The 46,904-nt window shown below is 65.7% G+C and carries 46 protein-coding genes; 13 read left to right on the forward strand and 33 right to left on the reverse strand.

The features are described 5' to 3' along the window. Window positions 1–172 precede the first annotated feature (172 nt). The 24 genes from nagZ to AC1D1F_RS21715 form a co-directional block, all read right to left on the reverse strand. Window positions 173–1,231: a beta-N-acetylhexosaminidase gene (gene nagZ / locus AC1D1F_RS21600; protein ID WP_477700830.1), complete on the reverse strand. Its 1,059-nt coding sequence runs from the start codon at window positions 1,229–1,231 to the stop codon at window positions 173–175. Between the two features lie 21 nt (window positions 1,232–1,252). Further along, window positions 1,253–1,648 (reverse strand): holo-ACP synthase, encoded by a 396-nt coding sequence (gene acpS / locus AC1D1F_RS21605; RefSeq protein WP_477678613.1) that lies wholly within the window; start codon window positions 1,646–1,648, stop codon window positions 1,253–1,255. Continuing rightward, on the reverse strand, window positions 1,645–2,451 hold the full coding sequence (locus tag AC1D1F_RS21610; RefSeq protein ID WP_477678612.1) for a pyridoxine 5'-phosphate synthase: 807 nt from the start codon (window positions 2,449–2,451) through the stop codon (window positions 1,645–1,647). The genes acpS and AC1D1F_RS21610 overlap by 4 nt, the downstream gene beginning before the upstream one ends. A 10-nt stretch (window positions 2,452–2,461) precedes the next feature. Continuing rightward, complete coding sequence (recO, locus tag AC1D1F_RS21615; protein ID WP_477678611.1) at window positions 2,462–3,211, reverse strand: DNA repair protein RecO; 750 nt, start codon at window positions 3,209–3,211, stop codon at window positions 2,462–2,464. A 17-nt stretch (window positions 3,212–3,228) separates the two neighbouring features. Beyond that, window positions 3,229–4,173, reverse strand: coding sequence for a GTPase Era (gene era / locus AC1D1F_RS21620; protein WP_477678615.1), 945 nt, complete (start codon window positions 4,171–4,173; stop codon window positions 3,229–3,231). Window positions 4,174–4,346: 173 nt separating this feature from the next. Continuing rightward, window positions 4,347–5,048, reverse strand: a complete 702-nt coding sequence (rnc, locus tag AC1D1F_RS21625; RefSeq protein WP_477678610.1) for a ribonuclease III — start codon at window positions 5,046–5,048, stop codon at window positions 4,347–4,349. After that, window positions 5,049–5,390: a DUF4845 domain-containing protein gene (locus tag AC1D1F_RS21630; RefSeq protein WP_477696238.1), complete on the reverse strand. Its 342-nt coding sequence runs from the start codon at window positions 5,388–5,390 to the stop codon at window positions 5,049–5,051. It lies immediately after the preceding gene. Between the two features lie 65 nt (window positions 5,391–5,455). After that, window positions 5,456–6,430 carry a signal peptidase I gene (lepB, locus tag AC1D1F_RS21635; RefSeq protein WP_477678608.1) on the reverse strand — a complete coding sequence of 325 codons (975 nt, stop codon included), beginning with the start codon at window positions 6,428–6,430 and terminating at the stop codon, window positions 5,456–5,458. 11 nt (window positions 6,431–6,441) lie between these two features. Next, window positions 6,442–8,253, reverse strand: a complete 1,812-nt coding sequence (lepA, locus tag AC1D1F_RS21640; RefSeq protein ID WP_477678607.1) for a translation elongation factor 4 — start codon at window positions 8,251–8,253, stop codon at window positions 6,442–6,444. 572 nt (window positions 8,254–8,825) lie between these two features. Then, complete coding sequence (locus AC1D1F_RS21645; RefSeq protein WP_477696239.1) at window positions 8,826–10,283, reverse strand: DegQ family serine endoprotease; 1,458 nt, start codon at window positions 10,281–10,283, stop codon at window positions 8,826–8,828. An 82-nt stretch (window positions 10,284–10,365) separates the two neighbouring features. Next, window positions 10,366–11,376, reverse strand: a complete 1,011-nt coding sequence (locus AC1D1F_RS21650) for a MucB/RseB C-terminal domain-containing protein (protein WP_477678964.1) — start codon at window positions 11,374–11,376, stop codon at window positions 10,366–10,368. Between the two features lie 36 nt (window positions 11,377–11,412). Next, a complete protein-coding gene (locus AC1D1F_RS21655) occupies window positions 11,413–11,997 on the reverse strand; it encodes a sigma-E factor negative regulatory protein (protein WP_477678965.1) in 585 nt (194 codons plus the stop codon). Window positions 11,998–12,137: 140 nt separating this feature from the next. After that, window positions 12,138–12,782, reverse strand: coding sequence for an RNA polymerase sigma factor RpoE (gene rpoE, locus AC1D1F_RS21660; RefSeq protein ID WP_477655996.1), 645 nt, complete (start codon window positions 12,780–12,782; stop codon window positions 12,138–12,140). Continuing rightward, the gene (locus AC1D1F_RS21665) at window positions 12,779–13,321 is read right to left on the reverse strand and encodes a hypothetical protein (protein WP_477678980.1); all 543 of its coding nucleotides are present in this window, start codon (window positions 13,319–13,321) and stop codon (window positions 12,779–12,781) included. Before AC1D1F_RS21665 ends, rpoE begins: the two co-directional genes overlap by 4 nt. Window positions 13,322–13,351: 30 nt before the next feature. Continuing rightward, window positions 13,352–14,596: a beta-ketoacyl-ACP synthase II gene (gene fabF, locus AC1D1F_RS21670; RefSeq protein ID WP_477678979.1), complete on the reverse strand. Its 1,245-nt coding sequence runs from the start codon at window positions 14,594–14,596 to the stop codon at window positions 13,352–13,354. A gap of 84 nt (window positions 14,597–14,680) precedes the next feature. Then, window positions 14,681–14,920: an acyl carrier protein gene (acpP, locus tag AC1D1F_RS21675; RefSeq protein WP_007873885.1), complete on the reverse strand. Its 240-nt coding sequence runs from the start codon at window positions 14,918–14,920 to the stop codon at window positions 14,681–14,683. Window positions 14,921–15,079: 159 nt separating this feature from the next. Then, window positions 15,080–15,826 (reverse strand): 3-oxoacyl-ACP reductase FabG, encoded by a 747-nt coding sequence (gene fabG / locus AC1D1F_RS21680; RefSeq protein ID WP_477696240.1) that lies wholly within the window; start codon window positions 15,824–15,826, stop codon window positions 15,080–15,082. After that, a complete protein-coding gene (gene fabD / locus AC1D1F_RS21685; RefSeq protein WP_477696241.1) occupies window positions 15,823–16,773 on the reverse strand; it encodes an ACP S-malonyltransferase in 951 nt (316 codons plus the stop codon). The genes fabG and fabD overlap by 4 nt, the downstream gene beginning before the upstream one ends. Before the next feature lie 92 nt (window positions 16,774–16,865). Then, on the reverse strand, window positions 16,866–17,507 hold the full coding sequence (locus AC1D1F_RS21690; protein WP_477696242.1) for a hypothetical protein: 642 nt from the start codon (window positions 17,505–17,507) through the stop codon (window positions 16,866–16,868). After that, entirely contained in the window at window positions 17,488–18,834 is a 1,347-nt protein-coding gene (locus AC1D1F_RS21695; protein ID WP_477678389.1) for a sialidase family protein, read from the reverse strand. The genes AC1D1F_RS21690 and AC1D1F_RS21695 overlap by 20 nt, the downstream gene beginning before the upstream one ends. Window positions 18,835–18,878: 44 nt before the next feature. Next, window positions 18,879–19,856, reverse strand: coding sequence for a beta-ketoacyl-ACP synthase III (locus AC1D1F_RS21700; protein WP_477696243.1), 978 nt, complete (start codon window positions 19,854–19,856; stop codon window positions 18,879–18,881). Continuing rightward, entirely contained in the window at window positions 19,856–20,971 is a 1,116-nt protein-coding gene (plsX, locus tag AC1D1F_RS21705; protein ID WP_477678387.1) for a phosphate acyltransferase PlsX, read from the reverse strand. The genes AC1D1F_RS21700 and plsX overlap by 1 nt, the downstream gene beginning before the upstream one ends. 85 nt (window positions 20,972–21,056) lie before the next feature. Then, window positions 21,057–21,239, reverse strand: coding sequence for a 50S ribosomal protein L32 (gene rpmF, locus AC1D1F_RS21710; protein ID WP_007873878.1), 183 nt, complete (start codon window positions 21,237–21,239; stop codon window positions 21,057–21,059). A gap of 239 nt (window positions 21,240–21,478) precedes the next feature. Further along, complete coding sequence (locus AC1D1F_RS21715; RefSeq protein ID WP_477678386.1) at window positions 21,479–22,030, reverse strand: YceD family protein; 552 nt, start codon at window positions 22,028–22,030, stop codon at window positions 21,479–21,481. Between the two features lie 26 nt (window positions 22,031–22,056). Between AC1D1F_RS21715 and AC1D1F_RS21720 the strand changes: the two genes are divergently transcribed. Together AC1D1F_RS21720 and AC1D1F_RS21725 are read left to right on the forward strand one after the other, a co-directional pair. Then, on the forward strand, window positions 22,057–22,677 hold the full coding sequence (locus AC1D1F_RS21720) for a Maf family nucleotide pyrophosphatase (RefSeq protein WP_477678385.1): 621 nt from the start codon (window positions 22,057–22,059) through the stop codon (window positions 22,675–22,677). After that, a complete protein-coding gene (locus AC1D1F_RS21725) occupies window positions 22,674–23,441 on the forward strand; it encodes an SAM-dependent methyltransferase (RefSeq protein WP_477696244.1) in 768 nt (255 codons plus the stop codon). Before AC1D1F_RS21720 ends, AC1D1F_RS21725 begins: the two co-directional genes overlap by 4 nt. Before the next feature lie 63 nt (window positions 23,442–23,504). Here AC1D1F_RS21725 and AC1D1F_RS21730 read toward each other — a convergent pair whose 3' ends face one another. The 5 genes from AC1D1F_RS21730 to AC1D1F_RS21750 form a co-directional block, all read right to left on the reverse strand. Further along, complete coding sequence (locus tag AC1D1F_RS21730) at window positions 23,505–24,563, reverse strand: S49 family peptidase (RefSeq protein ID WP_477679169.1); 1,059 nt, start codon at window positions 24,561–24,563, stop codon at window positions 23,505–23,507. A gap of 21 nt (window positions 24,564–24,584) precedes the next feature. Then, a complete protein-coding gene (locus tag AC1D1F_RS21735; protein WP_477679170.1) occupies window positions 24,585–24,950 on the reverse strand; it encodes a Rieske (2Fe-2S) protein in 366 nt (121 codons plus the stop codon). A gap of 17 nt (window positions 24,951–24,967) precedes the next feature. Further along, on the reverse strand, window positions 24,968–25,627 hold the full coding sequence (locus tag AC1D1F_RS21740; protein WP_477679171.1) for an HAD family hydrolase: 660 nt from the start codon (window positions 25,625–25,627) through the stop codon (window positions 24,968–24,970). Between the two features lie 64 nt (window positions 25,628–25,691). Then, window positions 25,692–26,306, reverse strand: coding sequence for a hypothetical protein (locus tag AC1D1F_RS21745; RefSeq protein ID WP_477675812.1), 615 nt, complete (start codon window positions 26,304–26,306; stop codon window positions 25,692–25,694). Then, entirely contained in the window at window positions 26,303–27,460 is a 1,158-nt protein-coding gene (locus tag AC1D1F_RS21750; RefSeq protein WP_477696246.1) for an RluA family pseudouridine synthase, read from the reverse strand. Before AC1D1F_RS21750 ends, AC1D1F_RS21745 begins: the two co-directional genes overlap by 4 nt. A gap of 625 nt (window positions 27,461–28,085) precedes the next feature. Between AC1D1F_RS21750 and AC1D1F_RS21755 the strand changes: the two genes are divergently transcribed. The 10 genes from AC1D1F_RS21755 (at window position 28,086) to AC1D1F_RS21800 (ending at window position 39,365) form a co-directional block, all read left to right on the forward strand. Then, window positions 28,086–31,256 (forward strand): Rne/Rng family ribonuclease, encoded by a 3,171-nt coding sequence (locus AC1D1F_RS21755; RefSeq protein ID WP_477696247.1) that lies wholly within the window; start codon window positions 28,086–28,088, stop codon window positions 31,254–31,256. A gap of 121 nt (window positions 31,257–31,377) precedes the next feature. Next, window positions 31,378–31,887 carry an RDD family protein gene (locus AC1D1F_RS21760; RefSeq protein WP_477675809.1) on the forward strand — a complete coding sequence of 170 codons (510 nt, stop codon included), beginning with the start codon at window positions 31,378–31,380 and terminating at the stop codon, window positions 31,885–31,887. Between the two features lie 11 nt (window positions 31,888–31,898). Beyond that, complete coding sequence (locus AC1D1F_RS21765) at window positions 31,899–32,615, forward strand: RDD family protein (protein ID WP_477696248.1); 717 nt, start codon at window positions 31,899–31,901, stop codon at window positions 32,613–32,615. Continuing rightward, window positions 32,612–33,610: a stage II sporulation protein M gene (locus AC1D1F_RS21770; RefSeq protein WP_477696249.1), complete on the forward strand. Its 999-nt coding sequence runs from the start codon at window positions 32,612–32,614 to the stop codon at window positions 33,608–33,610. The genes AC1D1F_RS21765 and AC1D1F_RS21770 overlap by 4 nt, the downstream gene beginning before the upstream one ends. Then, window positions 33,600–34,355, forward strand: coding sequence for a hypothetical protein (locus tag AC1D1F_RS21775; protein WP_477696250.1), 756 nt, complete (start codon window positions 33,600–33,602; stop codon window positions 34,353–34,355). Before AC1D1F_RS21770 ends, AC1D1F_RS21775 begins: the two co-directional genes overlap by 11 nt. Continuing rightward, window positions 34,352–35,134 carry a DUF4129 domain-containing protein gene (locus AC1D1F_RS21780; protein WP_477675805.1) on the forward strand — a complete coding sequence of 261 codons (783 nt, stop codon included), beginning with the start codon at window positions 34,352–34,354 and terminating at the stop codon, window positions 35,132–35,134. Before AC1D1F_RS21775 ends, AC1D1F_RS21780 begins: the two co-directional genes overlap by 4 nt. Beyond that, the gene (locus AC1D1F_RS21785) at window positions 35,131–36,357 is read left to right on the forward strand and encodes a DUF4350 domain-containing protein (protein ID WP_477675804.1); all 1,227 of its coding nucleotides are present in this window, start codon (window positions 35,131–35,133) and stop codon (window positions 36,355–36,357) included. Before AC1D1F_RS21780 ends, AC1D1F_RS21785 begins: the two co-directional genes overlap by 4 nt. A gap of 15 nt (window positions 36,358–36,372) precedes the next feature. Then, complete coding sequence (locus tag AC1D1F_RS21790) at window positions 36,373–37,368, forward strand: AAA family ATPase (RefSeq protein ID WP_477675803.1); 996 nt, start codon at window positions 36,373–36,375, stop codon at window positions 37,366–37,368. A gap of 12 nt (window positions 37,369–37,380) precedes the next feature. Continuing rightward, window positions 37,381–38,748, forward strand: coding sequence for a DUF58 domain-containing protein (locus AC1D1F_RS21795; RefSeq protein ID WP_477696251.1), 1,368 nt, complete (start codon window positions 37,381–37,383; stop codon window positions 38,746–38,748). A gap of 74 nt (window positions 38,749–38,822) precedes the next feature. Further along, window positions 38,823–39,365: a DUF805 domain-containing protein gene (locus AC1D1F_RS21800; RefSeq protein ID WP_477675801.1), complete on the forward strand. Its 543-nt coding sequence runs from the start codon at window positions 38,823–38,825 to the stop codon at window positions 39,363–39,365. A 16-nt stretch (window positions 39,366–39,381) separates the two neighbouring features. Here AC1D1F_RS21800 and AC1D1F_RS21805 read toward each other — a convergent pair whose 3' ends face one another. Genes AC1D1F_RS21805 through hemC form a run of 4 tightly spaced genes read right to left on the reverse strand, consistent with a single transcriptional unit; the run spans window position 39,382 to window position 43,692 of the window. After that, window positions 39,382–40,671 (reverse strand): heme biosynthesis HemY N-terminal domain-containing protein, encoded by a 1,290-nt coding sequence (locus tag AC1D1F_RS21805; RefSeq protein WP_477675800.1) that lies wholly within the window; start codon window positions 40,669–40,671, stop codon window positions 39,382–39,384. A 23-nt stretch (window positions 40,672–40,694) separates the two neighbouring features. After that, entirely contained in the window at window positions 40,695–41,861 is a 1,167-nt protein-coding gene (locus tag AC1D1F_RS21810) for a uroporphyrinogen-III C-methyltransferase (protein ID WP_477675799.1), read from the reverse strand. Then, window positions 41,858–42,691 carry a uroporphyrinogen-III synthase gene (locus AC1D1F_RS21815; RefSeq protein WP_477675798.1) on the reverse strand — a complete coding sequence of 278 codons (834 nt, stop codon included), beginning with the start codon at window positions 42,689–42,691 and terminating at the stop codon, window positions 41,858–41,860. Before AC1D1F_RS21815 ends, AC1D1F_RS21810 begins: the two co-directional genes overlap by 4 nt. After that, entirely contained in the window at window positions 42,691–43,692 is a 1,002-nt protein-coding gene (gene hemC / locus AC1D1F_RS21820; protein ID WP_477675797.1) for a hydroxymethylbilane synthase, read from the reverse strand. Before hemC ends, AC1D1F_RS21815 begins: the two co-directional genes overlap by 1 nt. Before the next feature lie 71 nt (window positions 43,693–43,763). Between hemC and ppc the strand changes: the two genes are divergently transcribed. Next, a complete protein-coding gene (gene ppc / locus AC1D1F_RS21825; protein ID WP_477675796.1) occupies window positions 43,764–46,649 on the forward strand; it encodes a phosphoenolpyruvate carboxylase in 2,886 nt (961 codons plus the stop codon). Window positions 46,650–46,904 lie beyond the last annotated feature (255 nt).

Raw genomic sequence — 46,904 nt, forward strand, 5'->3', positions numbered from 1 at the left:
TGAACCGAGCACCGCAGGTTGCCCGTAGCGCAGCGAAGGGACGCAGCAACCAGGGTCGCCTTTTCTTTTGCTTACTTTTCTTTTGGCGAAGCAAAAGAAAAGTGAGTAGCCGCCGGGCTACCCCCGGCCAGCAACACTCAGCAGAGGGCAAAACGCTAGAACAGGAAACGGCCTAAGGAATCAACCCCAAAGCATGCATATACGCCGGCTGCACCATCAACTCATCCCACCCAACCCCCCTCCCCTGCGGCAGCAACGCCAGCCGCCGCAACTCGCTGGCCTCCATGGCTTCCCACTGGCCCTTGAGCAGGGCCTCGGCCATGCCGTCCAGCAGTTCGTCGACGGGCTGGCCCTCGCCCACGGACTGGTTGCACAGCAGCACCATGTCGCAGCCAGCGTTGAGCGCCGTCACCGCGGCTTCGGTATAGCTCACCTCTTTGCCGCCGATCAGGCGGGCGCCGGCCATGCTGAGGTCGTCGCTGAAAATCGCGCCGCCGAAGCCCAGCTGGCTGCGCAGGATGAAGTTCAGCCACTGGCTGGAAAATCCGGCCGGCCGGGCGTCGACCTTGGGGTAGATCACATGGGCGGGCATGACGCTGCTGAGTGTGGTGTTGAGCCAGCCGTAGGGTGCGGCGTCGTCGGCCAGGATGGCTTTCAGGCTGCGCTTGTCGACCGGGATGTCGGTGTGGGAGTCGGCCTTGACGAAACCATGGCCGGGGAAGTGTTTGCCGCAGTTGGCGACGCCGGCCTGCAGCAGACCGTGCATCAGGCTTTTGGCCAGCAGCGTGACGACGCGCGGGTCGCGGCCGAAAGCACGGTCGCCGATCACGCCGCTTTCACCGTAATCGAGGTCCAGCACGGGCGTGAAGCTGAAATCGACGCCGCAGGCGCGCAACTCAGCGCCCAGCACATAACCGCAGGCGGTCGCGGCATTGGTGGCGGCCAGTTGGTCTTTCATCCACAGCAGGCCCAGTTCGCGCATGGGTGGCAGGTGTGTGAAGCCATCGGTCTTGAAGCGCTGTACGCGGCCGCCTTCGTGGTCGACGCAGATCAGCAGATCTTCGCGGATGTCCTTGATCTCGGTGCACAGGTCGGACAGCTGCCGGCGGTCTTTCCAGTTGCGGGCAAACAGGATGATGCCGCCGGTCAGCGGGTGTTTGAGGCGCCGGCGGTCGGCTTTGGTGAGCGATAGACCGTCGATGTCGATGATGAGGGGGGCGTGCTGGGTCATAAGGAAATCCGGAGGTTGGGGTCAGGTGCGTTTTTCCACCACACAGAAGCTGGCGGCGTAATCGGTCTCGTCGGTCACGGTGACATGGGCCGTGAGCTCGCGCGACTCGAACCAGGCCTTGAGCGCGCCGTGCAGCACTATTTCGGGTTTGCCGCTGGCGGCCTTGGCGATTTCACAGGAGCGCCAGGTCATGGGCATGCGCATGCCCATGCCGATCGCCTTGCTGAAGGCCTCCTTCGCGGAAAAGCGCGTGGCCAGGTAGCTGACACCGCGGTCCGGCCAGCGCGCGCTGCGCTCTTTCCAGGTGGCCAGCTCGCCGTCGGCCAGGATTTTTTTGGCAAAGCGCTCGCCGTGCTTTTCCAGACTGGCGCGAATGCGGCGCACGTCGCAAATATCAGTACCGATTCCGTAGATCATGCCGGTGCAAATGCGCGGTCTATGCAGGCCAGGTAGCCCCTGACAGTGGCGGCATAACCCAGCTCCAGCGCGTCGGCGACCAGGGCGTGACCTATGGACACTTCCAGCACGCCGGGCACTTCGCGCACGAACTCGGTGAGGTTGTCGCGGCTCAGGTCGTGGCCGGCGTTGATACCCAGGCCGGCGGCCGCGGCGGCCTTCCCGGCTTCGGTAAAGCGGGCCAGGACTTGCGCTTTTTCAGGGCCTCCCCAGGCGCGCGCATAGCTTTCCGTATAAAACTCCACCCGGTCGGCGCCCACGGCTTTGGCGGCTGCCATGGCTTCCGGCACCGGGTCCATGAAGAGGCTGACGCGCACGCGGCGGTCATGCACTTGCTGGATCAGGGGCCGCAGCCGCTCGGCATCTTCGGGGAAATTCCAGCCGTGGTCGCTGGTGAACTGGTCTTCGCTGTCGGGCACAAAGGTGCACTGGTGCAGCGGCAGGCCCCGGGCGGCCAGGTCATGCACAAAACCCATGAGGTTCTGGAAGGGGTTGCCTTCGATGTTGAATTCGCGATCCGGCCAGTCTTTCATCAGTGCAGCGAGCTCAAAAACGTCGTCGGGGCGGATGTGGCGCTCGTCGGGCCGCGGGTGCACCGTGATGCCCTGGGCGCCGGCCTCCAGGCACAGCTCGGCGGCGCGGCGCACGCTGGGGATGTCCAGGTGACGGGTATTGCGCAGCAAGGCCACCTTGTTGACGTTGACCGACAGTGCGGTCTTGCCGTACGCATGGGACACGATGGGAACGGGCGAAAGGAGTTTCATGGGTGGCTCGTTAAAAAGCTTGCAGATCCATCATCATTTGCCGGGTTTTCAGGACCTTCACGCCGCAATGGTAGTGCAGCAGGGCGCGCAACTGGGTTTTAAGCTCATTGAAGCCGGGGATACAGGCCCGCACAGTGTCGGAGAACAAGGCTTCGTCGCCCAACGCCTGCTGCAGCGCCTGCCACTGCCCGCCGGGCAGGCTGACGCGGTCGTCGTCGTGCGCCTGGCGCAGGCCGGCTTCGGGCACCAGCACGTAGCGGGTGTCCGGGTCCAGCGGCGCCAGCGTGGCGGTTTCGGCGTCCAGCAGGGGCAAAAGGCCGATGTCGCGCAGCAAGCGCAACTCAAACGCGCGCAGCGCCAGCTGCAGGGTCTCGGCGCTCTGCGCGGCAATCAGCTGCACCGTGGCCGCATAGGCGTCAAACAGCACCGGGTGCGGATCGTCACGGGCCATCAGGCGCATCAGCAGCTCATTGAGGTAATAACCCGACAGCAGCGCATCGCCCGTCGGCATCACGTGGCCGCCCTGCCATTCGGCGCTCTTGAGGGTGCGGATTTCAGCGTCGCCGCCAAAAGCGATGTGCAGCGGCTGCAAAGGCAGCAAAATCGGCCGGAAACTGGAACTCGGCTTTTTGGCTCCCCGCGCCACCAGCGCCACCCGCCCGTACTTGCGCGTGAACACTTCCAGGATCAGGCTGGACTCGCTCCAGTCGTAGCGGTGCAGGACATAGGCAGGTTCATCTCCTATACGTTTGGTGACCATGCGCACCGCGACCCCACTCACTCGTAGCCAAAAGTCTTGACTCTGGCCTCATCGTCGGCCCAGCCGGAGCGGACTTTCACCCAGATCTCCAGGAAGACCTTGCCGCCGGTCAGGGTCTCAAGCTCATGCCGGGCTTCGGTGCCTATGCGTTTTAGCTTTTCGCCCTTCTCGCCAATGATCATGCCCTTGTGGCCGTCGCGCTCGACCACGATGGTGGCGGCGATCTTGCGCAGGGCGCCCTCCTCCTCGTACTGGTCGATGATGACGGTGGAGGTGTAAGGTAGCTCGTCGCCGGTCAGGCGGAACAACTTTTCGCGGATGATTTCAGCGGCCATGAAGCGGTCGCTGCGGTCGGTCAGCTCGTCGGCGCCGTACATCCAGGGCTGGACCGGCAGGTATTTTTCGCAAATGCCGAACAGCCGCTCGATGTCCTTGGCGTTGTTGGCCGACATGGGCACGAATTCGGCGAAATTGTGCCGCTCCTGCATTTCCTTAAGCCAGGGGGCGATCTCTGCGCGCCGGTGTATCAGGTCAAATTTGTTGGCCAGCAGGATCGCGGGCGTTTTTTCAGGCAGCAGGGCCAGCACCTTGGCGTCGGCCTGGTTGAACTGCCCGGCTTCGACCACAAAGACAATCAGGTCCACGTCGTTGACGGCGCCCACCACGGTGCGGTTCAGCGAGCGGTTCAGCGCGTTGCCGTGCCGGGTCTGGAAACCCGGCGTGTCCACGAATACATACTGTGTTGCCTTGACCGTGCGCATGCCGGTGATGCGGTGGCGCGTGGTCTGGGCTTTGCGCGAGGTGATGCTGATTTTTTGCCCCACCAAAGCATTGAGCAGGGTGGATTTACCCACGTTGGGCTTGCCGACAATGGCGATCAGGCCGCAGCGCTGCTCGCCGGCAGCCGGCGTGCCGGGGGCGGGCACGGCCGCGCCGCGCGAGGACAGGGCTTGCGCCAGCATGGCTTCAAGCGCGTCGGGCGGCTGCGCAGCCTCCAGGGCTTTGGCCTGCCGCGCTTTGGGCTTGGCGGCCGGGGCGACTGCCGAGGCCGTCGCGGGTTTCTTGGGTTCTTTTTTACCTGTACTCATAATCTTGGTGTGTTGGCCTGCGTCCCCGGGCGGCCGCGGGCGCGGAGTCAGGATTCCAGCGTCTTGACAAACATCAGCATGGCCGCGGCGGCGGCCTGCTCGCCGGCGCGGCGCGAACCGCCTATGCCGCGCTCGGCCCGCCCGAATTCGGCGATTTCGCACTCGACGTCGAATGTCTGCTTGTGGGCGGCGCCCATGGTGCCCACCACGCGGTAGATGGGCAGGTTCATTTTGCGCCCTTGCAACCACTCCTGCAATTCGGTCTTGGGATCCTTGCCGATGGCCTGCATCTGGGGGTTGATCTCGACGTCCTTGAAAAGGCGGCGCACCAGCTGATTGGCGGTTTCAAAGCCCGCATCGAGGTAAACAGCACCTATCACGGCTTCCAGCGCGTCGGCGAGGATGGAAGGCCGCTTGTGGCCGCCGGACTTGGCCTCGCCCTCACCCAGGCGCACCATGTCGGGCAGACCCAGCACCACCGCCAGCTTGTGCAGGGTGTCCTGCTTGACCAGGTTGGCGCGCACGCGGGACAGGTCGCCTTCGGGCAGCTCACTCAGCTGTTCATAGAGCAAGCCGGCCACCGCAAGGTTCAGGACGGAATCGCCCAGGAACTCGATGCGCTCGTTATGGTCGGACGAAAAACTGCGGTGCGTCAGCGCCTGCAGCAGCAGTTTGGGATTGGAGAACTCATGCTCCAGGCGCTTTTGCAGCGCTGGCAGGCCCGGACTCGATGTGGCGCTGGCTCGCACTTATTTGGATTTGCCGCTGTACTTGAGCAGCAAGAAGGCGGGGCCGGCCATGTGGATTTCCTTGGTGTAGGCGAAAGCCACCACGGTTTTATCGCCGTCCTTGGTCACTTCCAGGTCCTTGCCAGTGATCGATTTGATGTCGTCAATCTGGGCCGCCTTGTCGAAAATGATCCGGACTTCGGCGACGGTATTGCCGTCCCTGGCCTTGTTGGCGGCCTTGGTGATGGCCTGGAGCTCCACCAGGGTGGGGAAAACCTGGGCGGCCACAATACCCGCGCAGACCAGGATGACGCAGAAAAACAGAAGGCCGATGAAGGAAAGGCCGCGTTGCTGATGTTTCATTTTTTCTCCGCTCCGACTAAAAAATCTTCCGGCTCACTATCGGGACGGCGACACCGCCCATGACCTTATTCGAAAGAGCCGATACGTTTGAGGTTGCCGAAATTCATCCAGACAAAAAAGGCCTTGCCCACGATATTGGCCTCCGGGACAAAGCCCCAATAGCGCGAATCCTGCGAATTATCGCGGTTGTCGCCCATCATGAAGTACTGCCCCTCAGGCACCTTGCAGACCATGCCCTCGCTACTGTAACGGCAATTTTGCTTGAAAGGAAAGTCCATGACCTCACGCTCATCCAGTCCGGCGCGCCGTGTGTCGTCATTCAGCAACCGGTACTTGCGGGCGCCGTTGACCTCCTCGAACTGCTTGGCGTAGCGCAGCACGTCTTCATCGAAGAAATCCGGCAGCGGCGTCTTGGGCAAGGGCTTGCCGTTGATGGTCAGCTTCTTGTTGATGTAGGCAACCTCGTCCCCCGGCACGCCGACCACGCGCTTGATGTAGTCCAGGCTGGGTTTTGGCGGGTAGCGGAACACCATCACGTCGCCGCGCTGCGGGCTCTGGTTGTTAATGACCTTGATGTTCAGCACCGGCAGGCGCACGCCGTAGTGGAATTTGTTGACCAGGATCAGGTCGTTGACGAGCAGGGTCGGGATCATCGAGCCCGAAGGGATCTTGAAGGGCTCGAACAGGAAGGAGCGCAGCAGGAAGACCACCACGATCACCGGGAAGAGGCCCGCCGTCCAGTCCAGCCACCAGGGCTGCATGATGAGCCGGGCCCGGGCCTCGCCGAAGTTGATGTTGTCGATCTGGGTAATGCCTTTTTTGGCCAGTTCGGCCTGCCGGCTGGCGGCGCTTTCCTCGAGCGCCGCGGCGGCCTTGTAGCGCTGCGGCAGGAAATAAAAGCGTTCGGCCAGCCAGTAAATGCCGGTGACCACAGACGCCAGGAACAGCAGCAGGGAGAAATTGCCTTCGACGGCGCCGAAGTACCAGGCGGCGCCGTAGCCCACAAAGGCCGCCAGCACCACGGCGGTGATCGTGCTCATTGCGCCGCGCATCAGTCTTCCACCTGCAAAATGGCCAGGAAAGCTTCCTGGGGTACTTCAACGGAACCGATTTGTTTCATGCGTTTTTTACCCGCTTTTTGTTTCTCTAGGAGTTTGCGCTTGCGTGAAATATCGCCGCCGTAGCACTTGGCGATCACGTTTTTGCGCAGTGCCTTGATTGTCTCACGCGCAATAATGTTGGCCCCGATGGCCGCCTGGATTGCGACGTCGAACTGCTGGCGCGAAATGATCTCGCGCATCTTGGCCACCACCGCCCGCCCGCGATAGGCAGACTGGCTGCGGTGGACGATGATGGACAGCGCGTCCACCTTCTCGCCGTTGAGCAGGATGTCGACCTTCACCACGTCGGAGGCCCGGAATTCCTTGAATTCGTAGTCCATGGACGCGTAGCCGCGGGAGACGGATTTGAGCTTGTCGAAAAAGTCCAGCACGATCTCGCCCAGCGGCATCTCATAGGTCAGCATGACCTGCTTGCCGTGGTAGGCCATGTTCAGCTGGATGCCGCGTTTCTGGTTGGCCAGCGTCATGACGGCGCCCACATAGTCTTGCGGCATATATAAGTGCACGGTGACGATGGGTTCGCGGATCTCGTTGACTTTCCCGGCGTCCGGGATTTTGGACGGGTTCTCGACCTTGATGGTCTCGCCGTCGGACCTGAGCACCTCATAGACCACGCTGGGCGCCGTCGTAATCAGGTCCTGGTCGAACTCCCGCTCCAGCCGCTCCTGGACGATCTCCATATGCAGCAGGCCCAGGAAACCGCAGCGAAAGCCGAAACCCAGGGCTTCGCTGACTTCCGGTTCATAGTGCAGGGAGGCGTCGTTGAGCTTGAGCTTTTCCAGCGCATCGCGCAGGGACTCATACTCGCTGGCCTCGGAGGGGTAGAGGCCGGCGAAGACGGCGGGCTGGATTTCCTTGAAGCCGGGCAGCGCCTCGGTAGCGGTGAAAGCCGCGCCGCCGGTGCCGGGCTTGATCAGCGTGACGGTGTCGCCCACGCGGGCGGCCTGCAGTTCCTTGATGCCGGCAATCACGAAGCCCACTTCGCCGGACTCCAGCGCCTGGCGCGGCTCGGTGTGCGGGGTGAAGACCCCCAGCTGCTCGGCGTTGTACATCGCCTCGCTGGCCATCAGCTTGATGCGGTCGCCCTTGGCGAGCCGGCCGTCCACCACGCGCACCAGCATAACCACGCCCACGTAGGCGTCGTACCAGCTGTCGATGATCATGGCGCGCAGCGGACCGTCGGGGTTGCCCTTGGGCGGCGGAATCCTGGCGACAACGGCCTCCAGGATTTCATCGATGCCCATGCCGGTCTTGGCGCTGCAGGGGATCGCGTTGGTCGCGTCGATGCCGATCACTTCCTCGATTTCCTGCTTGGCGTTCTCGGGGTCGGCCTGCGGCAAGTCCATCTTGTTGAGCACCGGCACGACTTCGACGCCGAGGTCCAGCGCGGTGTAGCAGTTGGCGACGGTCTGCGCTTCCACGCCCTGGCTCGCGTCCACCACCAGCAGCGCGCCCTCGCATGCGGACAGCGAGCGGCTCACTTCATATGAGAAGTCGACGTGGCCCGGCGTGTCGATCAGGTTGAGGTTGTAAACCTCGCCGTTGAGTGCCTTGTATTTGAGCGCGGCGGTCTGCGCCTTGATGGTTATCCCACGCTCTTTTTCGATGTCCATCGAATCCAGAACCTGCGCGCTCATCTCGCGGTCCTGCAAACCACCGCAGCGCTGGATGAGTCGATCGGCCAAGGTGGACTTGCCGTGATCGATGTGCGCAATGATCGAAAAATTTCTGATGTGATTCATCAACGAGAACGCCTAAGTACTTGAAAGTATTGCGAAGAGATTGGACTCAATTCGCGAGGGGCCATAAAAAAGGGCGCGTCGATTGCGACGCGCCCTGAACCAACAATCTATGGCAACTGCGATAGTTGGAACTTCATTGTAGGCAAAAAGCCAGAGCCGAACAGTCCCGAAATCGCCATATTTTTGTCGTTGCAGGCTAGCAACAGGAATCTTATACACAACTTATTCACAATTTTAAACTGCTTGTCTCTGGACAACTTGTGGGTGATCTGTGGAGCGATGGGTATTACCCAAAATTAAGATCGAAAGTGGGATTTTGGGCTTCCCGATATATCCAAAAGACGCAGAGGCAAGCCGGTATTCTACCGAAAACCGTCCTTGACCCATTTATTGTTAGTGGTCACCAACAAAAAGCAGGCAGGAGGCCTCTCAAAAATATATTTTTCGGGGAGCCAAAAAAGGCCTGAACCCCGGCAAAACCCACAAACCCCAGCAGGGTATGGGGGCCTTGAAGGCCGGTACCGACCTCCCCCGACACCCTTGCCGGGGCCTCACCCGGGGTTGTTTGCGGTTTAGCGCGAAGGCCGGATCAACGCGTACTGCGCCCATTCACCGCGGCGGAACAGCACATTGATGGCCTTGGTCTTGTCAATTTTCGCGAGCGCAGCCTCAAATTCCTTGACGCTGGTGACTTCGGAGTTGGCGATTGCCACGATCACGTCACCCTCCTTCAGCCCGGCGCGTGAGGCCGCGGCTTCGGCCGTATCCACCTTGACGCCGCCCTTGATCTTGAGTTCCTTCTTCTGCGCGTCGCTCACTTCGCTGACCACCAGGCCCAGCGCCTGGGCCGCGCCGGCGACAGGCGGCTTGGGCTCGGGGCCCGATGCTTTTTTGGCCGGTTTTTCAGGCTCGACCTCGCCGATGGTGACCGAGAGGTCCTTGCTCGCGCCGCGCCTGAAGACGGTCACCACGGCCTTGGTGCCGGGCTTCACATTGCCGACCATGCGCGGCAGGTCGCTGGATTTCTCAATGGCCTTGCCGTCGAACTTGATGATGATGTCGCCGGCTTCGATGCCGGCTTTTTCCGCAGGTGCGCCGCCTTCAACCCCGCGGACCAGAGCACCCTGCGCCTTGCCCAGGCCTATGGATTCCGCCACCTCCTTGGTGACCTGGTCGATCTGCACGCCGATACGGCCCCGCGTCACCTTGCCGGTGCTGCGCAGCTGGTCGGATACGCGCGCGGCCTCGTCGATGGGGATGGAAAAGGAAATTCCCTGGAAGCCGCCGGAGCGCGAGTAGATCTGGCTGTTGATGCCGACGACTTCACCACGCATGTTGATCAGGGGGCCGCCGGAATTGCCGGGGTTGATGGCCACGTCGGTCTGGATGAAAGGCAGGTAGTCGCCGGTGTCGCGCTGTTTGGCGCTCACGATGCCCGCGGTCACGGTGTTTTCAAGGCCGAAGGGCGAGCCGATGGCCATCACCCATTCACCCACCTTGAGGCGGTTGATGTCGCCGATCTTGACGGCCGGCAAACCCGTCGCCTCGATCTTGACCACGGCCACGTCGCTGCGCTTGTCGGCGCCGATGATCTTGGCCTTGAATTCACGCTTGTCCGTCAGGGTGACGAGGACCTCGTCGGCGCCCTCGACCACATGGGCATTGGTCATGACGAAGCCGTCCGCCGTCAGGATGAAGCCGGAACCCACGCCGCGCGGTTGGTCTTCGTCGGGCTGACCGCGGTCGGGCCGGGGGGTGCGCGGCATGTTGGGCGGAACCGGAATGCCGAAGCGCTTGAAAAACTCCAGCATCTGCTCGTCGGCGCTTCCGCCGGCGGAAGGCTTGGCTTTTTCCAGGGTGCGGATGTTGACCACCGACGGGCCCACCTGCTCCACCAGATCGGTGAAGTCAGGCAATGTGCGGTTTTGCGCCCAAGCAGGGGCTGCCGGCACCAGTGTGGCGACGGCAGCGGCGGCCACCAGGCCGGCAGTCAGGCAGGAGCGCAGGGGATTCCAGTTCAGTTCAAGCATCGTCAGCCTCGTCAAAAATTTGGTCATCAGGCCATCCAGGCCGCCGCCGGAAAGAGCCGGCCGCCGGAACGCCAGGGGCATATTATTTCCTGCGCTCCAGGCCGTTGGCAAAGAGCTTCAGCGTTGCCATGGGGACTTCGCCCATGACGGTGACCCAGTAGGCGTCCAGTTGCCGGGTGATGGTCTGGGTGGCGCCCATCGACAGGCTGGATTCGCGCTCATGGCGTTGCCGGTCGAAAGGCTCTACAAAAATGGAGACCGAGGCCAGGCCGTCGGAAAAAATCCATTGCAGGGGCTCCTCGCCGGGCGCCGGGCTGGCCGTCACCGGCCGCTTGTAGCAGCTCATGGGCTTGAAACCCGCCACCGGCGCCTTCAGCACCCAGCCTTCAGCACTCGCGGAGGTCTTCACCAGGACCGGTTTTTCCACGCGGTAGCCCTCGACCTTGCCCATCATCTGGAGCAGCTTGTCCATCTTGACCGGCGCGTCGAGCTGCAGTTCGGAAAACGCCGCCTGCTCCAGCACCTTGCCATCGGTGTCCAGTGTCTGCAGCTTCACGACCAGGCCCTTTTTCTGCTCGGTCCAGACACGGTAGCCGAAGCGCATGCTGTCCTTGGGCACCAGCAGCACGATGTCGGCTTCGACGCCGGCCACGCGATCGGTGCCCTCCTGCTTGACCTTGTAGAAATCGGCGATGCGGCTGTCGGTCGATTGCAGCAGTTGCGGGAACATGCCCAGCGACTCGCGCTTTTCACTGCGGACCACCTTGTGGTCGGGCATGAAGGTGACCACCTGGTCGTTGTGGCGGAAGATGGAGCGCGGCGCGCCGGTCAGCGTTTCGACCCGTTCCATCTGCTGGTCGCCTTCACAGACATGCCAGATCTTGGCGCTGGACATGGCGCCGCCCGACGAGACCACAAAGGTGCCGATATAGGAACGCTTCCTGGAGGCCTCATGCATGCGCATCAGCCAGTCGTTGATGCTGCGGGATTCCACGGCCGATGCCGCAGGAGGCGAGGCCTGCGCCGCCACGTGCCCCATGGCCGGCAACGTGCATCCTGCCAGGGCGAGAAGACGAAGAAGCTTGAGGTTCATGGTGTCGCCAAAGCCCGGTCGCGGCGCAGCGCGCGTTCAGCGCCCGGCATTGCGAGGGGTCTCAAAAGTGGCATTGCGCAGGAAGCCCGAGGGCTCCTGCAGGGCCGAGGTGCCGCCCAGCTGCTTGTGCGCGGCCAGCAGTTCTTCAAGCCGCGCATCGCGCACCATGGGGCCTTGCGGCGAAGCGACCACCACCTGCTGGGAGGAGGCAGGCGCTTGGGCCAGTTGCGGCGCGGCGGGGGGCGACAGCAGGCCGGCGGCGTTCCACGCAATGGCGGACACCGCCGCGAGCGACGCGAAACCCGCCACCAGCTTCCAGCGGAATTCTCCGTCGTTGGAAGCCTGGCTGCGGTGAGGAGGCAGTACCAGGGGCAAACCCTGGACGGCCGGCTGGGCGGGACGGGACTGCGCACCCGGCGAGGCTTCCTGCGCCAGGCGCTGGTTCAGGCGGCTCAAAAATGCCGTATCCACGCCGCGCAGGCCCTGTGAAGGCGATCGCAACGCATCGCCGATCAGGTGATAGGTGTCCCAGCAGGCCACGGCCGAATCATCGTGCCGGCTGGCATGCAGCGCGGCCGCAAAGTCTTCCCCGCCCAGCTGGCCATCGGCCAGTGCGGACATGAGTTCGCTGGTTTGCATAGACGGTTTCATGATGTTCGTGGTGTCCGTGGTGTTCGGGGGTAGCGGGGCTGCCGTGGTGACGGGCTGAAAATACCTGGTTTGCTTCGTGGCTTCATGATTGGCTCCTGGGTGCTGCGGCCTCACCAGCGCTTGCCGCTCTGGTTTTCCAGCAGGGGTTTCACCTTCTGTGAAATCGCTTCACGCGCCCTGAAAATCCGGGACCGCACCGTGCCTATGGGGCAATCCATGGCCTCGGAAATCTCTTCATAGCTCAAGCCCTCGATTTCACGCAGGGTGATGGCCTGACGAAGTTCCTCCGGCAGGGCCTCCATGGCGGCATTGATGATTTCCGCGATTTCCTTGCTGGCCAGCACGGCTTCCGGCGTTTCCGAGCTTGTTAGTTCGTTTTCCAGCGGGGAAGTTTCATCGCTTTCCTCGCTTTGGCCTGATTTGAAGGAATTTTCGGAAACAGTCGGGTCCCGTTTGAGGTCCATCAGGGCTTTTTTCGCGGTATTCACGGCGATCCGGTACAGCCAGGTGTAAAACTGGGCCTCACCCCTGAATTGCGCCAGGGCCCGGTAGGCCCGGATAAACGTCTCCTGGGCGATGTCTTCCACCAGGTCCACGTCGCGAACCATGCGGCCTATCAGGCGCTGGATGCGCCGCTGGTATTTGATGACCAGGAGCTCATAGGCTTTCTGGTCACCCGCGACGGTGCGCTCGACCAGCATGGCGTCGCTGTCGATGGCTTGCTCCGCCGGCAATGGTGGCAGGTCAGCGCTCATGGAAGGTTTGGCGTGCCGTCAATGGAGTGCATAGCCCCCGATACTGCCACAGCCGGTGCCCCATCCATCCGCAGTGAATCGTGCTGCCAAGGCACAGCGGCCGCCTTGTGCGGCGAAAAAGCCGCCCGGCGCAAGTCCAGCCAGCGCTCGGGCATGCTGCGCCGCTCCATCCAGAGCCACAAACAGGCATGGGCCTGGTTTTCGAGCCGCAGCAGCATGGCATGCTGGAAATCAGCCAGCACCGACAGCCCGTACTCGGCGACGCCGGCCTGGTAGCCCGGACTTTCCCAGCGCCAGACCTCGCCGTCCCAGGCGAGTTGGCCCGCCGGAGCGTTGCGCCAGCCGGTATAGGCCGCGGCGCCGGCGCCAAGCACAAAAACAAGCGCCAGCGCGATACGCCAATCGAGTGGCCTGCCACCCTGGAGAAACCAGGCCAGTGTCAGGAACAGGCCGCAAAGCCACAGGCACAGCAAAAGCGCGCCCAGGAAACGCGAACGCCCCAACGGATAAACAACCGGAGGGGCGTTGTGTGTGGTCAAGGGTTTGGCTTGCGATGCATGCGGGAAAAATCAGGCGCGCTTGAAAACCAGCGTGCCGTTGGTACCGCCAAAACCGAAGTTGTTTTTGACGGCGAGCTCGATCTTGGCGTCACGCGCGGTGTTGGCGCAGTAGTCAAGGTCGCACTCGGGATCCTGGTTGAAGATGTTGATGGTCGGCGGGATCTTCTGGTGATAAAGCGAGAGCACGGTAAACACCGATTCGATGCCGCCCGCCCCACCCAGCAGGTGGCCGGTCATGGACTTGGTAGAGCTGACCACCAGGTCCTTGGCGTGGCCGCCGAACGCCGCTTTGATGGCATTGGTTTCGTTCAGGTCACCCAGTGGCGTGGACGTGCCATGCGCATTGAGGTACTGGACCTCATCGGCGTTGACACCGGCGTTCTTCAAGGCCATCACCATCGAGCGGCGCGGGCCGTCGACGTCGGGGGCGGTCATGTGGTACGCGTCGGCGCTCATGCCGAAGCCGGTCAGCTCGGCGTAAATTTTTGCGCCGCGCGCCTTGGCGTGTTCGTACTCTTCGAGCACCAGCACGCCGCCGCCCTCGCCCAGCACAAAACCATCACGGTCTTTGTCCCAGGGGCGCGAGGCTGTTTTCGGGTCTTCGTTGCGGGTGGACAGGGCGCGGGCGGCCGCGAAGCCGCCTATGCCCAGGGGAGACACGCAGGACTCCGCACCGCCGGCCACCATCACGTCGCAATCGCCGTACTCGATCATGCGGGCCGACAGGCCGATAGCATGCAGGCCGGTGGTGCAGGCCGTGACGACCGCGATGTTGGGGCCCTTGAAGCCGAATTTGATGGACACATGCCCGGAGATCATGTTGATGATCGAGGCAGGCACAAAAAACGGTGAAATCCGGCGCGGGCCGCGATTGACCAGCTCGGTGTGCATCTGCTCGATCATGGGCAGACCGCCAATGCCAGAGCCGATATTGCAGCCGATGCGCGTGGCCAGTTCGTCGCCCAGCGCCTCACCGGTGGGCAAACCGCTGTCGGCCACTGCCTGGAAGGCCGCGGCCAGTCCCAGGTGGATGAAGCGGTCCATGTGCCGGGCTTCTTTTTCGGGGATGTAATCCGCGATGTTGAAACCCTTGACTTCGCCGGCGAATTTGCAGGCGAGATTGCTGGCATCAAACCCGGTGACAAGGTCAATGCCGGGATTGCCGGCAAGAAGATTGGCCCAGGACTCGGCCACGGTATTACCTACCGGGCTGACGCAACCCAGACCTGTCACGACGACACGACGACGGCTCATTCAGAAATCCTGAAAAGAACCTGAAAAGGCCCTGTGGCTTTTCAGGCTTGATGACGGCAGAGTCACAGGCGAAAACCTGCGGCCTCAGGCCTTTTGATGGGTGTTCGCGTAGTCAATCGCGTTCTGGACGGTGGTGATCTTCTCGGCGTCTTCGTCGGGAATCTCAATGCCGAACTCGTCTTCCAGAGCCATAACCAGTTCTACGGTGTCAAGGGAGTCTGCGCCCAGATCGGCCACAAAGGCTTTTTCATTGGTGACCTGGCCTTCTTCCACGCCGAGTTGTTCGGCAATGATTTTCTTAACACGTGCTTCGATATCGCTCATAGTTCCCTCTGAGGGTTGTAAATTAATCCGTGATTTTACCGCGTTAGAGTCGTTTCCCTAAGCACCGCGCCGGACGGATAAAAACCAGCTTCGATTTCCCGTGTTTTACCACTGTCAACCCGCGGTTTTCATGAAACCCCAGGTTGACGGCCCCAAGGGCTACATATACATGCCGCCGTTGACGTGAATCTCCTGGCCGGTAATGTAAGCCGCCTGCGGGCTGGCCACAAAAGCCACAGCGTGCGCAATGTCTTGCGGCTTGCCGAGATGGCCCAGCGGAATCTGCCCCAGCAGCGCTTTTTGCTGCTCTTCGGGCAGGCCGGCCGTCATGTCGGTCTCGATAAAGCCGGGCGCCACGCAATTGACGGTGATGTTGCGCGAACCGAGTTCGCGCGCCAGCGCGCGCGTCATGCCGGCCACGCCGGCCTTGGCGGCCGCGTAATTGGACTGGCCTGCATTACCCGAGGCGCCAACCACCGAGGTGATGCTGATGATGCGGCCGTAGCGCTGCTTCATCATGGTGCGCATCACCGCGCGGCTCATGCGGAACACAGCCTTGAGATTGGTGTCCAGCACCGCATCCCAGTCGTCGTCCTTGAGGCGCATCGCGAGCATGTCGCGCGTGATGCCGGCGTTGTTGACCAGCACCTGCAGGCCGCCGTGCTCCTTGACGATGGCCTCGATCAGCGCTTCGGCGGCGGTGACGTCGTTCACGTTCAGGTTTTTGCCGGCGCAGCTTGGGAAAGCCGCGAGGGCCTGGCCGATCTTGGCCGCCCCTTCGTCGCTGGTCGCCGTGCCTATGACCTTGAGGCCTTTCTGGGCCAATTCGAGTGCGATGGCCGCACCGATTCCGCGCGAGGCACCGGTGACCAGCGCGACCTGGCCTTCAAACTTGACTTCACTCATGCCAGTAACTCCTTCACTTCCGCCAGCGAGGCGGGATCAAACAGGGCGACACCCGTCAACTCGGGATCGATTCTTTTGGCCATGCCGGCCAGCACCTTGCCCGGCCCGCACTCGACCAGCGTCGTGAGGCCGCGCGCCTTGATGGCCTGGACACATTCCACCCAACGCACCGGGCCGAAGGCCTGGCCGTAGAGCGCCGCGCGTATGCGGTCCGCGTCGGTTTCGACGGCCACTTCGATGTTGTTGATGACCGGAATTTGCGGCGCCGCGAAATCGACGGCGGCCAGCTTTTCGCGCAGCTTTTCGGCCGCGGGCTTCATCAGGCTGGAATGGAAAGGCGCCGACACCGGCAGGGGCAAGGCGCGCTTGGCGCCGTTGGCCTTGAGCACTTCACAGGCTTTTTCGACCGCGGCCTTGCTGCCCGCGATGACGGTCTGCATCGGGTCGTTGAAATTGACGGCTTCCACCACTTCGGAGGTGTTGGCGCCGAAGCTGCGCGCGGCCTCGGCGCAGCCCTCGATCACTTTGGAGGCTTCCATGCCCAGGATGGCCGCCATCGCGCCCACACCGACCGGCACGGCGTCCTGCATGGCCTGCGCGCGAAAGCGCACCAGCGGCGCGGCCTGCGCGAGCGTCAGCACGCCGGAGGCTACCAGCGCGGAGTACTCTCCCAGCGAGTGGCCCGCCACCGCGGCGGGTGCGCTGCCGGTCTCGGCCATCCAGGCGCGGTAAGCCGCCACGCCGGCGACCAGCATGACGGGTTGTGTGTTGGTGGTCAGCGCCAGCGCCTCCTTGGGGCCTTCCTTGATCAGCCGGCCGACATCCTCGCCGAGCGCCTCGGAGGCTTCGGCCAGCGTCTGCGCAACCACCGGATGGTCGCCCCAGGCGTCCAGCATGCCGACCGACTGCGAGCCCTGGCCGGGAAAAACAATAGCAAACGATTTCAAATGATTACTCCATGGGTCGAATTCTTGGATCGCTGAAAAGCATCCGCCTGCATTTTAAGAAGATGAGCAGCCATTTTTTAAAGCGCGGCCGGTCAGGCTGAGGATGGCATGGCGCCATGGTGTGTGCCCCGCAGCCGCGCAAGCCCCCAGCCGATCGCCGATTTGGTGCACTGGTAAATCGCCGCAACGGCCAGCCAGGGGTCCACAAGGTAATCCCACAGGTTGGTCGACTCCAGCGCACCGGCCACCCAGGCCAGCAGCGCCAGGGCCAGCAGCGCAGGCAACAGCCGAAAACCTTGCGCCCAGCACGCCAGCGACAACGCCAGGAGCGCCGCCCAGAGCGCCCACGAGCCCCAGCCCAGCCGGTAGGCATCCCAGTCACCCCAGCCCAGGGCCAGCGGATACAGGAACAAGGCGCCGGCCGCGAAGGCCAGGTTCACCGCCATGCGCTCACGCTGCGCCACCAGAGGGAGACCGCGCAGCCGCTGGTACATGCCCAGGCAGGCGATGGCCACCAGGGAAATGCTCAGGTCCGAGCTGATGCCGCGCACATAAGCCACGAGCGGCAAACGGGCGGGGCCGACCGGGCACCACAGCAGTACAAACACTGCTGCGGTAATAACTTTGGTCCACGGCGTGACGCCACGCCGCCAGCTCAGCAGGCGAAGGCAAGCGGCGCTGAGCACCAGGTTGATGCCGAGCAAGGCGATCAGATCATTTACCGGGGGGAACATAGCCGGGCGCCGCTTGTGCGGCCTCAAGGGTTTGCAAGGGATCCAGCCGCACATGCTTGATGCGCGTGCGGTGCCAGGTATAGACCAGGTGCAGGTAGCCGTCGCGGCTTTGCAGCAGGTAGGGATAGGAAAACTCCTGCGAGCAGCTCTGGCCGCCGCACAGCTGGCGCCGGGCGCTGGCCAAATAGGCCTGGGCTTCGTCGTCCCGGGCGCCGCGGGCCTTGAGTTCCTGCGTCAGCAGGCGCTCGTAATCAGCGAGGGACGTGCGTACCTCTGGATTGGCGGACGACTCCACGATCCATGGCTCCACCCCGTCAAAAGAGCCACCCGCCCCCGTTTGCAGCAGAGCCAGGATTTCGCGGTTGCGGGGCGCCGGGTTCAGGGCCAGCCATTGCGCGCCGGTGTTCGTCACGGCGCCGGCCACAGCGGAGTCCGGGTTGGGCCAAGTGCCGGCATGGGTGGGCGACCAGGTCTTGCCGGCATCGGTGGTGCCTGAAGCCATCAGCGCCACCGCATTGCCCGAGCGCATATAGACCTGGGCCTTTTCCGGCCCCGAGACCAGGACAACCGGCTGCAGGCTGGTGCGGCTGCCGGGAATGCGGATTTTGTCGACCACTTGACCCATGGCGTTGACACGCAGGACTTCGCCGAACTTGGCGATGAACTCGTGGTACACGGGCAAGCCGGTTTCGCCGTTCTCGAAGCCGATGGGCGCGCCTTTGACCAGGGTGCTGATATTCAGGAAGGGCGAGGTCACCAGGCGGCGCGGGGCGCTCCAGGTCGCGCCTTCGTCGGTGGAGCGCGCCCAGGTGATGGAGCTGCCCGCCCACCCGCCGAGCGAAACATTGACCATCCACAGCGTTAGCGAGCCGTCGGGCGCGCGGGCGATCACCGGATTTCCCAGCTTCTTGACGTAACGCCACAGGCCTTGCTGGAGGGTTTGCCGATCGAACAAGGTGTTTTCCGCGCTCCAGCGCGACCCGGTGGCGTCCGTGACGGCGCTCTGGATGGTGACGTCCCCGGCGCCCTCCCGGGAGCCTGAGAACCAGACCGCCCGCAAGCGCCCGTCGCGCAACTCCACTACGGAAGCCGCATGCACGGCCTGGCCGGGGGAAGAGGAGACAAACTGCGCGTCGAAGCGAAAGCGGCCGTCCGGCGAGCGCTGCTGCGCCAGCGGGACCGTGCGCGGCGAGGGTTGGATCGCCGGAGCCGACAAAAACGGCGAAGCCGGCGGGTGCTGCAGGATTTTCCATCCAGCCAGGGCGAAGGCCAGCACCAGCAAGGCAGCTGCGAGGCGCTCCAATGCACCGGACGGTTTGAAATTCAATTGCCCACCTGTCTGTGAAAGCCTGGCGGATGGGTGGGAGCCGCTCAGTAGTTGAGAAGCACCGCACCCCAGGTAAAGCCACCGCCCACGCCTTCGAGCATGAGGGTGTCGCCTTTTTGGATCTTGCCGCTGCGCACGGCCACATCCAGCGCGAGCGGGATGGAGGCGGCGGAGGTGTTGCCGTGCTGGTCGACAGTGACCACCAGCTTCTCGAGCGGCATCTTCAGTTTTTTGGCCGTGCTCTGCATGATGCGGATATTGGCCTGGTGCGGAATCAGCCAGTCGATGTCGGCGTCGGTCATGTTGGCCTTGGCCAGCGTGGCGCGCGCCGCGCTTTCGAGCACGCCCACGGCCAGCTTGAACACAGCCTGGCCGTCCATCTTGAGCAGGGGGTCGCCGAGAATCTGGCCGCCGGAGACATTGCCGGGCACGCAGAGGATGCCGACGTGCTTGCCGTCGGCATGCAGGTCGCTGGCGAGAATGCCGGGTGTCTCCGAAGCTTCGAGCACCACGGCGCCGGCGCCATCGCCGAACAGCACGCAGGTGGTGCGATCCGAAAAATCCAGGATGCGCGAGAACACTTCCGCGCCTATCACCAGGGCCTTGCTGGCCGAACCGGTGCGTATCATGGCGTCGGCCACGGTCAGCGCATAAACAAAGCCGCTGCACACGGCCTGCACGTCAAAGGCCGCGCAGCCGGCAATACCAAGCTTGTTCTGCAAGATGCAGGCGGCGGACGGAAACACCATGTCGGGCGTCGAGGTTGCCACGATGATGAGGTCGACGTCGGATGCCTGAAGGCCCGCGGCCTGCAGCGCGTTTTTGGCCGCTTCGACGCCCAGGTCGCTGCTGGTCACGTCGGGCGCGGCGAAATGGCGGGCCCGGATGCCGGTGCGCTCCACAATCCATTCGTCGGAAGTTTCCACGCCTCGGGTGGCCAGGTCGGCGGCCAGTTCGGCGTTGGTCAGTCGGCGCGGCGGCAAATAACTACCAGTGCCGGTGATGCGTGAGTAACGGGTCATTAATGAGTGGCCGGTGTTGAAACTGCTGAGTCAACTGGCATTGAGAAGGCCTCGGTCGGCGTATCGGCGGAAGGTGCCGCCTGCGCCGCAACCAGCAAAGGGGCCGCATGGGCAATACGTTCGCGGACTCTCTCAAGCAAATTGTTCCGAGCCGCATCATAAGCCCGATTCAGCGCCCTCTCGAACGCGAAGGCGTCCGCCGAGCCGTGGCTCTTGAAGACCAGGCCTTGCAGGCCGAGCAGCGCCGCACCGTTGTACCGCCTGTGGTCAACCCGATTTTTAAACGCATTTAGCACCGGATAGGCGATGATGGCCGAAATTTTCGTGAAGATATTGCGGGAGAACTCGGTCTTCATGAAGCCGCCAATCATGCTGGCCAGGCCCTCGCTGGCCTTGAGCGCCACATTGCCGACAAAGCCATCACAGACGACGATGTCGGTCGTTCCCTTGAAAATATCGTTGCCCTCGACATTTCCATAAAAATTCAGATCACCGGAATTGGAGGCAGATCGCAGCAATTCACCAGCTTTTTTGATCATTTCACTGCCCTTTATCGCCTCTTCGCCGATATTGAGCAGCCCGACGCTGGGCGTGGGGTTGGCAGTGATAGCGGCTACCAGGGCCGAGCCCATGACGGCAAATTGCAGCAGATGCTCTTCGGTGCAGTCGACGTTGGCACCCAGGTCCAGGACCGTGGTGGCACCGCCCAGGGCATTGGGCAACTGGGTGGCAATGGCAGGGCGGTCTATGCCATCAAGTGTTTTGAGGACGTAGCGGGCAATCGCCATCAGGGCGCCGGTATTGCCGGCCGACACCGCCGCCTGGGCCGCGCCATCCTTGACCTGGTTGATCGCGACCCGCATTGAGGAATTCTTCTTGCGCCGCAGTGCGATCTCGATCGGATCGTCCATGGTGACGATCTCGCTGGCCGGGACGATCTGGCAGCGTGGATGAGCCTGGAGCCGCGCGTGCAACGGATGCGTCGCCAGCGTTTCGGGCTGGCCGACCAGCACCACGGCGGCATCCGGGTGGCCGTCCAGGAACGCCAGGCTGGCCGGCAGCGTCACGGCGGGGCCGATATCGCCGCCCATGGCATCGACAGCGATCCTGATCATGAGGCGACCGGTGCAGTCAAAATGAGGAGTTCAGGCAAAAGAAAGGCCCGCAGGATGAGTGCGGGCCCATGCTCAAAGCGTGAAATTACGCTTCGGATTTGGTTTTCAGCACCTTGCGGCCACGGTAGAAACCGGTGGGGCTGATGTGGTGGCGCAGGTGGGTTTCGCCGGTGGTGGATTCCACGGCAATGCCTGGCACGGTGAGTGCGTTGTGCGAACGGTGCATACCGCGCTTGGAAGGTGACTTTTTGTTTTGCTGGACGGCCATGATCCGCTCCTGATGGGGTGTAAGGTTGGTAAATTACGCACCAAATTCCGAGTTCAGACAGCTGGACCTGAATATCGGCCGATGGCAGCCTGGGCGCCATGTCACCGTATTCACCGCATTGGTACGCGAAGCCTTTGATTATAGCTTGATGCGGCGTCATTTTCACTACGCCACCTTGTTGCGTGTGAAATGTCGGCTTATTCAAAGGGTTTGTCGCCTGAGTATGTAATACCAAATTACTATTTTTTGGTTTTAAGCTGTGCCAGCACGGCAAACGGGTTGGGCTTTTTCCCGGGCTCGCTCACTTCATCCGGCTCCGCAATGTCACCCGCCTGCAGCTTTGGCGCGATCGGGCATTCCTCGTGCATGGGCACCAGGGGCAGAGCCATCAGCAATTCATCTTCCAGCACGGCGAGCAGGTTGAATTGGGGCTCCATCACCAGCAAATCCTCTTCGGATTGGTCGTCTTCGGCCATGGCGATGTCTTCGCTGGCAACAAAACGGTACCGCTGGTCGACCTCCACCGGTGTCTCGACCACGCCCATGCAGCGCTGGCAGGTCAGCGGGACGGTGGCTCGGGCCTGCAGGTGCAGCCACACCTCGTCGTCGGCGCCGGTGCGCGGGCGCAACTCGCCGAGCGCCTCCCACTGCACCGTTGAATCGGCCTGCAGCCCTTGCGCCTCCTCGGCAAGGCGCTCCATATTTTGTAGCGGAGTGGTTTCAGTGAGCGCCACGCCTTCCTGGGCGAACGCTTTCATGTTGAGCCGGCTGGGCTGAAGGGATCTGGACATGGATGCAGTGTAAGAGAATCGGAGGCATGACCCTTGCCCCCGCTCCCGCCACAAACCGCCCTCTCGTCCTCGGTTCCACCTCACGCTACCGCCGCGAATTGCTGGAGCGGCTGCACATCCCGTTTGAAGTCGCCGCGCCCGACGTGGACGAAACCCCGCAGCCCGGTGAAGCGCCGCGCGCGCTGGCCGAGCGCCTGGCCCTGGCCAAGGCCCGCGCGGTGGCCGCAGCCTTCCCGGGCGCGGTCGTCATAGGCTCCGACCAGGTGGCCGACCTGGACGGCGAGCCGCTGGGCAAGCCGGGCAGCCATGAGAAAGCCGTTGAGCAGCTGCACCGCATGCGCGGGCACACGGTGATTTTCCAGACCGCCGTGGCCGTGGTGTGCCTCGAAAGCGGCTATGAGGCGCAAAGCCTGGCCCCCGTGAAGGTCAGGTTCCGCGATCTCAGCGACGAGGAGATCGAAAACTACCTGCGCATCGAGCAGCCTTACGACTGTGCGGGCAGCGCCAAAAGCGAAGGCTTGGGCATCGCGCTGCTGGAGTCCATCGACAACGACGATCCGACGGCCCTGGTCGGCCTGCCGCTAATACGCACTTGCCGGATGATCCAGGCAGCCGGCGTCAAGCTGCTGTCGGGAGGCCGGCCATGAGCGCCGCAGCAAAGGGCAAGCTCTACCTGGTGCCCGCGCCGCTGGATTTCGGCTGCGACGTGCAGGCGCCGCTGCAGGACGTGATGCCGCTGCAGACGCTGCAAGTCGCTTCGCGGCTGTCCTGCTGGATTTGCGAGAACGCCAAAAGCACGCGCGCCTACCTCAAGCGCATCGACGCACTGCACCCGCTAGTCGCGCCGCTGCAGTCGCAGCAGATCCAGGAGCTGCCGCGCGAGGTTCACAAAAAAGGCGACCACGGCGGCAACTTCGACGCACGCCCCTTGCTGGCGGCTGCCATGGAAGGCCGCGACATGGGCCTGGTCAGCGAAGCCGGCATGCCGGCCATCGCCGACCCGGGATCGTCGGTGGTGCGCGCCGCGCATGACCTGGGGCTGGAGGTCGTGCCGCTCACCGGACCAATGTCGCTGATGCTGGCGCTGGCCGCCAGCGGCCTCAATGGCCAGAGTTTCGCCTTTGCCGGCTACGTACCGCAAACGCCGGCCGAGCGCGTGCAGCGCATACGCGAGCTGGAATCGCTGGCCCTGAAATCCGGCCAGACCCAGCTCTTCATCGAGACGCCCTACCGCAACGCCGCCCTGCTCCAGGCGTTGCTGCAAACTTTGCAGGGCAACACCCGGCTGGCATTGAGCTGCGGCCTGACCCTGGGCGCCGGCTGGTCGCGCAGCGCGCAGGTCAGCACCTGGAAGCGCGACAAGCCGCAGGCGCCGCTGGACTTGCCGACCGTGTTCGGCATAGGCCGTTAAAAAAAGCCCCACACCAATAAAAAAGCCCGCATGGTGCGGGCTTTTAAACGGGGTTTCGATGGCTCAGCGCAGCGCGGGAATCGCCTTGAAGGCCTTCATCGCACCCTCGCCCATGGCGGCGCCGAACTTCTTGGCCAGGCGCTCGGCCACGTTGTCGCGGCGCGTGTAGTCGATGATTTCGTCGGTCTTGACCACTTCGCGCGCGACGTAGTCGAGGTTGCCGAGCTGGTCGGCCAGGCCCAGCTCCACGGCCTGCTGGCCGCTCCAAAACAGGCCGCTGAACATCTCAGGCGTTTCTTTCAGGCGCTTGCCGCGGCCGGCTTTCACTACCGCGATGAACTGCTGGTGGATCTGGTCCAGCATGGCTTGGGCAAACACGCGCTGCTTTTCATTTTGCGGGCTGAAGGGGTCCAGGAAGCCCTTGTTCTCACCGGCGGTCAGCAGGCGGCGCTCCACACCCAGCTTGTCCATCAGGCCGGTGAAACCGAAGCCGTCCATCAGCACGCCTATGCTGCCCACAATGCTGGCCTTGTCGACGTAGATCTTGTCAGCCGAGACGGCGATGTAGTAAGCGGCGGACGCGCAGGTCTCTTCGACCACGGCGTAGACCGGCTTCTTGTGCTTGGCCTTCAAGCGCAGGATCTCGTCGTTCATCATGCCGGCCTGCACGGGGCTGCCGCCGGGGGAATTGATCAGCAGCACGACGGCCTTGGCGCCTTCGTCTTCAAAGGCCGCGCGCAAGGCCGCATTGACAAATTCAGCGCTGGCGTCGGCGCCCGCGGCGATCTCGCCCTTGATTTCCACCACGGCCGTGTGCGGAACCGTCGCGTCGCTGGCGGGCGTGCCGCGGTGCAGCGCCATCCAGACCAGCGCGACAAAAAAGGCCAGCCAGGCCAGGCGCACAAAAGTCTTCCAGCGGCGTGTGGCCTTTTGTTCGTTGAGGGCGGCGAAGGCCAGTTTTTCCAGTGTGGCGCGCTCCCAGCCGGGAGTGGCGGAAGGGTCGGCGGCGGATTTTTTGGCTTGGGCGTAAGGCGGAACGGACTCCGGCTGGTTGGGCCGGAAATCCGACTCGCGCAGCGAATCAGAGTCCATGGGAGGGTCGGGGCGATGGGGGTCGTTCATGGGCGTTAGTTTAGAGAGGTATTAGAACTGTAGCGGTTTAAGGTTGTAAGCAGAATGCCAATAAACAATCCCCTTCGCCTCGGAAAGCTGGATTTTGATCAGGCCGCCCTGGCAGGGCCCGCCCGCACATTGGCCGGTGTCGGGACGGTAGGCGGCGCCGTGGCTGGCGCACAGCAGCCACTGGCCCTGGTCGTCGAACACACGGTTGGGCTGCCAGTCCAGCTCCATCGCGACGTGGCTGCAGCGATTGAGGTAGGCATGGACCACGCCTTCAAAACGCACGGCGAAGGCGCGGCAGGTCTGCCCCGCGTAGACCACATCGAAGGGCACCGCCAGCCCGCCTTCGAGCAGGTCCCGGCTGTTGCACAGGGCTAGCCGTTCGTCCATGGCCTTAACGCCCGAGATCAACCATGGACCAGCAACCAGTCGTGCAATTCCGGCACCGAATGCGCCACATGGCGCGGCGCCAGCACCGCGAAGGTGTCGGGCTCATGCGCGCCGTAGCTCACGCCCACGCTGGGGCAGCCGGCATTGAGCGCCATCTGCAGGTCGTGGGTGGTGTCGCCCACCATCAGAACGCGCTCGGGCATCACGCCGAATTCCGCCATCAGCTCGTGCAGCATCAGCGGGTCGGGTTTGCCGGCCGTCTCGTCGGCGGTGCGCGAACCGTCGAACATGCCCTTGAGTTCCACCGTGCGCAGCACCTCGTCGAGGCCGCGGCGCGACTTGCCGGTGGCCACCGCGAGCAGGTGGCCGCGCGCCTTCAGCGCGTCGAGCAGGGGCAACACGCCGGCAAACAGGCTCAGGTCGTCGTAGTGCGCGGCGTAGTGGTGGCGGTAACGCTCGCCGAGCTGCGGGTATTTTTCTGGCGGCACATCGGGCGCGGCATGGGCCAGGGCCTGCATCAGGCCCAGGCCTATGACGTAACCGGCCTCCTTGTCGGTCGGCACCGTGCCGCCCACGTCGCGCACCGCGGCCTGGATGCAGCGCACGATGATGCTGGTCGAATCAAACAGCGTGCCATCCCAGTCAAAGGCGATCAGGTCGAAATTTCGGGTTTGCATGGGGATATTGTCTTAGGGAAGGCCGGCCTATGCGCGCGCATGGGCAAAAGTTGAAGCGCAGGCCTCAGTTGCCCAGGCTTTTGCGAAAGTACCAGGACCAGAGCCCGTAAATTGCACCGAGCAGGGTGCCTGCCAAGCCGAGCAAAGTCAGATGGAAAAGCGGCCCATAGCTGTCAAGAAATCCCCATTCCGAGTCTTCGTACGGAGACCGGATACGGGGATTGTAAAAATACAGCGCGTCCCACCCTTGCGTCACTGTCGACGGATTCAGGACCACAAAAGCGCACACGCACACCACCAGGCAGGCCGCCGACCTGGACACAACAAAACGGAAAGCGGACATGGCGTTCAAGGAAGGCATCAGCTTCCTGTTCAGCAGCCAGAAAGCCACGGCGGCCAACACGGTAGGGAGCGGAACCTGGAATAGGGACCCAAGATTCCCGAACGACAGCCAGAACAGGAATTCCATCAGAAGCGGCCAGAACATCAGCGAGGGCGCCTCACTCCAGCGGAATTCGTTGCGCCCCAAGCCACCCCCCACCAGGCAATAGGCCACACCATATAAGGCAGGACCGGCAAAGACGAACATCAGCACCGTCGCACCCAGGCCGCTGAGCTTCCCCCGGGCCGGGCCGGCTACGCTCTTTGGATCAAGCGCTCCAGGAGCATCGTGAGTCATGAGGAAACCGACGCCGGTAAAAACTGCTGCAGCTCGGGCGGCAGGGGCGCCTGCAGGTGCACCACCTTGCGCAGCTTGGGATGGTTGAACTTCAGGCTCCAGGCATGCAGAAACATGCGTTTGAGCGGCACCGCGCCGGCTGCGGTTTTCTGCAGCGCCCGGTTCAGCTCGAAATCGCCGTATTTATCGTCGCCGGCGATCGGGTGGCCCTCATTGGCCAGGTGCACGCGGATCTGGTGCGTGCGGCCGGTCTTGATGGTCACTTCCAGCAGGGTGAAGGGCGTGGCGGGGGCCAACGGGCTGGCCGGAACCGCCGCCTTGACTTTCACCAGCGTCACCGAGCGCATGCCGTCGGGATGGTCGTTGTCGACCACTTTCACGCGCCGCTCGCCGTCAGGCAGCAGGTATTTGTGCAGCGCCTTGTCGATCACGCGGTGATTGGCGGGCCATGCGCCGCCGGCCAGCGCCAGGTAGACCTTGTCGGTTTCGCGCTCCCGGAACTGCTCCTGCAGCAGCTTGAGGGCCATGCGCCGCTTGGCGATCAACAAAATGCCGCTGGTTTCGCGGTCCAGCCGGTGCACCAGCTCCAGGAAGTCGGCCTCCGGCCGCGCCATGCGCAGCTGCTCGATCACGCCAAAACTCACGCCGCTGCCGCCGTGCACCGCCACGCCGGCCGGTTTGTCGATCGCCAGCACGAAGTCGTCTTCAAACAGGATGGGAAATTCGCGGGACGGCGCATAGCCGCCCGTGGTGGAACTGGCGCCATGGCGGGCGATTTCCTGTGCCATGGCCTCGGCTTTCTGCCCAGCCCGCTCCGAGGTGCGCACCGGCGGCAGGCGCACCACGTCGCCGGCTTCCACACGCGTATCGGCCTGCGCCCTGCCCTTGTTCACCCGGACCTCGCCGCTGCGGATGATGCGATAGACATGGGTTTTGGGCACGCCCTTGAGCTGGCGGATCAGGAAATTGTCCAGGCGCTGGCCGGCGTAGTCCTCGTCCACGGTCACCAGCGTGGCCTGGGGCGCTGCGGGGGCTGCTACCTGGGGAATGGGCGCCGCCGGGGTGGCAGGTGCAGACGCGGCCGCGGACGCCCATACCGGTGTTTTCCCGGGTTTCCTTGCCAAGCCCTTTGCTGACCCTATAATGTGTTTCACTAGCGATGCGCTGTAAGTGGTTGATTTGCCTGGAGTTTAGTCCACGCAAGTCCCCGGCCCTGAAAAGGCGAACAAGCAGCCTCGCTGGAAGGTCGATGCCCACGCCGGCAATTGCCCGCAAGCGACGAGTGCCAGGCACCTCGCGGCGAGCGTCTTTGCACGGTAGACGAGTCGACGTTTTGCGAACACAACTACGGAATACCATGTGTGCAGCCCAAGTCACGAACAACAGGCTGCACGCGGATCCAGCCGAGAACAAGTCCTTTAACGGGTAGCCCTCTGATGACAACACTGGTCAGTCTGATTTATATATGCCTGCGGCGCTTCACGACATTCGTGAACCCCGCATTCGGCATGAATCAGCCGCCGGCCTTTGTCCAGTGGGCGCAAGCAGCCGCGTTTTGCGCGGCACCCACCCGTTTGACCCCTGCTCGCTCCATCCACGCGCCTACGCCCAGACCACGTCGCTGACCGATTCATTTCGGTCGGCCGCGCGCTGTCAAAAGCTCTCCGGCAATTCCTCCACGTTCGCACTGCGTCCCTCCGGCGTCGTTGGCCCATTTTGGGCATGTGATTGATGTTTCAGACATGACATCAAAACGAAGAACGATAAGGAAGGCTACCCATGAAACGGATGCTGGTAAACGCCACTCAGGCTGAAGAACGCCGCCTGGCGATCGTCGACGGACAAAAACTCCTCGACTACGAAATTGAAATCGAAGGGCGCGAACAGCGCAAGGGCAACATCTACAAGGCCGTCGTCACGCGCGTCGAGCCCTCGCTGGAAGCCTGCTTCGTCGACTACGGCGAAGACCGCCACGGCTTCCTGCCGTTCAAGGAAATCTCCAAGCAGTACTTCGCCCAGGGCGTGCCGGTCAGCCAGGCGCGCATCAACGACGTCATCAAGGAAGGCCAGGAACTGCTGGTCCAGGTCGAAAAGGAAGAACGCGGCAACAAGGGCGCGGCCCTCACCACCTTCGTTTCCCTGGCCGGCCGCTATGTGGTCCTGATGCCCAACAACCCGCGCGGCGGCGGCGTGAGCCGGCGCATCGAGGGCGACGACCGGGCCGAGCTCAAAGAAGCGATGGACCAGCTCGAGTACCCCAACGGCATGAGCATCATCGCCCGCACCGCCGGCATCGGCCGCAGCGCGCCTGAGCTCCAGTGGGACCTGAACTACCTGCTCAAGCTCTGGACCGCCATTGACGGCGCCGGCAAGGGCGGCAAGGGCGCTTACCTGATTTACCAGGAATCCAGCCTCGTGATCCGCGCCATCCGCGACTACTTCAACAGCGACATCGGCGACATCCTGTTCGACACCGACGACGTCTATGAGCAGGCCAAGCAGTTCATGGCACACGTGATGCCCGAGCACGAGCACCGCGTCAAGCGCTACCGCGACGACGCGCCGCTGTTCAGCCGCTTCCAGATCGAACACCAGATCGAATCGGCCTATGCCCGCACCGTGCAGCTGCCTTCCGGCGGCGCCATCGTGATCGACCACACCGAGGCCCTGGTCTCGGTCGACGTCAACTCGGCCCGCGCCATCAAGGGCGGCGACATCGAGGAAACCGCCACCCGCACCAACCTGGAAGCCGCCGACGAAGTCGCGCGCCAGATGCGTTTGCGCGACCTCGGCGGCCTGATCGTCATCGACTTTATCGACATGGAAGAGTCGCGCAACCGCCGCGACGTCGAAAACCGCCTGCGCGACGCGCTGCGCCAGGACCGCGCCCGCGTGCAGTTCGGCACCATCAGCAAATTCGGCCTCATGGAAATGAGCCGCCAGCGCCTGCGCCCGGCCCTGTCCGAAGGTGCATCGATCCCCTGCCCGCGTTGCGGCGGCTCCGGCCACATCCGCGACACCGAAAGCTCGGCGCTGCAGATCCTGCGCATCATCCAGGAAGAGTCCCTCAAGGACAGCACGGCCTCGGTGCTGTGCCAGGTCCCGGTCGACGTGGCCTCCTTCCTGCTCAACGAAAAGCGCTCCGAGATCGCCAAGATCGAGGTCAAGCAGCGCATCAACGTGCTGCTGGTGCCCAACAAGACGCTGGAAACCCCCAACTACCGCCTGGAACGCCTGAAGCACGACGACCCTCGCCTGGACAACATCGCTGCCAGCTACAAGATGGCCGACGAAATCGAGGACCCGACCACCGTCACGCGCCGCAGCCAGGAAAAGCACAACAAGCAGGAGCCCATCATCAAGGGCGTGCTGCCCGATGCGCCCGCCCCCGTGGCCCCGCCCAAGCCCGAAGCCGTGCCGCACGCGGCGCCCAAGGCTGCTGCCGCCCGTCCCGTCCCTGCGGCCGCGGCACCCGCTGCTGAAAAAGGCTTTTTCGGCTGGATCAAGGGCTTGTTCGGCGGCGCCGAAGCACCAGCCCCTGCGCCTGCGGCCAAGGAAGTGAAAAAAGACGAGCGCGGCGAAGGCCGGCGTGACGGCCGTGGCGCTGAAGGCCGCGGCGGCGAGCGCGGCGAGCGTTCGGACCGTGGTGGCGAGCGCGGCGGCCGTGACGGCCGGCGCGGTGGCCGCGGCCGCAGCGAAGGACGTGGCGAGGGCCGCGGCGCTGAAGGCCGTAGCGAAGCCCGCCCCGAAGGCCGTGGTGAACGCGGTGAAGGCCGCGGCGGCGAGCGCCGTGAGCGCAATGCCGAAGGCCGCCAGGAGCGCCCAGCCGGTGAAGCCCGCGCCGAAGGCGCAGTCGACCAGCCACGCAGCGACACCCCCAACCGCGAAGGCGGCCGCAACCGCCGTGAACGCGGCGAGCGCGGCGAGCGCGGCGGTGAACGCACCGGCGAGCGCGGTGAGCGCATCCAGCGCGACGCCGTCGAGCAGGACCTCGCACTGGCCAACCAGGCCGCCATGGCAGCCGCCATGGGCGGTGACACCGGCGAAGCACGCCAGGAACGCGCACCCCAGGACGGCGAACGCCAAGGCAACCGTGAGCCGCGTGCTGACCGCGGAGAACGCGGTGAAGGCCGCCGTGAACGCGGTGACCGCAACGGCCGCCGTGGCGAGCGCCGCGGTGCAGACCGCCCTGAAGGCGCCGAAGGCCAGAACGCCCCCGCCGAAGGCGCTGTGGGCTTCAACCCTGACGCTCCCGCGGCAGCACCTGTGCTCGACGAAGCCGGCAATGTGATCGCTCCCACGGCCAACGGCCAGGGCGACGAACAGCGCCAGCCACGCGAGCGCCGCAGCCGCGACCGCTACGGCCGCGACCGGGATCGCCGCGAACGCGGTGAAAACGGCGAGCGCACCGAGCAGCAGCCCGCCGAAGGCAGCGTGGACGCAGCCCAAGCCGGTTTTGCCGAGCCCCGTCAGCAGCCGCAAGCCCCTGAAGAGCGCGCCCCGGCAGTCGCCGACTATGCGGCACCAGCGGCCGCCGTGACCCCCGCGGCGCCTTTTGTGCCCGCAGCGGCACCTGCCCCCGCCTACACGGCACCCGTGGCCGTTGCGGCATCGGCGCCCGCGCCAGCACCTGTAGCGGCCGCTCCGGCGCCCACACCGGTCCAGGCACCAGCACCCGCGGGCATCACCTTGCCCAAGGTCCAGTCCTATGCTCTGCCCCTCGATGAGCTGGCCCAGGTGGCCCAGTCCTCCGGCCTGCAGTGGGTGAATTCCGACGCAGCCAAGATCGCCGAGGTCAAGGCTGCCATCGCCGCCGAAACCAAGGCCGTGCACGTGCCGCGCGAGCGCCCGCCGCTGGTCGTGGCCGACGAAGGCCCGCTGGTGCTGGTCGAGACCAAGCGCGACCTGGGCGCGATGTCCCTGCCCTTCGAAAAGTCGGCGGGCCAGTAAACGCCCCGACCCCGGCCGCCKCGGCGGCCACCCCCTGAAAAAGCCCGCGAATGCGGGCTTTTTTTATGCCCCGAAACTGGCCCTAGAATCAGTCCAACAAAACGACAAAGGGGGGAAGACGATGGACAACCCGACGCATGATGCGCGTTACGCGCCGCCACAGGCCGTGGTGGAAGACGTGGCCGACGCGAACCAGGGCCTGCAGCTGGCCAGCCGCGTCGAACGGCTTGGCGCCGTGATCCTCGACACGGTCTTCCAGAGCCTGGTGCTCTGGCTGGTGTCGCTGGTGACACCCTACAACCCCTGGGCCACGCAAGGAGTCGGCGCGTGGTCCTTCAACCCGATGAGCATGGCCATCGGCGCCCTGATCTTCATCCTGCTCAACGGCTACCTGCTCGCGACACGGGGCCAGACCATCGGCAAGGTCCTGCTCAAGATACGCATTGTCCGGCCCTCGGGCGAAGCCGTTTCCCCCACGCGCCTGGCCTTGCGCTACGGCGCGGGCTTTGTGGCCGGCCTCGTCATGGCCGTGGTCTGGGTGTATTCGCTGATTGACTGCCTCATGATCTTTCGCAAGTCGCGCCGCACCCTGCACGACGAGATCGCCGACACCATCGTCGTCAAGGCCTGAGACCCACGCCTGTGGCCACCGCGCGCCTTGACACGCTTTACACGGCCGAAACGCCGGAGGGCATCACCCTGTCCCTGCGGCCCGCCGGCATCGTCGCGCGCGGGCTGGCCTACCTGATAGACCTGGCCATACGCGGCTGCCTGTTCATCGCCGTGGCCATCACGGTCGGCGTGATGGGCAAGGCCGGGGTGGCCGTGCTGCTGCTTGCGTATTTCGGCCTCGAATGGTTTTATCCCGTGGTGTTCGAGCTGACGCGCGCTGCCGCCACCCCCGGCAAGCGCGCCATGGGACTGCGCGTGGTGATGGATTCGGGCTTGCCGGTGACGCCCGCTGCCTCGCTGACCCGCAACCTGCTGCGCGCCGCCGATTTCATGCCCGCGCTGTTCGGCGCTGGCCTGGTGTCCATGCTCTGGCGGAATGACAGCAAACGCCTGGGCGACCTGGCCGCCGGCACGCTGGTGGTCTTCACCGATGCCGTCAAGCTGCACGGCGAGGTGCCCCTGTCGCCGCCGCAGGCGCCCGCGCGGCCGCTGTCCGCCGCCGAGCAGGCCTCGGTGCTCGCCTGGGCCGGCCGCGCCACGCGGCTGACGCCCGAGCGCCTCGGCGAACTCGCCGCCCTGGCCGAGCCGGTGCTGGCCACGGGCACGCCGGGCAGCAGCGCCACGCAACGCCTGCTGGGCGTGGCGCAATGGCTCATGGGCCGGCGCGAAGGGGATGCGAGGCGATGACACCCCTGCAATTTGAAGCGGCCTATGCGCCGCTCTGGACCGAGCTCGAAACCGTCATCGGCGTCGCCGAAACCGAGCGCAAGTTCGACGGCGCCCGGCTGGCCACGCTTTACCGCCGCGTCTGCGAACACCTGGCGCTGGCGCAGGCCCGCGCCTACCCCGTGCACCTGACGCAGCGGCTGGAGACCCTGACGCAAAGCGCCCACCGGCTGATCTACCGGCGCCACGACTACGGCCTGGCGCGCCTCGGATGGCTGGTGCTGGTCGACTTCCCGCAGGCGGTGCGCGCGCACCGGGCCTACCTGCTGGTGTCGGCCCTGCTGTTCGTGGTGCCGCTGCTCGCCGCGGGCCTGGCCACCTACCGGGACCCGGGCTTCATCCTGCACCTGCTGGACGCGGCCCAGGTGCAGAACTTCGACAGCATGTACAGCGACGGCGCCAAGTCCTTCGGGCGCAACCGCGACGCCAGCGGCGACTGGCAGATGTTCGGCTTTTACGTCATGCACAACATCGGCATCGGCTTTCGCTGCTTCGCGGCCGGCATCTTCGGCGGCGTCGGCAGCGCCGCCGTGCTGCTGTTCAACGGCGTGCAGATAGGCGCCGTCGGCGGCTACCTGATCGCCTCCGGCCACGGGCAGAACTTCTGCTCCTTCGTCGTCACACACGGCGCCTTCGAGCTGACCGCCATCGTGCTCGCCGGCGCGGCGGGGCTGCGCCTGGGCTACGCGCTGATCGCGCCGGGCCGGCACACGCGGCTGGAGGCGCTGCGCCTGGCCGCCCGCCACGCCATCGTGGTGGTCTACGGCGTCATCGGCCTGCTGCTGATCGCCGCCGCCGTCGAAGCCTTCTGGTCCTCGGCGCGCTGGGTCACCCCCGCCGTGAAATACGGCGCCGGCGCGGCCTGCTGGGCCCTGGTGTTCGCCTACCTGGGCTGGCAGGGACGGCCGCGCGCAGGCGCCGCGCCCGCGGGCGAAGGGCAGCGCCATGCAGGTTGATGCGCTGGCCGTCGCGCTGCGGCCGCGGCCCATGGCCGAAGCCGCCGACCTCGGTGTCGCGCTGGTGCGCCGCCACGCCGGCTCCATCTGGCGCACCTTCCTGCCCCTGTATGTGGTGGTCATCGCGCTGGTGCTGTGCACCATCGAGTTCGCCTACTGGCTGCCCGGCCTGTTGATCTTCTGCCTCAAGCCCTGGTTTGACCGCAGCCTGCTGTTCATCCTGTCGCGCGCGGTTTTCGGCCAGTCCACGCGCTGGAAAGACCTCTGGGAGCAGCGTGCCCAGGTGTGGGGCGGGCAGTTGCTGCGCACCCTGCTGTGGCGGCGGCTGTCGCCCTGGCGCTCCTACACCCAGGCCGTGGACCAGCTCGAAGGCCAGCGCGGCGGCGCCAGGCGCAAGCGGCGCGACCAGCTGCTGCGCGGGCGGCGTGGCGCGAGCGCCGGCATGCAGCTGATTTTTTCCAACGTCGAGATCGCGCTGGAATTCGCCCTTCTCTCCATCCTGTTCTGGTTCGCGCCCGAGGGCACTCTCTCGGAACTCTGGCGCTGGCTGATCGCTTCCGAGTCCACACTGCAAAGCCTCAGCCTCGCGCTGGTCTACGCCTTCGCCGTCGGGCTGGTCGAGCCCTTCTTCGTGGCGGCCGGCTTCGCGATGTACCTGAACCGCCGCGTCGAACTCGAAGCCTGGGACATCGAGCAGGAATTCCGCCGCGCCTTCACACCCGCGCCGGCCGGGGGCAGCCCATGACTGCCGCGATACGCGTTCCCTGGCGGCGGACCGTGGCCTGCGCCGTGCTGGCGGGCTGTGCCATGGGCATGCCCTCGTGGGCCAATCCAGCCGCCGCGGCGCCGGGCGAAGCGCCCTCGCGCCAGCAGGTGCAGTCGGCCGCCGACCGGGTTCGCGCCGATCCCAACCTGCCCGGCAGCAAGAAAGAAAAAACCCTGAGCTTCAAGGACCGGGAGAAAAAACCCGAAGATAAAAAGAAGGAGCGCGACAGCTTCGGCTGGCTCAAGGATTTTGTGACCACAGTGTCCGAAGGCGCGCGCCTGCTGGTGTGGGCGCTGGGCGCGCTGGCCCTGGCCTGGCTGGTGGTGGGCATACGGCGCTGGGTGAAGGTACGGGCCGGCGGCGGACGCCACCGCATGGCGCCCCTGCCCAGCCACATCGGCAGCCTGGACATACGCCCCGAAAGCCTGCCCGACGACGTGGGCTCCGAAGTCGCCTCGCTGTGGCAGCGCGGCCAGCGGCGGCCCGCGCTGTCGCTGCTCTACCGCGGCGCGCTGTCCCGCCTGGTGCACCTGCACGAGGTGCCCATACGCCATGCCAGCACCGAGGGCGAATGCGTGGCGCTCAGCCAGGGCCGGCTGGCGCCCATGTCGCTGGAATTTTTCGCGCGGCTGGTGGCGGCCTGGCAGCTGGCGGCCTACGGCGGGCGCCTGCCGCCCACGGCTGGCGTGCTGGCGCTGTGCGATGAATTTGACGCGCGGCTGGGCGCGCCGGCCGGGCCGGCGAAGGCGGCGCCATGAGGGACCGGCTGATCCTCATCCTGCTCGGCGTGCTGCTGCTGGCCGGCGGCGCCTGGCTGGTGTCGGCCACTGAATGGATCGACATCGACGTCCCTACGCCGGCCAAGGGCGAGGCCCTCACCAACCCGCTGTACGCGACCGAGAAACTGCTGGGCGCCCTGGGGGCGAAAGTCGTGCGGCGCACAAGCCTGGACGCCATGCCGCCGCAGCAGGCGCGGCTGGTGCTGGTGTCGCGCAACTGGGACCTGTTTCCCGAGCGCAGGCAGCGCCTGCGCGCATGGGTGGCGCAAGGTGGACACCTGGTGATCCCCGGCTTCCTGGCCGGCCACGAATCGCTGAAGGGCTGGCTGCCCGTTACGGAGCAACGCCCCCTCAAGTTTGAGCCGCCCGCGATGCCGCCGCGCCCCTTAGGCAAGCCCGCCAAGGACACGGATTGCCGCGCGCTCGAGGAACCCGCCGACGTCGTGCCCAGTTACGGCGACAGCCGGGTGTTTCGCGCCTGCGGCGCGTACTTCAGCTCCCAGTACCTGCCGGTGAACCGGCAGGCCGCGCCGCTGTGGGCGCTGCAGGGCATGGCCGGCACCGAGGCGGTGCGCGTGCAGGTCGGCCAGGGCACGGTCACCGTACTCGGCGGCTGGGGCCTGCTGAACAACAGCAACCTGCTGCGCGCCGACAACGCCCTGCTGGCCGCCGCGGCGCTGCAGGCGCGCCCCGGCGCCGAGTTCTGGTTTGTGGCCGAAGAGGCCAGGGAACCCTTCGCGCCCTGGCTCTGGCACCAGGCCTGGGCGGCGCTGCTGCTGGGCTTGCTGGCCCTGGCACTGGCCCTGTGGCGCGCCGGCGTGCGCTTCGGCCCGCTGGCGCCTTCGGCCCCCGCCCACCGGCGCTCCATGGCCGAGCAGGTGCGCGGCACCGCGCGCTTCCTGCACATGCACGGGCCCAAAGCCCTGCATGCGGCCCAGCTTCGCGCGCTGCACGCGTCGGCCGCGCGGCAGCTGCCTCGCTTCTCGCAGCTGGACCCGGCGCGCCGCACCCAGGAGATCGCGCGCGCCACCGGCCTGGACGCGCAGGTGCTGGAACGCGCGCAGGCCGACAGGGCGCGCAACCGCGGCGCGCTGGCCGCCGACCTCGAACTGATAGAAACCGCCCGCCGGCGGCTCGATGCGCGCGAACCCGCCGCTTCACCGGCCCCTCCATCCGCTTCTTCATCCGCCTCTTCACCCTGAACCCGAGAAACCACCATGTCATCAATTCCCAACGAAGAACTGATACGCGCGGCCGAATGGCTGCAGACCCTGCGCCACGAAGTCGGCAAGGCCGTGGTCGGCCAGAAGGAAGCTGTCGACCAGACCCTGGTGGCGCTGGTCGCGTCCGGCCACGTGCTGATCGAGGGCGTGCCCGGGCTCGGCAAGACGCTGCTGGCGCGCGCGCTGGCGCAGGCCATGAGCCTGCGCTATGCGCGCGTGCAGTTCACGCCCGACCTGATGCCCTCGGACATCACCGGCCATTCGGTGCTGGACCCGTCGACCCGCGGCGAAACCGGCATAGGCACGCTGCGCGTGCACCAGGGGCCGGTCTTCACCCACTTGCTGCTGGCCGATGAAATCAACCGCGCGCCGGCCAAGACGCAGAGCGCGCTGCTTGAGGTGATGCAGGAATACCAGGTCACGCTGGAAGGCCGGGCCATGCCGCTACCGCGTCCCTTCATGGTGATGGCCACGCAAAACCCGATAGACACCGAAGGCACCTACCCCCTGCCCGAGGCGCAGCTGGACCGCTTCCTGCTCAAGATCAACATCGCCTTCCCCAGCCATGCCGAAGAAAAGGCCGTCGTGCAGCTCACCACCGGCCAGCGCGCCGGCAACCAGCTGCCGCTGGACGCCGTCAGGCCCTGCCTGGACGACGTGCAGGTGCTGGAACTGCAGCGCCTGGCCAGCCTGGTGCAGGCGCATGAACAGGTGATCGACTACGCGGTGCGCATCGCCCGCGCCACGCGCGACTGGCCCGGCCTCTCGTCCGGCGCGGGGCCGCGCGGCACCATGGCGCTGGTGCGCGCCGCGCGCGCCGCCGCGCTGATGGCCGGGCGCGACTTCATCACCCCCGACGACGTGGCGCGCCAGACCCTGCCGGCGCTGCGCCATCGCGTGATGATTTCGCCCGACGCGCAGCTCGAAGGCCTCAGCGTGGACGACCTGCTGCGCAGCGCCCAGGGCAGCGTGCAGGCGCCCCGCCTCTAAAGGCCGGCACGCATGCGCTGGCTGGTGATTCCCACGGCAGGCACGGTCCAGGCGCTGGCCGGCGCCGCCGTGGCCGCCACCCTGGCCCTGCTCGCCGGCCTGCCGGTGGGCACGGTGGCCATGCTGGCCGGCGCCGTGCTGCTGCCGGCGCTGGCCTGGGCCTTGTTCGACCTCTGGCGCAGCCTGCGCCTGTGGCGGCAGGCGCCGCTGCGCATAGAGCGCACCCTGCCCGGCGCTTTTTCGCTGGGCGTGCCGACCGTGCTCACGCTGGTGCTGGTCAACGAAGGCCCGCGGGCCTGGGCCGTCACCGTCTTCGACGAAGTGGACCCGCGCTTTGCCTTTGACGGCTTGCCGCAGTCCCTGCGCATCCCCCCAGCTTCGCGCGCGGAACTGCGCTACACGGTGACCGCGCGCGAGCGTGGCGTGGCCCTTTTCGGCATCACCCAGCTGCGCTGGCGCAGCCGCGGCGGCTGCTTTGAAGTGCAGCAGCCGCTGGGCCAGCCCGGCAAGCTGCGCGTGTACCCCAACTTCGCCGCGCTGGCGCGCTACGCCTGGCTTTCCGGCGACCGGCGGCTCGCCCAGATCGGCATCAAGACCTATGTGCAGCGCGGGCTGGGCACCGATTTCCGCCAGCTGGCCGACTACAAGACCGGCGATTCGCTGCGCCACATCGACTGGAAAGCCACGCTGCGCCACCAGCGGCCCATCGTGCGCGAATTCCAGGACGACCGCGACCAGTGCGTGTTTTTCCTGCTCGACTGCGGCCGCCGCATGCGCGCCGATGAAGGCGGGCCCGAGCAGGACGGCCAGGGCAGCAGCCATTTCGACGAGGCCCTCAACGCACTGATGCTGCTGAGCTATGTCGCCCTCAAGGAGGGCGACGAGGTCGGCGCCATGACCTTCGGCGGCGTGCCCGGGCAGCGCCGCGACTTCGCGCCGCGCAAGGGCGCGGCCACCCTTAACGCTCTGATGAACCGCCTGCACGACATCCAGCCCGGCGCCATGCATTCCGACTATCTGCTGGCCGCGCAGGAACTGCTACGCGTGCAGCGACGGCGCGCGCTGGTCATAGTGCTCACCAACTTCCGCGACGAGGACGCGGCCGAACTGCGCCCCGCGATCAAGCTGCTGCGCCGCCAGCACCTGGTGCTGGTGGCCAGCCTGCGCGAGCGCGTGCTGGGCCGCATCGCCGGCCAGGCCCTGTCCACCCCCGCGGACGCGGTGGACGTGGCGGCCGCCCACCTGTTCGCGCAGTCACGGCGCGACGCCTTCGCGCGCGTGGTCGGCCAGGACCCGCTCTCCATGGATGTGGAGCCGGCGCAACTGGCCGTTTCGCTGGTCAACCGCTACCACGCGGTCAAGCGCGCCGGGCTGCTTTAAGAACACGCTCCAGGGGGCTCCACACAGGCCCCGGCAACGGTTATCCTTCGGGTCTCAACAACAGGAGGGATGAGATGTCCGAAGCAGTGAACCCGTATGCCGCACCCAAGGCCGTGGTGGCCGACGTTTATGCCGATGAAGCGGGCGTGCAGCCCGTCAAGCTGTTTTCCGCCAAGGGGCGGGTCGGCCGGCTGCGCTACCTGGCCTACAACCTGGGCAGCTACATTCTCATGGTGGCGGCGGCCCTCGTGCTGGGCTTCATCGCCGGCGCCCTCGGCTTCCCCAAAGCAGCCGGCGTGCTCGGCGTGCTGGCGGTCATCCCCTATTTCATCTTCATCGTGCTGATGACGATACAGCGCAGCCACGACATGGGATGGACCGGCTGGACGGCGCTCCTGGCCCTGATTCCTTTTGTGGGGTTGATCTGGCTTTTGAACCCGGGCACCAAGGGCGGCAACCGCTTCGGCGCACCCCCGCCGCCCAACACCACGATGGTCAAGATCGGCGGCCTGGCCTTCCCCGTCATCATGGTCATAGGCATCATCGCTGCCGTCGCCCTGCCGGCTTACCAGGGGTACACGCAGCGGGCCAAGGCGGCCCAGGTGGTCAAGCCTTAATCTTGAAAAGCGCCGCTCAGATCTGCGCGGCGCGCTTGTAGGCCTGCGCGGCGGCGGCTTCGTCCTCACGCTGCTCGGCCAGCAAGGCCAGCGCGCGCCAGGCATTGCGGTGCAGCGCCACATCCTGCAGGGCCGGGGCGGCCTGCGACAGCAGTTGCCGGGCCTTGCCCCAGAGCTGGCGGTTCAGGCAGGCCATGCCCGCCAGGTACTGCAGGTTGGCGTCGCGCGGGCGGCTCAGCTGTGCCGCCTCGATGCGCGCCAGCCAGGCCGCGTCCAGCGAATCCAGGCCGGCTTCCAGCACGCTGATCAGCTTGATGCGCAGGTTGTCGCCGATGTCCGAGCGCGGCTGCATCATCGCGTCCCAGACCTGCAGCAGCCAGGCACGCGCCAGTTCCGGTTCGCCGTGCAGCGCCATCAGGCGCGACGCGGCGTGCACCACCAGCTCGGGCATGGCGCGTTCGCCCTCGTCGAGTGAGAACCAGGCCTGCTGCAGCTGCGCCGGGTCGTGCGCGTCGTTGAGCAGTTCCAGCGCCAGGCCGCGGACGATGCTTTGCGCCGCCGCCTGCGAAAACGCGCGGTGCTTGGCCAGCAGGCGCGCGGTTTCCAGCGCCTGCGAAGTCCGCCGCGCATGGCGCGAGGCGCGCAGTTTCATGCGCAGGGCCAGCGTGCGGCGCGATGCGCCCTGCGGCAGCTGGGCCAGCCAGTCGAGCGCGGCGCCGGCATCGCGGTCGTCCAGCGCCCAGCGCGCCGCGCGGAACTGCACGCCTTCGCGCACTTCCTGCGCGTGGCGCGGGGCCGAGCTTTGCAGCGCCTGGTGCAGGTGCTGGTCGCGCAGGCCCTTGTTCTGCAGGGACTGCGCGGCCTCGGCCACCAGCAGGTGGGCCAGCGCGCGCAACTGGCTGCCGCGGCTGGCGCTGTGGCCTGTCACGTGGCCGTAGTGGTCGGCCAGCGGGCGCAGGCTTTTTTCCTGCGCCAGCGCGTTTTGCGCCGATTTTGTGGAGCGTATGTAGCGCCCGGCCAGCAAGTGGGCCAGCGAATCCATCAGGGCGCCGTACATCGCGCGCTCTTTTTGCTGGGCGCGCCAGCGCCGCGCCTCGGCCGGCAGCGAGAACACCGCCGACACCGCGCGCAGCGCCAGGTACAGCACGAAAAACAGGCCGGCCAGCAACAGCACCATCAGGTTGAAGGAAATGTCGACCCGGTGCGGCGGCCAGAAGATGGTCACCACCGCCTGGTTGTTGCCCGCGAACAGCGCCACGGCAACCGCCACGCCAAAAAGGGCCAGTAGCCAGAGAGCGGCGCGCATGCGTGTGTCCTGCCTTTGGGAAATCAGCGGCCCGCGGCCGCCGTGGCCAGCGCGGCCATGGTTTCGTCAAGGCGCGGCAGCTCGCTGGTCTTGAGCTGGCCCTGCACCTGGGCCAGCAACTGGGCCGCGGCCTGTGTCTTGCGTGAGCTGGGGTCGAAATACTTGCCCAGCCAGGCGCCGGCGCTGGCAAGGTCGGCGCGCACGGAATCGGTCTGGCGCGACAGCAACGCCAGGCGCGCATTGAGCAGGCGCAGCTTGAGGTTCTCACGCAGGAAGAAAGACTGCTCGGGCGACAGCAGCGCCGCCTCGGGCTGCTCGATGCGGCTCACGCGCAGCAGCTTGCGCCCCTCTTCGCGCAGGTTGTCCAGCGTGCGCTGCGACCAGGCGTCGAACGAAAGTTTGTCGAACAGGCTCATCGAAGGCTTGTCGGCCGCCGGGGCGCTGGCGCCGGGGCGCACGGCGGGGGCGTGTGCCGGCGCACTCAGTGCCGGCGCCGCGCGCGGGGAATTGTTGGCCACCATGGCATTGGCCACCGGCAGCTCGTCGGCCATGCGGGCCAGCTCGTCGAGCTTGAGCATCAGCACCGGCACATCGGTCAGCGTCGCGGCCTTGATGCGGTCCATGTCGCGCGCGATGGCGCGCTGCAAGGGGTTCAGGCGCGGCTGGGCGGCGCGCGCCAGGCGCTGGTCGGCCGACTTCAGCGCGGCCAGCAGCGGCTCGGCGCTGCCCGTGAGCTGGGCTTGTTGCTGCGCCAGGCGCAGCGCGGACTCGACGTCCACCACCAGGTTTTCATCGCGCGAGCGCGACAGGCTCTGCATCAGTTCTTCGAGCTGGGTGCGCTGCAGGCTGACCTCGCTGATGCGGGTTTCCTGGATGGCCAGCCGCGCCGAAAGTTCGCGGGTGGCTTCCTGGGCCTGGCGCGCCAGGGCGCGCGCTTCGATGGACTGCGTGCCCGAATCCATGCTGCGGCGCGCCAGCTCTTCCTGGATGTTGCCGAGCTTCTGCCACAGCAGGCCGCTGGCCAGCAGGCCGCCGGCCGCCAGCACACCCACCCCCAGCGCCCACTTGCGGGGCACCAGCCAGACATCGGGAGCCGCGATAGGCGGTTCGGCCACGACCAGCGCACGCTCCAGCACAGGCTGGTTGTCGGGCGTGGGGGGCGTGGGCTGGGCTGTGTAGGGATCGCTCATGGATAAAGGGATTCTATCGAGGCCAATGTGTCCCTGATGTCCTTCAGGGCGGGACGTGACGCCACAACAACACCCCAGCCGGCGGCCCGCACGGCCTCTTCAATCCGCGGATGCGTGGCCACCGCGCGGGCCTTGCGCCAGTCGACGCCGGCCAGCGCCGGCAGGCGCGTGAGGTTGGCCAGCGCTTCCGAACTGCTGAACAGCCAGACCGAGCCGTCCGCGCTGGCGGCGCGCGCGCGCGCCAGTTGCTGCTCACTGAATTGGGGTGCCCTGCGCTGGTACACGCTGACAAAATCCACCCGCGCGCCGGCGGCTTCCCACTGGCGGGCGATCCAGTCGCGCCCCGACGACACCGCGGCGCCCGCGGCATCCGGGCTTTCGCCGCGCACCACCAGCACACGCCGGCCGCGCCAGTCACGCTCACCGACCACGGCCCACAGGGCTTCAGAGTCAAACTGCCCGGCGGAATCGTCCGGCGCGTCGACCTGCGCGGCGGGCACGCCCGCCGCCAGCAGGGCCGCCACGGTGCCCGGCCCGGGCGCCATCAGGCGCAGGGAGGGCGGCAAGCCTTCAGCGCCTGCCAGGGGAGTTTTGAAAAAATACTCGACCGCATTGCCGCTGACGAACATGCAGGCCGCATAACGGCCCAGCGCCTGCCGCGCCTGGGCCAGCGCGGCGCTGTCGGCCGCGGGGGCGATAGCGATGAGCGGCAGGGCCTCGGCCGCGAAGCCCTCCTGCCGCAACTGCTCCACCCAGTGCCGCGCATCGGCCGCCGGCCGCGTCACGATGACGGGGGCCGCACCGGCCGCAGGCACCGGCATCCGCGGCATCAGGCGTCCGGGCCTTTGCCGGCCCACACGGCGCCGCCGGCGCGCAATTGCGCCGCCACGGCTTCGCCCAGGGCCTCGGCCTCGGCGAAATTGCGCACCTGGGCGGTCCGATTCACCTGCACCAGCGGGGCCAGCGGGCCGGCGGCGGCCTGGGTGGGCGCCTCGGCCGTGGCCGGGTCGCCCCAGGCGGCGTTGAGTTGCATCACACCGCCCGCCGCCGCGCCCGGCGTGAAGGCCGCCAGCGGCATGGAGCAGCTGCCGCCCATGGCGCGCGAGACGGTTCGCTCGGCCGTCACGGCCAGCCAGGTCGGCATGTGCGCCAGCGAGGCCAGCGCGGCCAGCAGGTCGGCACGGTCGGCGCGCACTTCAATGCCGAGCGCGCCCTGGCCCGCGGCGGGCAGCATCTGGGCCGGTTCGAAGGTGGCGCGTATGCGCGACTCCAGGCCCAGGCGTTTCAGGCCCGCGGCCGCCAGCACGATGGCGTGGTACTGGCCTTCGTCGAGCTTGCGCAGGCGCGTATCGAGGTTGCCGCGCAGCGGCTGTATCACCAGGTCGGGCCGCAAGGCCTTGAGCAGCACCAGCCGGCGCAGGCTGGAGGTGCCCACCACCGCGCCCTGCGGCAGGTCGGCCAGGCCGGCGAATTGATTAGACACAAAAGCATCGCGCGGATCCTCGCGCTCCAGCACGCAGGCCAGGGCGAAGCCCTCTGGCAGGTCCATGGGCACGTCTTTCAGCGAATGCACGGCGATGTCGGCCCGGCCTTCGCTGAGCGCCACCTCGAGTTCCTTGACGAACAGGCCCTTGCCGCCGACCTTGCTCAGCGAGCGGTCCAGGATCTGGTCGCCCTGGGTGGTCATGCCCAGCAGTTCGACCTGCCAGCCCAGGCGCGCCTGCAGCAGCGCCTTCACATGCTCGGCCTGCCACAGGGCCAGGCGGCTCTCGCGCGTGGCGATGACCACCTTCTTGATACCAGGGGGGTTGGGTTCAGACACAGCGGACACTCGTAACCTGCTTGTAATACATGGGGGGAAGTGAATGCTAGCATGCGAGGATCAAGAACTAGAGGGTAGAGATGGTCACTTCCGCGCGCGCCAAGAAGCTACAACAACACGCCGGTGAGGGCGCCAGGGACGGCACCGCAGCCGCCGTTCCCAAGGCCTCCACCCGCTCGCGGGACAACGAAAGGCCGCTGGTTGAAGATATTCGCCTGCTGGGCCGCATCCTCGGCGACGTGATCCGTGAACAGGAAGGCGTGCCCGCTTACGAGCTGATCGAGCAGGTGCGCAAGCTGTCGGTCACGTTCCGGCGCGACGCCGACCCCGAAGCCGACAAGGCGCTCAAGAAGTTGCTCAAGGGTCTGTCGGGCGACCAGACCGTCAGCGTGATCCGCGCCTTCACCTATTTCAGCCACCTGGCCAACCTGGCCGAAGACCGCCACCACATACGCCGCCGCGCCGTGCACGAACGCGCCGGCGACACCCAGGAAGGCAGCATCGAAGTGGCGCTGGCCCGGCTGCGCTGGGCCGGCATCTCGACCCGTACGATCTCCAACACGCTGGCGCACAGCTTTGTCTCGCCGGTGCTCACCGCCCACCCCACCGAAGTCCAGCGCAAAAGCATCCTCGATGCCGAGCGCGACATCGCCCAACTGCTGACCGCGCGCGACGACATCAAGGCCCTGGCGCTGGCCCACAACGCCGCCAAGGACGCCCTCACGCCGCGCGAGCTGGCCGCCAACGAAGCGCAGCTGCGCGCCCGCGTGATGCAACTGTGGCAAACCCGGCTGCTGCGTTTTTCCAAGCTCACCGTGGCCGACGAAATCGAGAACGCGCTCAGCTACTACGAAGCCACTTTCCTGCGCGAGATTCCCAAGCTCTACGCCAACCTCGAGCGTGAACTCGGCAACCAGCCGGTGCACAGCTTTTTGCGCATGGGCCAGTGGATAGGCGGCGACCGCGACGGCAACCCCAACGTCAGCGCCGAGACCCTCAACTACGCCCTGGGCCGGCAGGCCGAAGTGGCGCTGCGCCACTACCTGACCGAGGTCCACTTCCTGGGCGGCGAACTCTCGCAGTCGGCCATGCTGGTCGATTTCAGCCCCGAAATGCGCGCCCTCGCCGAAAGTTCGCCCGACACCAGCGAGCACCGCAAGGACGAACCCTACCGCCGCGCCCTGACCGGCGTCTACGCCCGCCTGGCCGCCACCCTGAAAGACCTGACCGGCGGCGAGGCCGCGCGCCACGCCGTCGCGCCGCAGAACGCCTACCTGAAGTCCGAGGACTTCCTGGCCGATTTGCGCACCATAGAAACCTCGCTCCGGGCCCACCACGGCGAAGCCATCGTCGCCCAGCGCCTGCGCCCGCTGATACGCGCGGTCGAGGTCTTCGGCTTTCACCTGGCCACGGTCGATTTGCGCCAGAGCTCCGACAAACATGAGGAAGTGGTGGCCGAATTGCTGGCCGTCGCGCGCATCGAAGCGCACTACGCCAAGCTCGATGAAGCCGCCAAGCGCGTGCTGCTGGTGGGCCTGCTCAACGACGCGCGGCCGCTGCGTGTGGTCGGCAGCGACTACTCGGCCCATGCGCAAAGCGAACTGGCGATTTTCGAGGCCGCACGCACGGCGCGCGCGCGTTTCGGCAAGGAGGCGATACGCCACTACATCATCAGCCACACCGAAACCGTGAGCGATTTGCTCGAGGTGCTGCTGCTGCAAAAGGAAGTCGGCCTGATGCACGGCACCCTCGACGGCAACGCCACCAACGACCTCATCGTGGTGCCACTCTTCGAAACCATCGAAGACCTGCGCAATGCCGCGCCCATCATGCGCGAGTTCTACGCGCTGCCCGGCATCGCCCAGCTGGTCAAGCGCAGCGGCGCCGAGCAGGACATCATGCTCGGCTACTCCGACAGCAACAAGGACGGCGGCATCTTCACCAGCAACTGGGAGCTCTACCGCGCAGAGATCGCGCTGGTCGAGCTGTTCGACGTGCTGGCCAACTCGCACAACATCCAGCTGCGCATGTTCCACGGCCGCGGCGGCACCGTGGGCCGCGGCGGCGGCCCCAGCTACCAGGCCATCCTGGCCCAGCCACCCGGCACAGTGCGCGGGCAGATACGCCTGACCGAGCAGGGCGAGGTCATAGGCTCCAAATACGCCAATCCCGAGATCGGCCGGCGCAACCTCGAAACCCTGGTGGCCGCCACGCTGGAAGCCACGCTGCTGCAGCCGACCAAGCCGGCCACCAAGGCCTTTTTGCAGGCTGCGGCCGGCCTCTCGGAAGCCAGCATGGCGGCCTACCGCGCGCTGGTCTACGACACCCCCGGCTTCACCGAATATTTCTTCAGCGCGACACCGATACGTGAAATCGCCGAACTCAACATCGGCTCGCGCCCGGCCTCGCGCAAGGCCTCGCAGAAGATCGAAGACCTGCGCGCCATCCCCTGGGGTTTCAGCTGGGGCCAGTGCCGCCTCACCCTGCCCGGCTGGTACGGTTTCGGCTCGGCCATCGCGCAGATGCTGAACGAAGGCGGCACGCCCGCCGCGCGCAAGGAAGCGCTGGCCCTGCTGCAGAAGATGTACAAGCAGTGGCCCTTCTTCCGCACCCTGCTCAGCAACATGGACATGGTCCTGGCCAAGAGCGACCTGGCGCTGGCCTCGCGCTATTCCGAACTGGTGGGCGACGCGCGCCTGCGCAAAAAAATCTTCAGCGCCATCGAAGCCGAATGGCACCTCACGGCCGAAGCGCTGGGCCTGATCACCGGCGAAAAACAGCGCCTTGCCGGCAATGCCGCGCTGCAGCGCTCAATACGCCACCGCTTTCCGTACATCGACCCGCTGCACCATTTGCAGGTTGAGTTGGTGCGGCGATATCGGGCTGGGCAGGCTGACCAGCGGGTACAGACGGGGATTCATATTTCTATTAACGGGATTGCTGCGGGCCTGCGCAATACGGGGTAGGGCCGGTTCTTGCTCCGGCGGTGCGCTCTCTGCTGAGGGCGGTTGGCCGGGGTTGCCCGGCAGCAAGTAACTTTCTTTTGCTTCGCCAAAAGAAAGTCACCAAAGAAAAGGCGACCCGCAGTCTGGGTCCCTACGCTTCGCTACGGGCAACCTGCGGTGCTCGACTACGGCGGGGTCTCGCGCAAACTCGCTTCGCTCAGACAAGCGCGATCCCTGATCCGCCTACGTCTGCGCTCCTCGGCCCAGCCAGGACGG

Source organism: Polaromonas sp. P1_H6, assembly GCF_056405195.1.

What these genes read in the sequence shown, in the direction of transcription:
- AC1D1F_RS21740 (WP_477679171.1), bottom strand. Translation starts at nt 25,627, where the DNA reads ATGCAAACCCGAAATTTCGACCTGATCGCCTTTGACTGGGATGGCACG.
- AC1D1F_RS21735 (WP_477679170.1), bottom strand. Translation starts at nt 24,950, where the DNA reads ATGGACGAACGGCTAGCCCTGTGCAACAGCCGGGACCTGCTCGAAGGC.
- acpP (WP_007873885.1), bottom strand. Translation starts at nt 14,920, where the DNA reads ATGAGCGATATCGAAGCACGTGTTAAGAAAATCATTGCCGAACAACTC.
- lepB (WP_477678608.1), bottom strand. Translation starts at nt 6,430, where the DNA reads ATGAGCACGATCACCGCCGTGGTGCTGGCGGCCTTTGTGGGCTACGGC.
- AC1D1F_RS21810 (WP_477675799.1), bottom strand. Translation starts at nt 41,861, where the DNA reads ATGAGCGATCCCTACACAGCCCAGCCCACGCCCCCCACGCCCGACAAC.
- acpS (WP_477678613.1), bottom strand. Translation starts at nt 1,648, where the DNA reads ATGATCTACGGAATCGGTACTGATATTTGCGACGTGCGCCGCATTCGC.
- AC1D1F_RS21800 (WP_477675801.1), top strand. Translation starts at nt 38,823, where the DNA reads ATGTCCGAAGCAGTGAACCCGTATGCCGCACCCAAGGCCGTGGTGGCC.
- ppc (WP_477675796.1), top strand. Translation starts at nt 43,764, where the DNA reads ATGGTCACTTCCGCGCGCGCCAAGAAGCTACAACAACACGCCGGTGAG.
- AC1D1F_RS21610 (WP_477678612.1), bottom strand. Translation starts at nt 2,451, where the DNA reads ATGAAACTCCTTTCGCCCGTTCCCATCGTGTCCCATGCGTACGGCAAG.
- fabF (WP_477678979.1), bottom strand. Translation starts at nt 14,596, where the DNA reads ATGAGCCGTCGTCGTGTCGTCGTGACAGGTCTGGGTTGCGTCAGCCCG.
- AC1D1F_RS21805 (WP_477675800.1), bottom strand. Translation starts at nt 40,671, where the DNA reads ATGCGCGCCGCTCTCTGGCTACTGGCCCTTTTTGGCGTGGCGGTTGCC.
- AC1D1F_RS21725 (WP_477696244.1), top strand. Translation starts at nt 22,674, where the DNA reads ATGAGCGCCGCAGCAAAGGGCAAGCTCTACCTGGTGCCCGCGCCGCTG.
- AC1D1F_RS21775 (WP_477696250.1), top strand. Translation starts at nt 33,600, where the DNA reads ATGCAGGTTGATGCGCTGGCCGTCGCGCTGCGGCCGCGGCCCATGGCC.
- AC1D1F_RS21780 (WP_477675805.1), top strand. Translation starts at nt 34,352, where the DNA reads ATGACTGCCGCGATACGCGTTCCCTGGCGGCGGACCGTGGCCTGCGCC.
- AC1D1F_RS21690 (WP_477696242.1), bottom strand. Translation starts at nt 17,507, where the DNA reads ATGTTCCCCCCGGTAAATGATCTGATCGCCTTGCTCGGCATCAACCTG.
- AC1D1F_RS21815 (WP_477675798.1), bottom strand. Translation starts at nt 42,691, where the DNA reads ATGCCGCGGATGCCGGTGCCTGCGGCCGGTGCGGCCCCCGTCATCGTG.
- AC1D1F_RS21645 (WP_477696239.1), bottom strand. Translation starts at nt 10,283, where the DNA reads ATGCTTGAACTGAACTGGAATCCCCTGCGCTCCTGCCTGACTGCCGGC.
- lepA (WP_477678607.1), bottom strand. Translation starts at nt 8,253, where the DNA reads ATGAATCACATCAGAAATTTTTCGATCATTGCGCACATCGATCACGGC.
- AC1D1F_RS21720 (WP_477678385.1), top strand. Translation starts at nt 22,057, where the DNA reads ATGACCCTTGCCCCCGCTCCCGCCACAAACCGCCCTCTCGTCCTCGGT.
- rpoE (WP_477655996.1), bottom strand. Translation starts at nt 12,782, where the DNA reads ATGAGCGCTGACCTGCCACCATTGCCGGCGGAGCAAGCCATCGACAGC.
- AC1D1F_RS21760 (WP_477675809.1), top strand. Translation starts at nt 31,378, where the DNA reads ATGGACAACCCGACGCATGATGCGCGTTACGCGCCGCCACAGGCCGTG.
- era (WP_477678615.1), bottom strand. Translation starts at nt 4,173, where the DNA reads ATGCTGGCGCAAGCCCTGTCCTCGCGCGGCGCGGCCGTGCCCGCCCCC.
- AC1D1F_RS21700 (WP_477696243.1), bottom strand. Translation starts at nt 19,856, where the DNA reads ATGACCCGTTACTCACGCATCACCGGCACTGGTAGTTATTTGCCGCCG.
- rpmF (WP_007873878.1), bottom strand. Translation starts at nt 21,239, where the DNA reads ATGGCCGTCCAGCAAAACAAAAAGTCACCTTCCAAGCGCGGTATGCAC.
- AC1D1F_RS21785 (WP_477675804.1), top strand. Translation starts at nt 35,131, where the DNA reads ATGAGGGACCGGCTGATCCTCATCCTGCTCGGCGTGCTGCTGCTGGCC.
- AC1D1F_RS21630 (WP_477696238.1), bottom strand. Translation starts at nt 5,390, where the DNA reads ATGAAACATCAGCAACGCGGCCTTTCCTTCATCGGCCTTCTGTTTTTC.
- AC1D1F_RS21795 (WP_477696251.1), top strand. Translation starts at nt 37,381, where the DNA reads ATGCGCTGGCTGGTGATTCCCACGGCAGGCACGGTCCAGGCGCTGGCC.
- AC1D1F_RS21730 (WP_477679169.1), bottom strand. Translation starts at nt 24,563, where the DNA reads ATGAACGACCCCCATCGCCCCGACCCTCCCATGGACTCTGATTCGCTG.
- plsX (WP_477678387.1), bottom strand. Translation starts at nt 20,971, where the DNA reads ATGATCAGGATCGCTGTCGATGCCATGGGCGGCGATATCGGCCCCGCC.
- AC1D1F_RS21650 (WP_477678964.1), bottom strand. Translation starts at nt 11,376, where the DNA reads ATGAACCTCAAGCTTCTTCGTCTTCTCGCCCTGGCAGGATGCACGTTG.
- fabG (WP_477696240.1), bottom strand. Translation starts at nt 15,826, where the DNA reads ATGAGTGAAGTCAAGTTTGAAGGCCAGGTCGCGCTGGTCACCGGTGCC.
- AC1D1F_RS21790 (WP_477675803.1), top strand. Translation starts at nt 36,373, where the DNA reads ATGTCATCAATTCCCAACGAAGAACTGATACGCGCGGCCGAATGGCTG.
- nagZ (WP_477700830.1), bottom strand. Translation starts at nt 1,231, where the DNA reads ATGACCCAGCACGCCCCCCTCATCATCGACATCGACGGTCTATCGCTC.
- AC1D1F_RS21755 (WP_477696247.1), top strand. Translation starts at nt 28,086, where the DNA reads ATGAAACGGATGCTGGTAAACGCCACTCAGGCTGAAGAACGCCGCCTG.
- AC1D1F_RS21745 (WP_477675812.1), bottom strand. Translation starts at nt 26,306, where the DNA reads ATGACTCACGATGCTCCTGGAGCGCTTGATCCAAAGAGCGTAGCCGGC.
- recO (WP_477678611.1), bottom strand. Translation starts at nt 3,211, where the DNA reads ATGGTCACCAAACGTATAGGAGATGAACCTGCCTATGTCCTGCACCGC.
- AC1D1F_RS21715 (WP_477678386.1), bottom strand. Translation starts at nt 22,030, where the DNA reads ATGTCCAGATCCCTTCAGCCCAGCCGGCTCAACATGAAAGCGTTCGCC.
- AC1D1F_RS21655 (WP_477678965.1), bottom strand. Translation starts at nt 11,997, where the DNA reads ATGTCCGCACTGGCCGATGGCCAGCTGGGCGGGGAAGACTTTGCGGCC.
- AC1D1F_RS21770 (WP_477696249.1), top strand. Translation starts at nt 32,612, where the DNA reads ATGACACCCCTGCAATTTGAAGCGGCCTATGCGCCGCTCTGGACCGAG.